A 56,098-nucleotide genomic window follows, 5' to 3' on the forward strand; every position below is an offset into this window, starting at 1 on the left:
GAAGGCGTCGCTGGCCCGGCTGGAGACCGTCCTCGCCCTGGTCGAGGGCTGGGTGTGCCACGTGGTCGACAGCGCGGCGGGCGACCGGCTGCCGAACGTGGTCCGCCTCGGCGAGGCGTTCCGCCGTCGCCGGGCCGCCGGCGGTCCGGCCGAGCAGACCTTCGCCGCCCTGGTGGGCCTGGAGCTGCGGCCGCGCCGGCTGCGCGAGGCGACCGTGCTCTGGTCGGCGCTCACCGAGCACCGCGGGATCGCCGGCCGGGACGCCGTCTGGGGCCACCCCGACCTGCTCCCGTCGGACGAGGACTTCGCCAACCCGGAGGCGTTCGCCGCGACCACCAGCGACCTGGACGAGGAGCTGGCGAACTTCGACTTCACCGCACCCGGGGCGCCGGAGGAGCAGGCCCCGGGCGAGGACGACGACAAGTCCTGACGCCGCACGTCCGCCGGGGCCCGCACGAGCAGTCGTGCGGGCCCCGGCGCAGCTCTGGGCGCTCATCGGTTGGGCGGCCCTGCGCGGCTCGGGGTGCTCGTCAGCCGGGTTGACCGGAGAGCAGCGCCCGGGTGGCCTCCCAGCCCTCGAAGGCCGGGTCGAGGGTGGCCAGGTCGGCTGCCCCGCGCAGCCTCCGCCAGCCGGCGGTGACCGCCACGTCCCCGGGGCGCGGGGCGGCGGCACGCACCTCGGCCGGCGCCGCGGTGTCCAGGTCGAGTGCCGGCAACCACTCCGGTACGGGCAGCCGGGCGGCCACCCCGAGCAGTCCCGCCCCGTTGCCTTCGACGGGTGCGACGGCGACCGGGCGGCTGGTCAGCGGCCGGAGCAGCTTGCCGAGGGTCAGCCCCGGCACGTCCGGCGCGTCGGCCACCACGACGGCCGCCTGGTCGTACCCGGTCAGCGCCGCGAACACCGCGGTGGCGGTGGGTTCGGGGACCTCGTACACGGCGGTCCCGGGCCAGACCACCGCGTCGGCCAGCCAGCGGTCCGCCGGTGTCACGGCCACCGCGGTCTCCACCTCGTTGAGTGTGGCCAGCAGGTCCACCACGTCCTCGGCGAGCGCGCTGCGCCACCGCACCGGATCGATCCCCGGCGGCGTCCACCCGACCGGGCCGAGCAACGCCACCACCACACGTCGAGCCACCCGACGACCCTAACCCCGCCACCCACCGCCGCCCCGGCCGGCACAGCAGCGCCGTGGCCACCCGTCAGAGGGCGCGGAGGGGCGCGACGGGTCAGTCGGTCAGGGGGACGCCGGTGGTTGCCGCTACGCCTTCCAGGTAGCCGCGGGCGCGCTCGCTCTTCGGGTAGCGGGCGACCAGGGCCCAGAAGGCGGCGTTGTGGCTGGGTACGATGAGGTGCGCCAGCTCGTGCAGCAGCACGTAGTCGATCACCCAGTCGGGCATGTCCTGGATGCGGTGGGAGATCCGGATGGTGCGGTCGGCGGGGGTGCAGGAACCCCAGCGGCCGTTCTGGTTGGTCACCCAGCGGACACTCGCCGGAATGGCGGCCGCCCCGTGCTCGGAAAGGTAGAGGCTGATCAGTCGGGTGGCCCGGGCCAGCAGCTCGGCGTCCGAGCGGGCGAGCCGGCCCTCGCGGGCGGCGAGCCGGGCCAGCATCCGGTCGACCCACTCGCTCTCCTCGGCGCGGGAGAACTGGTCGGGGATGAGCACCACGACGCGTTCCCCGTCGCGGTACGCGGACACCGTGCGCCGCCGGCGCTGGCTGCGCCGTACTTCGACGACGGGCTTCCGCGTCCCGGCCATCACTGGTCCGCGCAGCCTCGGATGACTGTCACGAGGGAAAGCTAATGCGTACTGACCAGGGGTCCGCAAGAGTCAACACGACGACACGCGCCCGGAAAATGGTGGTTGGTCGTCAGGAGTCCTGAAAAATTTCTTTGGCGCGGCAGTTGACCATCACCTGCGGGCCGCTGTCAACGTTAGGTGATCTACGGAAGAGCTGTCGCGGTGGGGCTGCCCCGAAGGGGGATCTGTGGGCATTCACCCGGCGTGTCCCCGCGAAACTGACTTATCCGACGTAACGCGGCATGCACACTCTCGACGTCGACTTACTCACAGAGTCGACGCACAGCTGACATGGAACCGCCCAGACCTGGGTAGGGTCCGCCAACCAGCGGTCATGTGAGTGATCGCGGAGAACCCCCCGGCGCCGGCGCCACGCGTGGCCCGCCGCAGGGAAACCCGCCGGAGGCGTCCGGTGGACGAGACGAGGAGGGCTACCGTGGCCGACCAGGCCCAGACCTACAACGGTTACTGCGTGAAGTGCAAGGAGAAGCGGGACTTCGAGGGCCGCGTGGAGGTCTCGAAGACCGGCATGAACATGGCCAAGGGCAAGTGCCCGGTGTGCGGCACAACAGTGAACCGCATCCTGGGCAAGGCCAAGGTCTGACCCGCCCGGGTCGTACGGGGGAGGGGTGGCGGCTGCCGCCCCTCCCCCGTCGCGTACCCGACAGTGGCTACCGGAGGGTTGTGGACAACCCGGGTTTTCCTGTGGACAACCCTGGCCAGGGCCCGGCGCACCTGTGGACAACGATCGACGGAGAGCGCAGACACGGTCACGATTCGTGGTGTGACCGACCCGATGCCCCTCGCCCGTCCGACGCTCCTGCCCGGCCTGACCCGGCTCTGGCGGGACCGGCACACCCTCCAGCTCGGGGTGGAACCCGGCCGGGCCGTGCTGCTGGAGGTGACCAGCCCGGGCGCCGCCCGCCTGCTCGACCTGCTCGACGGCACCCGCAGCGAGCGGGCCGTGCTCGCCGCCGCCGCCGACGCACGGGTCCCGCCGGCCGAGGCCCGGATGCTGCTCGACACACTCCGCTCGGCCGCGCTGGTCGTACCCGCGCAGAGCCTGCTCCCCCGCGACCTCACCGGGCCGGTCCGGGCCCGGCTCGCCGGGGAGGCCGACGCCCTGGCCCTGGCCGCGCCCGCCCTGCCCGGCACGCCGGCCCGGCTGCTGCGCCGCCGGCGCGCGGCGCGCGTCCTGGTCACGGGGGCCGGGCGCCTCGGCGCGGCGATCGCCGTCGCGCTGGCGCAGGCCGGGGTCGGGCACGTCGTACCCGATCTGGCCGGCCCGGTCCGCCCGGGTGACCTGGTGGGGACCGGCGTCACCGGCGCGGAGCTGGGCCGTCCCCTGGCGCCGGCGGTGCGTGCGGCGCTGGCCCGGTGCGCGCCCGGCACGACGACCACGCCGATCCGGCCCGGCCGGGCGGACCTGGTGGTCCAGCTCGGCGCGGACCGCCCGGCGGCCCTGCTCGCCACCGGGTACGCGCGCCGCCGCCAGCCGCACCTGCTGGTCGACCTGCGCGGCGGCGTGCCGGTGGTCGGCCCGCTGGTCCGCCCGCCGGTGGGTCCCTGCCTGCACTGCCTCGACCTGCACCGGACCGACCGGGACCCGGACTGGCCGGCACTCGCCGCCCAGCTCGCGTCCGGCGACGGCGACCGGGCCTGCGCGGCGGCCACCCGGCTGGCCGCGGCGGCCTACGCGACGGCCGAGGCGTTGACCCACCTCGACGGGGGCACTCCGGAAACCCTGGGCTGCGCGGTCGAAATCGGGCAGCCCGGGCGGTTCCGGCACCGCCGGTGGCCACCGCACCCCTCCTGCGGGTGCTCGGGGCGTCGCCCGATCCGGTCTGGCGCATCCGCTCCCGGCCGCACAGCAGCAGCGGGCCCGTCGCGTCGGTAACAATGACCGGGTGACCGACATCCCGCGCCGGGCCGTGTCCCGGACCGCCAAGCTCGCCGCTCTGCCGCTCGGTTTCGCCGGTCGGACCGTCCTCGGCATGGGCAAGCGGGTCACCGGCCTCGCGTCCGACGTCATCTCCGCCGAGATCCAGCAGCGCACCGCCGAGCAGCTGTTCAGCGTGCTCGGGCAGCTCAAGGGCGGGGCCATGAAGTTCGGGCAGGCCCTGTCGGTCTTCGAAGCGGCGCTGCCCGACGAGATCGCGGCGCCCTACCGGCAGGCGCTCACCAAGCTCCAGGAGGCCGCCCCGCCGCTGCCCGCGGCGACCGTGCACAAGGTGCTCGCCGAGCAGCTCGGGCCGGACTGGCGGGATCGGTTCGTGGAGTTCAACGACACCCCGGCCGCCGCGGCCAGCATCGGCCAGGTGCACCGCGCGATCTGGCGCGACCCGGGCTACGGGCCGAACGGCGGCCCGCGCCACCGGGACGTGGCCGTGAAGATCCAGTACCCGGGGGCCGGGGACGCCCTGCTCGCCGACCTGAAGCAGCTCTCCCGGCTGGGCGGCATGTTCCGCGCGATCCAGCCGGGGCTGGACGTCAAGCCGCTCCTCGTCGAGCTGCGTGAGCGGATCACCGAGGAGCTGGACTACGAGCTGGAGGCCGAGTCGCAGCGCGCCTTCGCGGCCGCGTACGCCGACGACCCGGACATCTACATCCCCGAGGTGCTCGACGCCGCGCCCCGGGTGCTGATCACCGAGTGGGTCGAGGGCACCCCGCTGTCACAGATCATCCGCGAGGGCACCGAGGAGCAGCGCGACGAGGCCGGGCGACTGATGGCCGAGCTGCACCTCTCCGCGCCGATGCGGGCCGGGCTGCTGCACGCCGACCCGCACCCGGGCAACTTCCGGCTGCTCCCCGACGGCCGGCTCGGCGTGATCGACTTCGGCGCGGTGGCCCGGATGCCGGAGGGCACCCCCGAGCCGATCGGCCGGATCGCCGCGCTGGCGCTGCGGGACGACGCGGACGCAGTGGTCGCCGGGCTGCGGGACGAGGGTTTCGTGAGCCCCACCGAGCCGATCGACGCCGAGGGGGTGCTGGACTTCCTCCGACCGATGCTGGAGCCGATCGCCGCGGACGAGTTCCGGTTCACCCGGGCCTGGCTGCGTGCCCAGGCGGCCCGGCTGGCCAGCCCCCGCTCCCCCACCTACCAGCTCAGCCGCCAGCTCAACCTGCCCCCGTCGTACCTGATGATCCACCGGGTGACGCTGGGCTCGATCGGGGTGCTCTGCCAGCTGGAGGCGAAGGCGCCCTACCGGGCGATCCTGGAACGCTGGCTGCCCGGCTTCGCCCCGGTGGGCTGACCGATCCACGCCGAAGGGGCGGTGACCGTACGGTCACCGCCCCTTCCGGGTGTAGGGATCTAGAGAACGCCCAGGTCGCGGGCCGACTGGCTGCGGCCACGCATGGCGACGGTACGGGCGGAGTTGGTTGCCTCAGTGCTCGTGGTGGTGCCGGCCTGAGGCCGGCGCATTCGAGCCCGGGACAACGCTTCGTGGAGTAGTTGCATCTCGGTTCCATTCGGCAGGTGCAGCATCGGTTTCGGCTTTCTCGCGGCCGGTGGGTTCACCGGCGGGGACGTTGGAACGGGGTTGTGTCAGGCTGCCAGCCGGACGGAGCTACGCGACTCGGACAGCCCACTGGCCGCCAGTCGCGCCTCCGCCTCGACCCGGAGCTGGGCGTCACGGGCGAGGTCCTCCTTGCGCGGACGGCCACGGGGCCGCTTGCGCGGGACGACCGCGCCACGCTCGAAGATCTCGCCGCCCCAGACGCCCCAGGGCTCGGCCCGCTCCACCGCGCCGGCGAGGCACTCGACGCGCAGCGGGCAGTCCCCGCAGAGCGACTTGGCCAGCTCGAGCTCGGCAGGCGAGTCGGAGAACCACAGGTCGGGGTCGAACTTCCGGCAGGGCAGGTTCGCCTCCACCTCGACGCTCACGTCGAGCGGGGCCAACGCCAGACTCATCCTCCGGTCACCTCTCTCTCACTTCGATCTCGTGGATCGCATTTCTGACGGCACTACGGCGGTGCAAAAAAAACTGAGGCCGCGGATCCCGGTGTGCGGGTTCCGCGGCCTCGAGGTGAGCCGGTGGTCTGGTGGATCAGACCGGTCTACCTCGAGGTGGAACGCCGCGGACATCCGTGCGCTTCTTGACGTCACCGATGCCCATGCCCGCGAAGCCACTGGTCCCCTCGATCTCCGCCAGCGGCGCGACGGTCAGGTTCAGCTCGGCCTGAACCTGGGCCTGGTGCACCTGCGGAGCCGACGGTCGAGCGGCAAGGGCCACCCGGACGGACGACAGCGGAGCGACGGCAGCTGGCATCGCCGCCGGACGCTCATAGGTGAAGATCTCCACGGGTGCCACCTCCTCGTCTCTCCTCGTGCCGACCATGGACTCAACCCCCGTGAGCAGCCAGAATGGCGCCGCTCGCGAGGTGTGCCATGAGGCTATTCCTCGCCGCAGGGCGAGGGCAAACGATTTACGGCTAGATTTCGAAACTTTTCTGCGGGCAGACCTCGTCCACCCCCGCACCGGCCACCAGGGCCAGCACCGTATCGCCGTAAAGGCCCAGTTTGCGGGGGCCGATTCCGGCGATCGCGACCAGCTCCTCGGTGCGGCCGGGCTTCCGCTCGGCCAGCGCGGTGAGCGTGGCGTCGGTGAACACCACGTACGCCGGCACCTTCTGCGCCCCGGCCACGCGCTGCCGCCACTCGCGCAACCGCTCGTACAGCTCCTCGTCCAGGTCGGACGGACAGGTCGGGCAGCGGCCCAGCTTCCGGTCCGCACCGGCCAGCAGGGTGGCGCCGCAGATCCGGCAGGAGACGACCTGGGTGCGGCGCCGCTCGGTGCGCCGGGCCGCGCCCGCGCCGGCCCGCTCGCCGCCGCCGGAGCGGTCCAGCTGCGGCAGGAAGCGGGACGGCCGCCGGGCCCGGCCGCCGGGCGAGCGGGCCGCCGCGTACGACAGCCAGAGCCACTCCCGCGCCCGGGTGATTCCCACGTAGAGCAGCCGCCGCTCCTCCTCGACCTGCTCGGGGGTCTTCGCGTACGTGGTGGGCAGCGTGCCCTCGGCCAGCCCGACCAGGAAGACGGCGTCCCACTCCAGGCCCTTGGCCGAGTGCAGCGAGGCCAGCGTCACCCCCTCCACGGTGGGCACGTGCTGCTGTGCGGCCCGCCGGGCCAGCTCCTCGTTGAAGTCGCCCAGGGTGACGGGGCGCTCGATGGCGGCGGCCTCGCCGATCGGCACCACCTCGGGCGTCGCCGCGTACTCCTCGGCGAGCTGGACCAGGGCGGCGAGCGCCTCCCACCGCTCGCGTGCCGCACCACCGGCCGGGGGCGCGTCGGGCGCCCAGCCGACCGCGGCCAGTCCCTCCACCACGGCGGCCGGCAGCGGGGTCTCCCCCGGGATGGACCGCGTGGCGGCGCGCAGCGCGACCATCGCCTGCCGCACCTCGGGGCGCTCGAAGAAGCGTTCCGCCCCCTGCACGACGTACGGGACGCCGGCCTCGGTGAGCGCCTTCTCGTACGCCTCGGACTGCGCGTTGGTGCGGAACAGCACGGCGATCTCCCGGGCCGGGGTGCCGCCGTCGACCAGCGCCCGGCAGCGGGCGGCGACCGCGTTGGCCTCGGCCGGCTCGTCGGTGAAGATCCGCAACTCGGGCTCGGGGCCCGGCGGGCGCTGGCCGTGCAGCTCCAGCCGCAGCCGGGCCTCGGCGCCCCGCGCCTGGGAGATCACCGCGTTGGCCAGCCCCACCACCTGCGGGGTGGACCGGTAGTCGCGGACCAGCCGGACCACCGTGGCGTTGCGGTGGCGGCGCGGGAAGTCGACCAGGTAGGACGAGGTGGCCCCGGTGAACGAGTAGATGGTCTGGCTGGCGTCGCCGACCACGGTGAGGTCGTCCCGGCCACCGAGCCAGGCGTCCAGCAGCCGCTGCTGGAGCGGGTTGACGTCCTGGTACTCGTCGACCACGAAGTGCCGGTACTGGCCGCGGACCTGTTCAGCGACGTCGGCGTGCTCCTCGATCCCCCAGACCGCGGCGCGCAGCATGTCCTCGAAGTCGATCACCCCGTTGCCGCGCTTGAGCCGCTCGTACGCGGCGAAGACCTCGGCCACCTTCGCCGGCTCGTGTGGGGTCTCGCGTAGCGCCTTGGCCGCGGCCACCACGTACTCACCCGGCTCGACCAGCGACGACTTGGCCCACTCGATCTCCCCGGCCAGGTCCCGGGCGGCGGCCCGGTCGGCCCGCAGGCCCACCTTGGCGGCGGCCAGGGTGACCACCCGGACCTTGCTGTCCAGCAGCTCCGGCATGGCCCGGCCCTCCAGCAGCCGGGGCGCGAAGTAGCGGACCTGGCGCAGCGCCGCGGCATGGAAGGTGCGCGCCTGCACACCGCCCACGCCCAGCCCGGCGAGGCGGGCTCGCATCTCGGCGGCGGCGCGGGCCGTGAAGGTGACCGCCAGCACATGCCGGGCGGAGATGTCGCCGGTGAGCGCGCGGTGCGCGATCCGGGAGGTCACGGCCCGGGTCTTGCCGGTCCCGGCGCCGGCCAGGATGCAGACCGGACCGGCCGGGGCGGTCACCGCGGACCGCTGCTCCGGGTCGAGGCCGGCCAGCACCCGTTCCGCCGCTGAGTGAACCACCACAGCCAGGAATCATTCCAGCCTCCGGCGATGTTGCAGCGACTAGCCTGGCCTGACCGGACCGGGCTCGAGTCACCCCTTGGAGGACCTGACCATGTTGACGATGTATTCCACCTCGTGGTGCGGCTACTGCCACCGGCTGAAGTCGCAGCTCGACCGGGAGGGCATCGGGTACGAGGTGGTCGACATCGAGCAGGACACGAAGGCCGCCGAGTTCGTGATGAGCGTCAACGGCGGCAACCAGACCGTCCCGACCCTGCGGTTCGACGACGGCAGCGCCCTGACCAACCCCTCGATCGTCCAGGTCAAGCAGCACCTGGCCAGCCTCGCCGGCTGACCCGGCCCGCGCTGCGACCAGCGGCCGCCCCGTTCCGGGGGCGGCCGCTGTCGTGTCTCAGGGCGTCCGGCGCCGGCGCGTCGCCGCCAGCACCTCGTGGTCGAGCGGGCGGCGCGGAGCCGGCACGTGGACCAGGACGGACCGGGGCGCGGTGAGCCGGCGGCCGCGCCAGAGGTAGAGGCCGGCGGCCGTGGTGGTCACCCCGACCAGGGCGAAGAGCAGGCGGTAGTCGAACACACCGACGAACAGCGCGCCGGACCCGATGGAGACCGCCTGCGGGCCGCTGACCAGCGCCTCGGAGGCGGCCGCGACCCGGCCCAGCAGCCCCGGCGGGGTCCGCCGCTGGATCAGCGTGTTCAGCCCGACCATGGTCAGCGGCAGGGAGAGCCCGGCCAGCAGCAGCGCCACCACGCCGAGCCAGAGCCGGGGGTACGCGAGCGCCAGCGCGGCCGGCCCGAAGAAGGTCACCCCGGCGGCCAGGGCGCCCACCTCGCCGGCGCGGCGCACCACGGCGGCCGAGACGAGCCCACCGACCAGCCCGCCGATCCCCTGCACGGTGACGAGCACACCGACGAACGCGGCGTCGCGGCCCAGCCCCAGGTCGACGTACGCGAAGATCAGCGACTCGGTGAAGCCCATCATGAGCGAGCCCAGCCCGTACCCGAGCAGGGCCCGGCGCAGCGCGGGGTCGCCGGCCAGGTGGCGGAGGCCGGCGCCCAGCCCGGCCGGCCAGCGGCGCGCGGGCCGGACCGGCGTGGCTTCGGTGACCCGGAGCACGCCGACCACCGCGGCGGCGGTGAGGAAGCCGGACATGGCCAGGGCGACCAGCAGCCAGCCGCCGACCGCGGCGTAGAGCCCGGCCCCGGCCAGCGGGCCGACCAGCCGCAACCCCTGCCGGACGGTCTGCAGCACCCCGTTGGCGTCGGCCAGCAGGTCGCTCGGCACCAGGTGCCGGATGAGCCCGCTGAGCACCGCGCTCAACGCGATGTACGACAGCCCGTAGAGCGCGGCCACCACGTAGATCATCCAGACGTCGGCGCGGTCGTGGACGGCGAAGAGCGGGCAGAGCAGCACGGCCGTGCCGAGGTTGGCGGTCACGAAGAACGGCCGGCGGCGGACCCGGTCGACCACCCAGCCGACCAGCGGGGCGAGCGCCATGGGCGCGATGACGGCGAAGATGGTCGCCCCGGCCATGCCGTCGGACCCGGTGAGGTCCTTGACCCAGACGGCCAGGGCCAGCAGCAGGATCGACTCGGCCGCCATGCTCGCCAGCAGCGCGACGAAGAGCAGGCGGAAGTCGGGGCGGCGCAGGACGGTGCGCATCGGTTTCCTCCCGTTTTTGTCGCGTGACACGCCCCCGCCGGACCCTCCGACACCGGTCGCGCCGTCCATACTGACCGTGGGGGGCGAATTTCATACAGTTACCGTCGCGTCCTGCGACGGTCCACGGGAAAGAGGACACCGTGCCTCCTGCCGCACCAGGCCCGATCCTGCGCCGTCGCAGGCTCGGCACCGAGCTGCGCCGACTGCGCGAACAGGCCGGCCTCACCGGCGACCAGGTCATCGAGCGGATCGGCTGGGCCTCCGCGTCCAAGCTGTCGCGTCTGGAGAACGGCCGCAGCCGGCCCGACCCCGACGACGTGGGTGTCCTGCTGACCCTCTACGGCGCCGAGGCCGAGCTCCGCGAGGAGCTGCTGGGGATCACCCAGGAGGCCGGCGACATGCGCGGCTGGCTGCGCAACTTCCCGGTGATGACCCAGCAGCAGCGCGGGTTCGCCGAGCTGGAGGCGGGCTGTGCGGAGATCTCGGAGTACAACCCGGTGCTGGTGCCCGGGCTGTTGCAGACCCCGGGCTACGCCCGGCACCGGATCATGTCCGCGGCTCAGGTCGCCGAGGAGGCCGGCGACCTGGAGATCGAGGACCCGGAGACCGAGGTACGCGCCCGGCAGGCCCGCCAGTCGCTGCTGACCCGCTCCCCGGACGCGCCGCGCTACACGGCGGTGCTGGAGGAGGCCGCGCTCGGGCACCGGGCGGGCCCGCCCGAGGTGCTGCACGAGCAGATCGTCCACCTCTGCGAGCTGGCCCTGCTGCCGAACGTGACCCTGCGCCTGTTGCTGCGCGACACCCGGGTCGGCGACTGGTACCTCCCACCGACCGCCTTCTCGGTCTACCGGTTCGCCGACCCGCTCGATCCGGAGACGTTGGCCATCGAAGGTGGGTTCACCGACGTCATGTCGACCGAGGCAAACACCCTAAATCGCTATAAAGTGGTGTTCGAGTGGCTATGCTCGGCGGCGCTCTCCGCATCGGACACCCTCTCCTGGCTGATCGAGGCGACGGGACGGCTGACCGGCACGGCAGCCGAGTCCACAGTGGCGTTCGGGCCGGCAACGGCGCCGACCCAGCGCCGCCGCGACTCGGGGCGCCTGACGACGGACCGGTGATCCACGGGGAGGAGTCCGGCCTGCGGCGTCACTCGTCCCCATCGGAGCACTCCAGACCAGGAGCAGAACCATGAACGAGATCCGCAACAGCTCGTCCGGGCAGCTCGCCGGCCTCGCCTGGCGCAAGAGCACCCGCAGCCAGACCTCGAACTGCGTGGAGGTCGCGCCACTGCGCACCGGACCCGGGGCCGTGGCGCTGCGGGACAGCAAGGACCCGCGCGGGCCGGTGCTGTTGTTCAACCGGGCCGGCTGGCTCGGCTTCATCGCCGGGGCGAAGAACGGCCAGTTCGACCTGAACTGATCCGGCGAGGTGCGGGGGGCCGTCGGCGTGCTGCCGGCGGCCCCTTGCGCGTCCATCCCGACAGGTGCGCTGAGCTGGGGTCACCCGATCGGTCGATGCCGCGAGCGATAGGCGGGTTTCACTTGCTGGGACGCCACGCGGGCGTAACATGACGCAAGAGTGACGTGGAAGTTGCAGCCTGCATCCGTCCGTCCGCACCGGGGGACACCATGCGGTTCCTGATCGTCCGCACCGAGATCCGTGCCGCCGCCGAGAGCGACATCGCCGCCGCGTGGGCCGGTGGCGGTCGGCTGCGGGACGAGACCAGCCTCCCGGAATCCCGCCGCCAGGTCGTCCACGCCGAGGACCGGGACGCCGCGCTGCTGCTCGCCCGCGCGCTGTCCACCGTGGGTGCCGTCCGGGCCGGCCGGCACCGCGTCAAGGTGCTGCCCATCGAGGACCTGGCGCCGGAGCACCCGTACCACTGGGGTGGCAGTTGACCCACTGACGTCCGTCGTGACTGGACCGGCTCCCCCGCCGCGTTCCACGCCTTCCCCGGTCACGACGGCCCGTGTTCCCGGCCCGCGACCGCCGCGGCAACGACGGTCCGGGCCGGGACCGCGTCCAGCCCGCGCCCCCAGCCGCCTGCGCGGCCCACCCGGGTGATCAGCAGTGGCCGTCGAGCCAGCGGTGGACCAGGAAGAGGGCGATCGACGACGGCGGCGGGAGCAGCAGGCGGTCGCCGCCGTCGACCCGGACCGGCTGGCCGCCCAGCGCGGCCCCGATCTCCCGCCGGGTGAACCAGCGGGCGTGGGCGATCTCGGCCGGGTCCAGCCGGATCGGCGCGTCGGCGTCGGCGCGGGCCAGGAAGCCCAGCATCAGCGAACCGGGGAACGGCCAGGACTGGCTGCCCGCGTACCCGATCTCCTCGACCTCGACGCCGACCTCCTCGCGGACCTCCCGCAGCACGGCGGCCTCGGCCGACTCCCCCGGCTCGACGTAGCCGGCCAGGCAGGAGTAGCGGCGCTCGCCCGGGGTGCTCGGCCAGGTGGCGTTGTTGCCCAGCAGGCAGCGCCCGTCCGGGCCGTCCACGCCGTCGTGCACCAGCACGATCATGGCCGGATCGGTACGCGGCCAGATCCGCCCGCCGTTCGCGTCGACGCGCGACCAGCCGGCCTCGTCCACCTGGGTCGCCTGCCCGTTCGACGAGGAGAAACCGTGCCGGACGTGCCAGTTGAGCAGCGCCAGCGCCGTGGTGAAGATCCCGGCGTCGCGGTCGGTCAACAGGTGGCCGACCTCGCGCAGGCTGACCCGCCGGGTGCCGGCCAGCTCGGGCAGCGGCCCGTCCACCGCGAAGACCGGCACGCCGTCCGAGTCGACGCCCAGGAACATCGGCACCGACCGGGGCACCTCGGGCAGCTCGCCGGCGCCGACCAGCACCAGCTCCGGCGGGGCCGCCTCGCCCCGGACCAGCGCGCGACCGTCGTCGGTCGAGTCCAGCACGAGCACCCGCGCCAGCTCCCATGCCTCGGCGAGCCAGCCCGGGTCGGTACGCCGGTGGGCCGCCCGGTCGAGCGTGGTCCGGGCCAGCGGTGGGGCGGGCTCGCCGGTCATGTGGACTCCGTGCGAACGGGAGTGAGCGTGGCGAGACTGTCGGCCACCCGCTCGGCGTCGCCGAGCACCACGGTGACCGCCAGCGCGGGCGCGAGATAGCGGGCCGCCGCCGCGGCAACGTCGTCCACGGTCGCCGCGGCCAGCCGGGCGGCGTGCTCGGCCAGGAAGTCGAGGCGTAGCCCGTTGCCGGCGTACGCGCTGGTCAGCGACGCCAGCCCGGCCTGGGTGGACGCGCCGAGCTGGAGCGTGCCGAGGGCGTACTGGCGGGCCTGCTCCAGCTCGTCCGGCTTGGGCGGCAGGGCGGCCAGCCGGCCCAGCTCGTACATGGTCTCCAGCAGGGCGGGCGCGGTCACCTCGGTGGCCACCTCGGCGGCGGCCACCAGCACCGACCCGGCCACCGAGTGCTCGACCAGCGAGTGCGGCCCGTACGTGTAGCCCTTGTCCTCGCGGATGTTCTCCACCCAGCGGGAGGAGAAGTAGCCGCCGAAGACCAGGTTGGCGAGTTGCAGCGCGGCGTGGTCGGGGTGTGTGCGGGGCACCGCGGGCAACGCGATCCGCAGCGACGACTGCACCGAGCCGGGGCGGTCGACAAGCAGCAGCGGCCCGGGCTCCAGCGGCGGCGCGGGCGGCAGCTCGGCGGGCTGCCCCTCCCCCGTCCAGCCGGAGAGCGCCCGCTCGGCGGCGTCCAGGGCCCGCTCGGGCTGTACGTCGCCGACCAGGACCAGCACCGCGCCGGCCGGGTGCACCCGCTCGGCGTGCAGCCGGCGCAGCACCGGCGGCTTCACGGCGCGCACCTGGTCGGGCTCGGGGGTCTGGACGGCGTACGGGTGCCGGCCGTAGATCCGCTTGAGCAGCGCGGTGCGGGCCAGGTGGGCGGGCTGGCTCTGGGCCACCTGGATCCGGTCGACCAGCCGGTCCCGCTCGGTCTCCACCCAGTCGGCCGGGTAGGTGGCCCCGGTGAGCACGTCGGCGAGCAGCTCCAGCATCCGGTCGAGGCCGGTGACCAGGCCCGCGCCGGAGAGCATGAGCCGGTCCGGGTCGATGCCGGCGGAGAGCCCGCCGCCGACCTTCTGCAACTCGGCGGCGAGCTGGGTCGCCGTGTGCGTCTCGGTGCCCGAGAGCAGGGTCTGCGCGAGCATCCCGCCGCGGGCCAGGTGGGTACGCCCGAACGGCATCCAGAGCCGCAGCTCCACGAGCGGGATCGCGCTGCGGCGCACCGCGATCACGGTGAGGCCGTTGCCGAGCGTGCGCTCGGCCTGCTTGGGCAGCTTGAGCCTGCGGTTGGGACCGAGCGCCGGCAGCGGCCGGGTGCCCGTCTCGACGGTTGCACTCATCGCGCACCTCCGGCGATGACCTCGATGGACGCGCGGCGCTCGGGCCGCAGGGTGGCGGCGGCGGCGCGGACCTGCTCGTCGGTCACCTCGCCGACCAGTCTGGGCAGCTCGTTGAGCAGGCCCGGCTCGCCGCGCTGTTGTTCCAGGACGGCCATCCGCAGCGCCCGGCCGAGCACCGCGTCGGTGTCCCGCAGCAGGTGGGTGGCCATCCGGGCCTGGGTCCGGGCCAGCTCCCCCTCGGTCAGCCCGTCGGTGGCCAGCCGGTCCAGTTCCTCGTCGACGGTGCGCAGCACCTTGTCGACGTCGCCACCGGGCGGCAGGTGCGCCTGCAGCAGCAGCGCCGTGGGGTCGCGCACGTCGAACGGGTCGCCCATGAAGCCGAGGTAGCCGCCGAGGCTGGTGACCGAGCGGTCCCGCTGGACGAGCCGCTCGACCAGCCGGGAGGCGTCGCCGTCGGTGAGCACCTCGGCCAGCACCACGTAGGGCAGGTAGCCGGCGAAGTCGGTCACCGGGTCGGGCACCCGCCAGGCCCCGGCCACCGCCGGCAGCGGGGCCAGCTGATCGGTGTACGAGGTGCGCCGCTCCGCGGTGAGGTCGGGCTCGGCGAAGTCGGGGCGGTCCGGGGCGGGCCGGGCCGGCACGTCGCCGAAGTGCCGCTCGATCAGCGCGGTCGCCTCGGCCACGTCGACGTCCCCGCTGACCGCCAGGACCGCGTTGCCACTGGCGTAGTAGCGGCGGAAGAAGTCGGCCGCGTCGCCGACGGTGGCCGACTCCAGGTCGTCGAAGGAGCCGTAGCCGTCGTGGGCGTTGGGGAAGGTGTCGAACATGACCGGCGGCAGGGTGAGCCAGGGGAACCCGCCGTACGGCCGGTTGAGCACGTTGACCCGGATCTCCTCCTTGACCACGTCGACCTGGTTGCGCAGGTTCTCCTCGGTCAGCCGGGGGCCGCGCATCCGGTCGGCCTCCAGGAAGAGCGCCCGCTCCAGCGCGTTGCTGGGCAGGGTCTCGTAGTAGTCGGTGTAGTCCAGGTGGGTGGAGCCGTTGAAGGTGCCGCCGGCGCCCTGGACGTGCCGGAAGTGGGCCAGCTTCTCGAGGTTCTCCGAACCCTGGAACATCAGGTGCTCGAAGAGGTGGGCGAAGCCGGTGCGGCCCTCGGGCTCGGAGCGGATGCCGACGTCGTAGACCACCGCCACCCCGATGACCGGGGCGCTGCGGTCGGGGGTGAGCACCACCCGCAGGCCGTTGTCGAGGGTGAACCGCTCGACCGGGTATTTCGTCGCTGGAATTCTCGCTCTCCGCGTCGGCACGTGATCGACCCTAACGCGTCCGCAGCGCGCGCACCGGCGGTGTGCGCGGGCCCACCGGACGGCGGTGCCGGGCGGGGGCCGACCGGCGTCGCCATCTCCACCGAACAGGTGGGAATTGTCGACAATCCCCAGGTCGCGCGTCCCGGATGGTGGCAGGGTCTTGACGCCGCCCGGCGCCTGCCCCAGTCTTCCTACCAACTAAGTAGGAATACTGCGGATTGGATACACGATGAGACGGCTCCCCTTCCGCCGCCTGGTCACCCTGGCCACCCTCGCCGTGGTCGGCGCGGCCACCCTGGGCGCCACCGCGGCCTGCGGCGACGACAGCGACGAAGCCGCCGGCGGCTCCGGTCCGGTGACCCTGCGCCTCGGCTACTTCCCGAACATCACCCACGCGCCGGCCGTCGTCGGCGTGGAGAAGGGCATCTTCAAGGAGAAGCTGGGCGGCAACGTCACGCTGGAGACCAAGACGTTCAACGCCGGCCCGGCGGCCATCGAGGCGGTCTTCTCCGGCGCGCTCGACGCCACGTACATCGGTCCGAACCCGACCGTGAACGCCTTCTCGAAGTCGAAGGGCGAGGCGGTCCGGGTCGTGTCCGGCGCCGCGTCCGGCGGCGTGGCGCTGGTCGTGAAGCCGGGGATCACCTCCGCGGAGCAGCTGCGCGGCAAGAAGATCGCCACCCCGCAGCTCGGCAACACCCAGGACGTCGCGCTGCGCTACTGGCTCAAGGAGAAGGGCCTGCAGACCACCAAGGAGGGCGGCGGCGACGTCAAGGTGGTCCCCCAGGAGAACGCGCAGACCGTCGAGACCTTCGGCAGCGGCGCCATCGACGGCGCGTGGGTGCCCGAGCCCTTCGTCTCCCGGCTGGTGAACGCGGGCGGCAAGGTGCTGGTCGACGAGCGCGACCTCTGGCCGGACAAGAAGTTCGTCATCACCAACCTGCTGGTCAGCACCAAGTTCCTCAAGGCGCACCCGGACGTGGTGAAGAAGCTGGTCGAGGGGCAGGTCGCGGCCAACGAGTTCGTCAACAGCAAGCCGGACGAGGCCCAGCAGGCCATCTCCGACCACATCGGCAAGATCACCGGCAAGCCGCTGGACCTCAAGCTGATCAAGCAGGCCTGGCCGACGCTGGAGTTCACCAACGACCCGATCCCGTCCTCGCTGAAGACCGGCCTGGACCACGCCGTCGCGGTCGGGCTGACCCAGCCGGTCGACCTGAACGGCCTCTACGACCTGAAGTACCTCAACGAGGTGCTCAAGGCCCAGGGCAAGGCCGAGGTCGTCCAGCCGTGACGTCGACCACGACGACCCCGCGCAGCGCGACCGGCTCGGTCGCGCTGCGCGGCGTGACCAAGGTGTACGGCCAGGGCGAACAGGCCGTCCTGGCGCTGGACGGGGTGTCGCTGGACGTCGCCCCCGGCGAGTTCGTCTGCCTGGTCGGCGCGTCCGGCTGTGGCAAGAGCACGCTGCTCAACCTGGTGGCCGGCCTGGACCGGGCCAGCGGCGGCCGGATCGAGCTGGGCGAGGGGGTGAACCCCGGCCTGATGTTCCAGGAGCCGGCGCTCTTCCCGTGGCTCACCGTCGAGGCCAACGTCGAGGTGCCGCTCAAGCTGCGCGGGCTGCCCCGGGACGAGCGCAAGGCCCGGGTCGCCGAGCTGCTGCGCACCGTCCACCTGTCCGACTTCGGCCGCAAGCGCCCGCACCAGCTCTCCGGCGGCATGCGGCAGCGGGTCGCGCTGGCCCGCACCCTCGCCCTGGACACCCCGGTGCTGCTCATGGACGAGCCGTTCGGCGCGCTCGACGCCATGACCCGGGACATCCTGCACGACGAGCTGGAACGGATCTGGTCCGAGCGGAAGCTCACCGTGCTCTTCGTGACGCACAACGTCCGCGAGGCGGCCCGGCTCGCCGACCGCATCATCCTGCTCTCCAGCCGGCCCGGCCGGATCATCTACTCCACCGGGGTCGACGTGCCGCGGCCCCGGCGGATCGACTCGCCGGAGATCGCGGCCATCGCCGCCGAGGTCACCGACCGGCTGCGTACGGAGGTGGGCCGCCATGGCCAGTGACACCCTCGCCGGGGCGCCGCGTACCGACGCGGAGATCTCCGGCCTCGACGCTCTGGAGATCGCGGGGCGGGAGAAGGCGCCGTCCCCGCTGCGCCGGACCTGGTCGGCCACCTGGCCCAAGCTGGCCGCGCTGGCCCTGGCCATCGCGCTCTGGCAGGCCGTGGTCTGGACCGGCTGGAAGGACCCCTGGGCGTTGCCCGGTCCGGTGCCCGTCTTCGCGGACCTGGGCCACTACGCGCTCAGCTCGGCGCTCTGGGAGGGCCTCGCCACCACGGCACGGCGGGCCGCCGTGGGCTTCGCGGCCGCGGTCGCCGTCGGTCTGCTGCTCGGCCTGGCCGTGGCCCGGGTGAAGGTGCTCCGCGCCGCGATCGGCTCGATGATCACCGCGCTGCAGACCATGCCGTCGATCGCCTGGTTCCCCCTCGCGATCCTGCTGTTCCAGCTCAGCGAGCAGGCCATCTTCTTCGTGGTGGTGCTCGGCGCGGCGCCGTCCGTCGCCAACGGCGTCATCCACGGCGTCGACTACGTGCCGCCGCTGCTCGTCCGGGCCGGTCGCAACCTCGGCGCCCGCGGGCTCAACCTCTACCGGTACGTGATCGCGCCGGCCGCGCTGCCGGCCATCGTGGCCGGGCTCAAGCAGGGCTGGGCGTTCGCCTGGCGCAGCCTCATGGCGGGCGAGCTGCTGGTGGTCATCGCCACCCGGACGTCGATCGGCGCGCAGCTCACCTATGCCCGGGAGCTGAGCGAGGCCACCCGGCTGATGGCCATCATGATCGTCATCCTCGTGGTGGGCATCGTGGTGGACGCCGCGTTCGGCGCGGCCGACAAGGCAATCCGCCGCCGCTGGGGCGTGCTGGACCAGGCTGGCAACTGACGTCGTGTACGTCTCCGCGCGCGCCGACTACGCGCTCCGGGCCATGCTCGCCGTCGCCGACGCCGCCGGGTCCACCGGCGACGGGGGGTACGGGGGCGGCGAGCTGGTCAAGGCGGCGAGCCTGGCCGAGCGCCAGGACATCCCGCTCAGCTTCCTCCAGGGCATCCTGCTCGACCTGCGCCGGGCCGGGCTGCTGCACAGTCACCGCGGCACCGAGGGCGGGTACGCGCTCACCCGGCCGCCCGCCGACATCAGCGTGGGCGACGTGCTGCGGGCGGTGGGCGGCGCGCTGACCAGCGTCCGGGGCATGCCCGCCGACCACGCCGGCTACCACGGGGTGGCCGCCGGGCTGCGGGACGTGTGGCTGGCGGTGGACGGCGCGATCGCCCTCGTGGTCGACCGGACCACCCTCGCCGACCTGCTGGCCGACCGCGCCGCGGCGTCCTGACCGTCCGGCTGGATCGGGCCGCGGGTGCGACGCGGCCCGCACCTGATCGACTCCGGCTCGGCGAGGTGGCGGTGTCCGGCAGGCCGGGATGCCGCCACCTCGCCGTGCTGGAGCGGAGGATCAGCCTCGGCGGCGCGGGCGGCGGGACCGGGCCGGGCGGGAGGCGGGCGCGGGGTGCGGCGCCGGCGGCGGGCTGATGCTGACCGGGACGCCGGTGGGCTGGCGGGCGCCGGTGACGCGGGCCAGTTCGTCGTCGCCGGGGCGTACCCGGGCGGTGTGCGGGGTGATGCCGGCCACGGACATCAGCCGGGAGACGTCACGGCGCTGCTCCGGCAGGACCAGGGTGACCACCGTGCCCGACTCCCCCGCCCGGGCGGTCCGCCCGCCCCGGTGCAGGTAGTCCTTCGCCTCGGTGGGCGGGTCGGCGTTGACCACCAGGTCCAGCCCGTCGACGTGGATGCCCCGGGCCGCCACGTCGGTCGCCACCAGCGCGGTGACCTGGCCGGTGCGGAACTGCTCCAGGATCCGGGTGCGCTGCGGCTGGGTCTTGCCGCCGTGCAGCGCGGCCGCGCGTACCCCCTTGGCCAGTAGCTGGCGGGCGACGCGGTCGGCGCGGTGCTTGGTCGCCATGAACAGGATGGTGCGGCCCTCGCGGGCGGCGATGTGTGCCAGCGCGGCCGGCTTGTCCTCCGCCTCGACGTGCAGCACGTGGTGGGTCATCGCGGTCACCGTGGCGGTGCCCGGGTCGACGGAGTGCGAGACCGGGCGGTCCAGGAAGCGGCGGACCAGCTTGTCCACGCCGCCGTCCAGGGTGGCCGAGAAGAGCATCCGCTGGCCGTTCGGGGCGACCTGCTCCAGCAGCTTCGTGACCTGCGGCAGGAAGCCCATGTCGGCCATCTGGTCGGCCTCGTCGAGCACCGTGACGGCCACCTCGTCGAGCCGGGCGTCCCGCCGGTCGATCAGGTCGTGCAGCCGACCCGGGGTCGCCACCAGCACCTCGGCGCCGGCACGCAGCGCGTCCGCCTGCCGCTGGAGGGAAAGCCCGCCGACCACGGTGGCGCAGCGCAGCCCGAGCGCCCGGGCGTACGGGGTGAGCGCCGCGGTGACCTGCTGGGCCAGCTCGCGGGTGGGCACCAGCACGAGCGCCAGCGGACGGCCGGGGCGGGCACGGCGGCCGGCCGTGCGGTGCAGCAGCGGCAGCCCGAAGGCCAGCGTCTTGCCCGAGCCGGTGCGCCCGCGGCCGAGCACGTCGCGGCCGGCCAGCGAGTCCGGCAGGGTCGCCGCCTGGATCGGGAACGGCTCGGTGATGCCCTGCGCGGTCAGTTCGCGGACCAGCGCCGGGGCCAGGCCGGTGGCAGCGAAGGTGGGAATGGTCATGGTCATGCGAAAAAGCCTTCCTCGACGCGGCACGTGTCGAGGAAGGGCGCCGGGAAGCGGCGCGTCACCGGCGTTTCGCCGGTGGTCACAAGCACGAACCGAAAGGTACGGGCCGGCCCGCCGCAGCACGCCACGTCCCGCGGAGCGGGTGGGCGGCGCAGCGGACCGGCCCGTCACCGCGCCCGGGGGGCGCGATGGTGTTACCGGATGATCCGAAGATCAGAGCGGACGGATGTTCTCCGCCTGCGGGCCCTTCTGGCCCTGGGTCACCTCGAACTCGACCCGCTGGTTCTCGTCCAGGCTCCGGTAGCCGGAGGACTGGATCGCCGAGAAGTGGGCGAAGACGTCGGCGCCGCCGTCGTCGGGGGTGATGAAACCGAAGCCCTTGTCAGCGTTGAACCACTTGACGGTGCCAATTGCCATTTGTTCGTCTCCTTGACGGAACGTTCGGATCCGCACCTGTTGCGGACCCGAGGAGTGCGTCGCGCGTGGCCGCGCGCCGCACCTGTCGCTGCTGGTCGCCCCGCCCGGAGAACTCCGGACACAACAAAGAGCGCCTGGGGCCACAATCCGCCAGGCGCACACAGAGTCTCTGGAAACCAAAACTGCAACGTGGTCAGCCTAGCACGATCTCTGCAACGCCGCGCCCTCTGTCGGAAATTCCGGCACCGCGGCGACGAGTGCGGTCAGCCCGGCGGCGTCGAGCAGGTCGGCCGGGCGAACGGTCACGCCGTCCCGGACGTAGTGGAAGGCGGCACCGACCCGCTCGACCGGCACCCCGGCCAGCTCGGCCCAGGCCAGCCGGTAGACGGCGAGCTGCACTGCCGCCGCGTCGGCCTCCCGCCCGGTGGGCTGCCGGCCGGTCTTCCAGTCGACCACGTCGAAGCGGCCGCCGGGGCGGGCGAAGACCGCGTCCATCCGGCCGCGGACCACCACCCCGGCGATCACCGTGGCGAAGGGCACCTCCACCTCCACCGGCACCCGCTCGGCCCACTCGCTGGCCAGGAAGCGCTCCTGGAGTTCGGTGAGCGCGTCGTCCGGTGCGGCGTCCTCGTCGGCCGCGCCGGGCAGCTCGTCCACATCGAGCAGGCGGTCGGCGCCGAAGCGCTGCTCCAGCCACGTGTGGAAGGCGGTGCCCCGCCGGGCGTACGGGTTGGGCTCGGTGGGCATCGGCCGGCGCAGCGTACGGGCCAGGGCCTCCGGGTCACGGCGCAACGCCACGAGCTGGGTCACCGACAGGTGCCCGGGCAGCTCCACCTCGACGGCCTCGGCCCGCCGGGCCAGCTCGGCCCGTTCGGCCAGGAGCAGGTCGGCCTCGCTCCGCCAGCGGGCCACCTCGGGATCCTCGGCGGGCGCCGTCGTGTCGCCGTCCTCGGCGGGTGCCGTGGTGTCGACGTCCCCGGCCGGTGCCGGAGCGGCGGCCGCCAGCAGGGCCTCCTCGCGGCGGGCCGCCTCGGGGTCGGCCAGGTAGCGGCGGACCAGGGCGGCCGCCTCGGCCAGCGCCGGGCGGCGGGCGCCCAGCGGGTCGGCCGGCCACTCCGCCCGCAGGACCGTCTCGGTGGTCGGGTTGACCGCGTCCCCGGCGGGCTCGGGTGCCCAGGCGTCGACCAGGTGCCCGTCCCCGCCGGCCAGGCAGGCGTCGTGCACCTCGCGGAGGAAGACCGAGGGGCCGCGGAACTTCTTCGTCCCCTCCCCCCACCAGTAGCCGGAGCAGAGCAGCAGCCGGCGGGGCCGGGTCACCGCGACGTACGCCAGCCGGCGCTCCTCCCGCTCGTCGTGCGCCCGCCAGGCGTCGGTGAAGTCCTCCACCGCCCGGGCCACCCCGCGCTGGTCGTCCGCCCCGGCCGGGGCCAGCTCGGGCAGCCCGTCCGCGTCGCCGCGCAGCGGGAACGGCAGCACGCCGAGCCCACCCAGCCAGTGGTCGGAGTTGCGTACCGGCCCCGGCCACACGCCCCGGGTCAGCCCGGCGACCGACACCACGTCCCACTCCAGGCCCTTGGCGGCGTGGGCCGTGAGGATCTGCACGGCGCCCTCCACCACCTCGACCTCGCCCGGGGTGAGGCCGCGCTCCTCGTCCTCCGCGGCGGCCAGGTAGGCGAGGAAACCGGCCAGCGTGGCACCGGGCGTCTCGCCGCTGAACCGGGCCGCGACGTCGCCGAGCGCGTCCAGGTGGGCGCGGGCCAGGCCCGCGTCGCCGGCGCCGTCCCGGCCGGCCCGGACCGCCACCTCCACGTCCAGGCCGATGGTCCGCTCGATGTCCGCGATCAGCTCCGGCAGCGACTGGTCCAGCCGGTAGCGCAGCAGCGCCAGCTCCATCCCGTACGACCGGAGCCGGGCGAAGCCCTCCGCCGAGTACGCCTGCGCCGGCCCCAGGTCGGCCAGCGCCTCGACCAGCGTGGCCTCGTCCAGCGCGTCCACGGTGATCTCCGGCCCGTCGTCGCCGGTCACCTCGCGCCGGGCCCGCGCGATGGCCCGGGCGCGCCGGTGCAGGGCCACCAGGTCACGCGGCCCGATCCGCCAGCGCGCGCCGGTGAGCAGCCGCAGCAGCGCCGCCCCGTCCGTCGGGTCGGCGAGCACCCGCAGCGTGCAGACCACGTCCCGGATCTCGGGGGTGTCCAGCAGGCCGCCCAGGCCGACCACGTCGACGGGCAGCCCGCGGGCGCGCAGCGCCGCCTCGAGAGCCGGGATCTGGCTGCGCAGCCGGACCAGCACGGCGGTGGTGGGGCGCCGGTGCGCCGGGATGTGCTCGGGCAGCGCGTCGGGCATCCCGGCCGCTCCGCGCCAGGCCGCCAGCACGCTGTCGGCGATCCAGTCGGCCTCGTCGGCGTACGTCTCCAGCAGCGCGCAGTGCACCGTGCCGGCGGCCCGGCCGCCGGGGCTGCGGTGCGGGATGGGCTCGCGGACGCTGAGCGCGGCGTGCAGCTCGGGCACCCGGGCGCCGGCCGCCCGCAGCGGCACCGACAGCGCGTTGGCGACGCCGAGGATCTCGGGGCGGTTGCGCCAGCTCGTGGTGAGGCTGAGCACCTCGGCGGGGGCACCGTCGGTGCGGGCGAACTCGGTGGGGAACCGGTCCAGCGTGCCGGCGCTGGCCCCGCGCCAGCCGTAGATGGACTGGCAGGGGTCGCCCACCGCGGTGACCGGGTGGCCGCCGCCGAACAGCGCGTTGAGCAGCACCACCTGGGCGTGGCTGGTGTCCTGGTACTCGTCCAGCAGCACCACCCGGAACCGGTCCCGCTCGATCACCCCGACGCCGGAGTGGTCGCGGGCCACCCGCGCGGCCCGGGCCAGCTGGTCGGCGAAGTCCATGGCCTCGAAGTCGTCCTTGCGCCGGGCGTACGCGCGGACCAGGGGCAGCAGCTTCAGCCGGGTCTGCTGGAGCTGGAGGGCCTTGCGCACGTCGGCGTAGACCCGGCCGGGGCGGGACTGCACCTCGGCGAAGAACCGGCCGGTCCAGGCGGCCAGCTCGTCCGGGTCGACGAGGTGCTCGTCCAGTTCGCCGGCCAGGGCGAGCACCGCGTCGGTGATGGTCGACGGCATCCGGTCCACCTCGGACATGTCGCCGTCGTAGTTGCGCACCAGCAGGTCGACGAGCTGCCAGCGGGACGCCTCGGTGAGCAGGCGGGTGGTCGGCTCGTAGCCGGCGCGCAGCCCGTGCTCGGTGACGATCCGGCCCGCGTACGAGTGGTAGGTCGACACGGTCGGCTCGCCGGCCAGGGGGTCCTCGTGCGGGTCCCGGCCCTGCCGGCCGAGCCGGCGGATGAGCTGGTCGAGCCGGGTGCGTACGCGGTGTGCCAGCTCGCCGGCCGCCTTGCGGGTGAAGGTGAGACCGAGGATCTGCTCGGGGCGGACGTAGGAGTTGGCGACCAGCCAGACCACCCGGGCGGCCATCGTCTCGGTCTTGCCGGAGCCGGCGCCCGCGACCACCAGCAGCGGCTCCACCGGCGCGGCGATGATCGCCGCCTGTTCCCGGGTGGGCGCCGGAAGCCGGAGCAGCCGGGCCAGCTCGACCGGGGTGTAGCGGGGGCCGGCGTCGGCGGTCCTTGGCGTCGGGGTGGCGGTGGCGCCGAAGAGCGTCGGCTGCGTCGTCATGGGTGCTCCGTGGGCGGCTCGACGACCTGGCGGCCCTGCCCGGAGACCGGGCAGCTCGTGCGCACCGGGCAGACCCGGCACTTGGAGTTGGCGACGGCGGCGAAGGTGGCGGCGGCCATCGTGTCGGCGGTGCGCCGGACCAGCGCGGTGGCCCAACCGGCCTCGGGGCCCTCCCCGGCGGCGGCCTGGGCCTGCTCCTTGGCCTCCTTGGCGCCGGTGCCGAGCTGCACGAGCGCGGCGCCACCGGACTCCTCGCCGAACTCGGCGAAGGCTCCCGCCTCCACGGCCGCCTGGTAGGCGCCGAGCTGCGGGTGCTCGGCCACCTCCCGTTCGGTGACCGCCGTGGACTTGCCGGTCTTCAGGTCGATCACGACGAGCCGCCCCTCGGCGTCGACCTCCAGCCGGTCGACCCGGCCGGTCAGCTCGACGGGCCGGCGCGGGTCGTCGAGGCGCACCGCGAACTCGTGCTCGATGGCGAGCAGCCGCCGCGGGTTGCCGGCGAGCCAGCGCAGCAGCTTGTCCACCATGGCCTCGGCGCGGGCCCGTTCCGGGCCGACCATCCAGCGGGCGGCCAGCTCGATGGCGTCGAACCGGGCGGCCACGTACTCCAGCAGGGCGGTCCGGTCGACGCTGGCGTCCTCGGCCAGCATGGCGGCGGCGTGCACCAGGTTGCCGACGCCCTGCGCCGCGCTGGCCGGGGCGCTGCCGCCGTGCCGTTCCAGCAGCCAGCGCAGGCTGCACCGCAGGGCGCTCTCCATGGCCGACGGCGTGACCCGCACCGGCTCGCCCTCGTCGACCAGCGGCCGGTCGTCGGACAGGCCGCGCAGCCCCCACCAGTCGTCCGGGTGCGCGCCGGGCACCCCGGCGGCGGCCAGCCGGGCCAGCTCGGCCGCCGCGGCGCGCCGCCGGGTGACCGGCGCCGCCGGGTCGGTGACCGCGGTACGCAGTTCCGCCACCAGCGCCGACAGGGTGAGCCCGCGCGGCGGCAGGGTGACCGGCAGGACGCCGGGCGCCCCGTCCTGCGGGTCCTCGTCCCCACCGGTCGTGCCGCCGTCGGCCGGGTTGCTCGGGCGCGGTCCCCGGTCGGGGGCGGGCGGGACCGTGCCGCCGCCGCCCACGGCGGGCGGATCCGTGGCGGCCAGCTCGTGCAGGAAGCGGCTGGGCTGCTCCTCGTGGTCGTCGCCGCCGACCGCCGCCGAGGCGACCGCGGTGACGAGCAGCCGCCGCCGGGCGCGGCTGACGGCGACGTGGAACAGCCGGCGCTCCTCGTCCAGCAGCGCCGAGGTCTGCCCGACCAGGCTGGCCCGCAGCCCGGCGCCGTCGGCCCGGCCGGCGAGCACGTCGACGAGCCGTTCCGAGCCGAGCAGGCTGCCGCGCAGCCGCAGGTCGGGCCAGACGCCCTCCTGCACACCGGCGATCGCGACCAGGTCCCATTCCAGGCCCTTGGCCGCGTGCGCGGTGAGCAGGCGCACGGCCTCGCCCCGGTCGGCGCTGGCAGCGAGGGTGTCGGCCGGCAGCTCCTGACCGAGCACGTGGTCGAGGAAGACCTCGGTGCGCGCGCCGGGCAGCCGGTCGGTGAACCGGGCGGCCGCGTCGAAGAGCACCAGGACCGCGTCGAGGTCACGGTCGGCCGCCTCGGCCCGCCAGCGCTGCGCCGTCTCGTGCTCGCCGGTGGCGGCCCGGCCGCGGGTGATCGCCCCGGCCCAGCGCTCGGCGAGCCCGCTCTCCCGCCACACGGCCCAGAGCACGTCCTCGGCGGTCGCGCCCGGCGTGGCGGCGGCCTGCCGGGCGGTCTCCAGCAGGTGCGCCACGGCCTGCGCCGGCGCCGCCCAGCGCCGCTCGACGGTGGCCAGCCCGGCCGGGTCGCGCAGCGCCTCGACGATCAGCTCGCCGGACGGGCGGCGGTCACCGGCGGCCAGCGCGAGCGCGCGCAGTCCTTGGCGCAGCCGCCGCTCGGCGAGCGGGTCCGCGCCACCCAGCGGCGAGTGCAGCAGGGCGACGGCCGACTCCTCGTCGAGCCGGTCGGGCTCGAGCGCGCAGCGGAGCAGCAGCAGGAGCGGGGCCACGCCGGGCTGGAGGTGCAGCGGCAGGTCCTCGCCGTGCACCACGGTCGGCACCCCGGCGGTGTGCAGGGCCCGCCGCAGCGAGGGCAGTTGCCGGCCGGTGGAGCGGACCAGCACCGCCATCCGCGACCAGGGCACCCCGTCGAGCAGGTGCGCCTCGCGCAGCGCGTGGGCGAGCCACGCCGACTCGCTGGTGGCCGAGCGGAAGGTGCGGACGTCCACGGTGGCCGGCGGGGCGTCGGGCAGGGGCCGCAGCCGCCGGTGCGCCGCCGGGCCGCGCAGCCGGCGGGCCAGCCGGGCGGTGGCCGCCAGCAGCTCCGGCCCGGCCCGGTACGAGGTGGTCAGCGTGACCTGGGCGGCCGGCGCACCCGAGGCGGTGCGGAAGCGGTGCGGGAAGGTGGCCACGCCGGCCGGGTCGGCGCCGCGGAACGCGTACGTGGAGGAGTCCGGGTCGGCGAAGGCGACCAGGGGCTTGCCGCCGCCGGCCACGACGGCGAGCAGGTCGAGCTGGGCGGGGTCGGTGTCGGCCAGCTCGTCGACGTAGACGTGGGCGAGCCGGCGGCGCTCGGCGGCCAGCAGCTCCGGGTCGTCGAGCAGCATGCCGGTGGCGGCCCGGACCAGCTCGGCGGGGTCGTACGCGATCGAGCCCCGGTTGCTCACGTCGCGCAGGGCGAGGACGGCCACGTACTCGCGGAGGAAGCGGGCGGCGGCCGGCCAGTCGGCGCGCCCCAGCTTCTCGCCCAGCCGGGCCAGCTCGACGGGGCCGACGCCCCGCTCGGCGGCGCGCATGAGCAGGTCGCGGAGCTGCTGGGCGAAGGCACGGGTGCGCAGGGCGGGGCGCAGGTCCTCCGGCCAGCCGACCGGGTCGTCCTCCGGCTCCTCGCCCACGATGTCGAGCAGCTCGCGGATGATGAGGTCCTGCTCGGGGCCGGTGAGCAGCCGGGGCGAGGGTTCGCCGCGTTCGGCGGCGGCCCGGCGGAGCAGCCCGAAGGCGTACGCCGGGAAGGTGCGCACCAGCGGCTCGCGGACGACCCGGTGACCGTCGCCCGCGATCCGCGCCTCGATCCGGTGGCGCAGCTCGGTGGCGCCCCGCCGGCCGAAGGTGAGCACCAGGACGTGTTCCGGGTCGACGCCCTCGGCCACCCGGGCGGCGACCGCCTCGACCAGGGTGGCGGTCTTGCCGGTGCCCGGCCCGCCGACGACCAGCATCGGCCCGTCGGTGTGCGCGACGACCTCGGCCTGCACCGGGTCCGGGCGGCGCGGCGACGGGTGCGCGGCATCGCCCGCGGACCCCCCGGATCGCGGCTCCGTCTCGGCCGGCCCGCCGGACCGACCACCCCCCTGCTCCGCCCCGGCGTCGCGGGAGACCCCCGTCCCCACGTCACCGGCCCGGCGCACCAGCCGATACGCCTGCATCCCCGACATCCCACCACGCCGGTACGACACCAGAAAACCCGCCGCCCCACCCCCACCCCGGGCCCCCACCCGCACCCCCGCACCCCCCGCACCCCCCGCACCTCCCCCGCTCCCGTCGATCATGAGGTTGGCGGCACTGAAGGAGATCGACTTCGCCGTCAACCTCATGATCGACGGCAAGGGTCGGGCCGGCGAGGGTCGGGCGGGCCGGCGGGGTCAGGTCAGGCGGGTGTCCAGGAGGTTCAGGGCTTCCGGGACCGTTTCCGCCACCAGGAGGAGGTCCAGGCCGGCCGGTTTGAGGAAGTGGCGGTCGGCCAGGGTGCGCAGCCAGTCGAGCAACGGCAGGTAGAAGCCGTCGGCGTCGACCAGCACCATCGGCTTGGCGTGCATGGCCAGGGTGGCGGTGGTCCACACCTCGAACAGCTCGTCCAGGGTGCCGAGCCCGCCGGGCAGCGCGACGAACGCGTCCGACTTGTCGATCATCAGGGTCTTGCGGCTGGCCATCCCGTCGGTGATCAGCAGCTCGTCGGAGGCCAGGTCGGCGACCTCGAGGTCGACCAGCGCCTGCGGAATGACACCCAGGGTGCGGCCGCCGGCGGCGCGCGCCCCGTCGGCCACCGCGCCCATCATCCCCACGCACCCGCCGCCGCTGACCAGCGTGTGCCCGCGCCGGGCCAGCTCCGCGCCGGTCTCGGTGGCCAGGTCCAGCCAGCGGGCGTCGAGGGTGCGCGAGGACGCGCAGAACACGCAGACGTTCGCCATGTTCAGCCCTGCTCCGCCGGCCCCTCGGGGGCGGCCTCCGCGGCGGCCCGCTGGTCAGCGGCGACCCGGGCGACCGCGTCCTCGCGGACGGCCTCCTGCTCGGCCGAGAGCACGGCCTCGGCCTCCACGATGTGCCGGACCGCCTCGTTGACGTCGTCGGTGAGGCAGATGAGTTCCAGGTCGTTGGGGCCGATCTTGCCGTCGGCGGCCATCGTGTCCCGGAGCCAGTCGAGCAGGCCCCGCCAGTAGTCGACGCCCATGAGCACCACGGGGAAGCGGGTCACCTTGCCGGTCTGCACCAGGGTGAGCGCCTCGAAGAGCTCGTCCATGGTGCCGAAGCCGCCGGGCAGCACCACGAAGGCCTGGGCGTACTTGACGAACATGGTCTTGCGGGCGAAGAAGTAGCGGAAGTCGATGGCCAGGTCGACCCAGTCGTTGAGGCCCTGCTCGAACGGCAGCTCGATGCCGAGCCCCACGGAGAGCCCGCCCGCCTCGCCGGCGCCCCGGTTGGCGGCCTCCATGACACCCGGCCCACCGCCGGTGATCACGGCGTAGCCGGCCCGGGCCAGCGCGCCGCCCAGTTCCTCGGCGAGCCGGCACTCGGGGCTCTCGGGCTTGCTCCGGGCCGAGCCGAAGACGCTGACCGCGGGCGGCAGGTCGGCGAGGGTGTCGAAGCCCTCGACGAACTCGGACAGGATGCGCAGCGCCCGCCAGGCGTCCTTGGTCTTCCAGTCGCCCCGGCCCCGGGAGTCGAGCAGCCGCTGGTCGGCGGTGCTGGTCGGGATGGCCTGGTTGCGCAGCGTGACAGCACCTCGGTGCCGTTCCCCGCTCGGCCCGCGGCCGGGTGGCCGCCCGTTGCTCTGGCTCATGGGGCCACCGTAGTGGAGCCGGGGCGGCGCGGTGCGGAGGCGGGCGGCCCGGAGAAATTCTTCGTGATCATGGGCAACTAAATGGCTCGCTCGTACGTCTTACTATTCACATACCGGGTATGCCCGGGCGACGCGCCTTCGGGGGAGGAGCCAGCGTTGATCAGCAACAGCGAGATGATCCGGATCCGCCGGCAGATGCAGCGGCGGATCCGCGACGTGGTGGCCGAGCGCCGCCGCGCCCGGATGATGGAAGCCCACCACACCGACCTCACCGGCGAGACCACCGAGACGGAGACCCCGCTGACGACCACGCTCTGACGGTCCGGCCGGCCCGGGGGTCCGCGTCACCGACGCGGGCCCCCGGTCGCGTACTCAGGACGAGGCGAGCCAGCGGTGCAGCGTGGCCGCGCCATCGCGGATCTTGGTCAGCTCGACGTGCTCGTCCTTGTGGTGGGCCAGGTTCGGGTCGCCGGGGCCGAAGTTCAGCGCCGGCATGCCCATGGCCGCGAACCGGGCCACGTCCGTCCAGCCCAGCTTGCCGATCGGGGCCGCGCCCACCGCGGCCAGGAACTCCTGCGCCGGCGGGTTGTCCAGCCCCGGCGCCGCGCCGGCCGCCGCGTCGGTGACCGTCAGCTCGAAGCCGGCGAAGACCTCGCGCAGGTGCGCCTCGGCCGCGGCCGGGTCGCGGTCCGGGGCGTACCGGTAGTTGATCTCGATGTCGCAGCGGTCCGGGATGACGTTGCCCGCCACGCCGCCGGTGATCCGGACGGCGTTCAGGCCCTCGCGGTAGTCGCAGCCCTCGATGGTCACCCGCCGCGCCTCGTACGTGTTGAGCCGGCGCAGCACCTCGCCGGCGCCGTGGATGGCGTTCACCCCGTGCCAGGACCGGGCCGCATGGGCCCGCTCGCCGTGCGTGGTGACGATCGCCCGCATGGTGCCCTGGCAGCCCGCCTCCACGATCCCGTAGGTGGGCTCCAGCAGCAGCGCGAAGTCGGCCGCCAGCCACTCCGGGTGCGCCTGGGAGACGAGCGTGAGGCCGTTGTACCTCGACTCGATCTCCTCGGCCTCGTAGAAGAAGTAGGTCACGTCGTAGCGCGGGTCGGGCAGGGTCACCGCCAGGTGCAGCGCGAAGGCCACGCCGGACTTCATGTCGGAGGTGCCGCAGCCGTACATCAGGTCGCCGCGCATGGTCGACGGGAAGTTGTCGTTGAGCGGGACGGTGTCCAGGTGGCCGGCGAGCACCACCCGCTGCGGGCGGCCCAGGTCGGTGCGCGCCATCACCGTGTTGGAGTGCCGGTAGGTGGTGAGGTGCGGCACGCCGCGCAGCACCTCCTCGACGCAGTCGGCGATCGCCTTCTCGTTGAGCGACACGGACTCGATGTCGACCAGCGCGCGGGTCAGCGCCACCGGATCGGCCAAGACCTCGGGGGTCAACGGGTTCTGCATGTGTGGCACGGTACCGTCATTTTCGTGACGACCGCACAGTCTGCCTGGGGCATCGGCCTGGCCACGATCACCGCTGAAGACCAGGTGCTGGACACCTGGTACCCGACCGGCAAGCTGGGGCTCGGCGAGCTGCCACTGGTCGCCGGGGAGGACGAGGCCGACGTGCTCGACCTGCCGCCCGGCGCGGTCGGCGAGCGGGTGCTGCCCGGCCTGCGCACGGTCCAGGTGGTCACCGTCATCGGTTCACTGGACGACCCGATCAAGGACGCGGCCGACGCGTACCTGCGGTTGCACCTGCTCTCCCACCGCCTGGTGCGGCCCAACGAGCTGAACCTCGACGGCATCTTCGGCAAGCTGGCCAACGTGGCGTGGACCTCGGCCGGGCCGTGCCCGCCGGAGCGGGTCGACGAGCTGCGGGTCATCGAGCGGGCCGCCGGCCGCCACCTGGCCGTGCACGGGGTGGACAAGTTCCCCCGGATGACCGACTACGTGGTCCCGGCCGGCGTGCGCATCGCCGACGCGGACCGGGTCCGGCTCGGCGCCCACCTGGCCGCCGGCACCACCGTGATGCACGAGGGCTTCGTCAACTTCAACGCCGGCACGCTGGGCGCCTCGATGGTCGAGGGGCGGATCGTGCAGGGCGTGGTGGTCGGCGACGGCTCCGACATCGGCGGCGGCGCCTCGATCATGGGCACCCTCTCCGGCGGCGGCACCGAGAAGGTGCGCATCGGCGAGCGGAGCCTCGTCGGCGCGAACGCGGGCGTGGGCATCACCCTGGGCGACGACTGCGTGGTGGAGGCCGGCTGCTACATCACCGCCGCCTCGAAGATCACCCTGCCGGACGGCCGGGTGGTCAAGGCCCGCGAGCTCTCCGGGGTGGACGGCCTGCTGTTCTGGCGCAACTCGGTGACCGGCGCGCTGGAGGCGAAGCCGCGCACCGGCCGGGGCATCGAGCTGAACGCGGCGCTGCACGCCAACGACTGACCGACCGCGCGGAGCGGGCCGGGGCGCGAGGCCCCGGCCCGCCCGCCGTCCGGGCCGCGGCACGACGGCCGCGGACCCGGACCATAGGTTCACCGCAGGCGGTACGCCTGGATGATCCGCTCGGTGACCGTGTTGCCGGCGCTGTCCCGGGCGGTGGCCCGCAGCGAGACGTGACCGGGGCCGGCCGGGTGCCGGACGGTGGCCGCCCAGCCCGCGCCCTGCTTGTGCAGGGCCGCCCTGCGCCAGGTCTTGCCGCCGTCGTACGAGACGTCGACGGTCAGCGCCGCGACGGAGGCCGCCGGCGCGCCGGGCTGCCGCTGCACCGTCACCGGAATGGTGAAGGTCCGGCCGGCCGGTGCGCTGCTGTCCACGGCCAGCGGCGGGGCGAAGCGGACCGCCATGGCGGGCAGCCGCGCCCACTCGTCACCCGGGACGTGCCTGGAGCGGAACGTCCAGGTGGCCGAGACCTCGGTGCTCAGGTCGGTGAAGCCGCGCGTGGCGGAGGTCTCCAGCCGGTAGCTCGCCACGCCCGGCGGCACCTGGAACTCGCCGTACCCCGGGGTGGCCTGCTCGGCGAGCAGCTTCCCGTTGCGGTAGAGGGCGGTCCGTTCGGTGTTGTTGCGCGAGCCGCCGGGGTGGCCGGCGGCGTCGCTGTGCACCGGCAGGTCGACGACGAGGGTGTCGCCGTTGCGCGTGATGCCCTGCTCCGGCCACCGCGGCTGCGGGAACGACGGCCCGTACGGCGCGCTGTTCCAGTCCTCCCGGTAGGTCCGGCCGGGGCGGTACCGGGTGGGCACCGACGCCAGCACCGCCTGCACCTCCAGCCAGCCGTCCTCGCCGCGCGCGCCGAAGTCCAGCTCGGAACTCCACCGGGTACGGGTCGTGCTGTAGTGCTCGACCCGCTTGCCGGGCACCGGGACGGGGACGACGACCGCCGAGCCGCCGATGTTGTAGTCGGACTCGGGGAAGACGATCCGCTCGTTGTCCGGCCCCGGGTAGCCGGCCGCGAACTTGTGCGTCACGGTGGCCAGGTCGGCCGGCCGGTAGTGCCGGACGAACCCGGTCGGCATCCGGCCCGGGAAAAGCTCGTTGAGACCGTAGAAGTACGGGCTGCGCTCCGGCGCCGTCGGTTCGAGCCACTGGCTGGCCAGGGCGGCGACGAAGAGCGAGTCGGAGACGTTGCGCCCGAGCGGGCCGCTGTAGAGGCCGTCGAAGCTGAACGTCCAGAGCCCGAACCCGTAGGAGAAGTTCGCGGTGGACCAGTTCGCCGACAAGTCGATCAGGAGCGGGGCCGCGCCGCGCTGCGGCACGGTCGACCGCACCGGCTTCGCCCGCCGGGCGTCGATCGTGAGCCGCTGGTCACCGCTCACCACCAGCTCCGGCTGGGCGAGCATGGACACCTCGGTCCAGCCCTCCTCCCCCGGCACGTAGATCAGGCTGTTCAGGCCGTACCGGCCCTTCGGGAGGCGCAGCCGCGCCTCGCCGTCGGGGTCGTACACGTCCCGGTACAGGGCGGTGTCCAGGCCGATCAGGGTGGTGAAGTAGTCGCCCGTGAGCTTGCCGGCCCGGTCCCGGTGCGTGACGGTCAGGTCGTAGCTCTCCACCTCACGGTTGACCGCGAGCGGGGTCACCGCGACCGCGCCGCCGGCACGGGCGAGCAGCCGGCCCGTCCAGTAGCCGTCGAGGCCGCCGAGCCTGGTGTCGGCCGTGACGGTGACCTGGGCCGTCCCGCCGGCCGGCACGGTGAGCCGGGACGCGCCGAGGGTGAACATGCCGGCCGGGGCGGTGCGCCCGTCGGGGCCGGTGACCTCGGTGGCGAGGTCGAGGGTGAGCGGAGCGCTGCCGCCGTTGCGGTAGGTGACCGTGCGGGCCATCGGCTGGTCGTCGCCGTGCGGCCAGGCCGCCACCCCGAACGAGACGCTGGGCGGGTCGCTGGTCACCTGCTCGGTGATCGCGTGGGCCACGTCGACCCGGCCGGCGCCCTGCTGGAACGCCGTCTGGTCGGGGTGCGGCTTCGCCGAGGCCATGAGGGTGGCCTTGTACCGCCCCGCGGTCCAGCCGGGGTGCTGCTGGGCGAGCAGCGCCGCCGAACCGGCCACGTGCGGCGTGGCCATCGAGGTGCCGGAGAGGGAGACGTACTTGTCCCCCACCGGGTCGCCGATGGCGCCGTTGGCGGCCCGGGCGGCCACGATCTCGACGCCCGGCGCGGTGATGTCGGGCTTGATCCCGCCGTCGACCCGCGGCCCCCGGCTGGAGAAGTCGGCCAGCGCGTCGTCCCGGTCGACCGCGCCGACCGCCAGCGCGGCGTCGGCGGTGGCCGGCGAGCCGACCGAGCCGTCGGCGCCGTCGTTGCCGGCGGCCACCACGAAGAGCGTGCCGGTCTGGGCGGTCAGCGTCTCGACGGCCTGCTCCAGCGGGTCGACCTCGGGGAAGTCGGCGCCACTGAGGCTCATGTTGACCACGGTGGCGTGCTTCTCGGCCGCGGCCCACTGCATGCCGGCGAGGATCGCCGACTCGGTGCAGCCCTGGTTCTCGCAGACCTTGCCGGAGAACAGGGTGGCGTCGGGAGCCACGCCGCGGTACTTCCCGCCGGAGGCGGCACCGCTGCCCGCGATGATCGACGCGACGTGGGTGCCGTGCCCGACCATGTCGTCCGACTCGGCCGCCTCGCTGAAGTTGCGCGCGTCGGCGACCCGGCCGGCCAGGTCGGGGTGAGTGAGGTCGACGCCGGTGTCGAGCACCGCGACGCTGACCCCCTTGCCGGTGAAGCCGGCGGCCCAGGCCGTGGGCGCGCCGATCTGCGGCACGCTGTGGTCGAGGGTCACCCGCCGCCGGCCGTCCAGCCAGATCCGGTCGACATCCCCCGCCGCGTCGACCCGGGCACCGGCCCGGCCGGCCGTGACCGCGGCCCAGACCGCGCCGGCGTCGGCCTTCGTCGCGACCACTGCGGCGCCGCCGATCGCGGGCAGGTCGCGGGTCACCCGGGTGCCGGCCGTCGGGGCCGCCGCCCGTCGGGCCGACCCCGGCCGGTACGACACGAGCAGCGGCAGCGTGTCCCGCCGGGCGTCGTCGTAGCCGGCCGCGACCAGTCCCGTGACGTCGAACAGCCGCCGGTCGACCCGGCCGGCCCGGACCAGGGGCAGCGCGTCCTGCGGCAGCACGGTGAGGTGCCCGCGTTCCCGGCCGACCAGGAAGCCGATCCCGGCGCGGCCGGCGCCGGGGCGGACCGCGGCCTGCCCGGCGGCGGTCACGGTGACCCGGTCGCCGGTGATCAGGGTGACGGTGCCCGGCCCGCCGTCTGCGGGGGCCGCGGTGCGGGCCGGGGCGCCGTCCGGGGCGGCCGAGGGAGCGGCGGTGGCCGGCACGGGCGCGCCCAGCGCCAGCCCGAGGGTGAGGCCGAGGCCGGCGATTCTTCTTCGATTTCGGAGCAACGTTCCTCCTTCGTCACGCGTCTTCATCAATGAGAGCCATCGACGCAGATTGCCAGAATTACATACCGCGTATGTAATCGGAAGTCGTCAATCCGACGAAACGAGGGCCGCGCCCCCCGCGATGCGGCGCATGATCGCCGGGTGACCGCCATGAAGGACCGCATGCTCGCCGGTGAGTTGTACATCGCCGACGATCCGGAGATCATCGCCGACCTGGACCGGGCCGCCCGGCTCAGCGAGCGCTTCAACCGCAGCTCGGCCGACGACCCCGACGGACGACTCGCCGCCCTCCGCGAGCTGCTCGGCTCGGTCGGCGAGGACGCCTGGGTGCGGCCACCGCTCTACTGCGACTACGGCTACCAGACCCACATCGGGCCGCGCACCTTCGTCAACTTCAACGCGGTCTTCCTCGACGTCGCCCGGATCACCATCGGCGCGGACGTCCAGATCGGACCGAACGTACAGCTCCTCACCGCCACCCACCCGGTCGAGCCGGCGGCCCGGCGGGCCAAGTGGGAGGCGGCCCAGCCGATCACCATCGGCGACAACGTCTGGCTCGGTGGCGGCGTGATCGTGCTGGCCGGGGTGACCATCGGGGAGAACACCGTGGTCGGCGCGGGCGCGGTCGTGACCAGGGACCTACCCCCCAATGTGGTGGCCGTGGGTAACCCCGCGCGCCCGGTCCGGACCCTCGAAGACGCCGACTGATCTCCGGAAACGACGCCTCACCGGGTGCGGATTCCGGCCGGAGGGTCTCGGGGGTGGCCCGGCTGCCGCGCCGGGCCGTGCCGTCACCCCGGCAGGGGGTCGGCCAGCCGGACCACCAGGTCGGCGTGGTCGGCGGTGCCGGCGACGAGCCGGGCGTTCGCCTCGTCGCTGCCGAGCGCCCAGGCGCGGGCCTGCTCGGGTGTCTTCCCGTACGCCTCGTGCCGGGCGGTGAGGCGGCGCACCCGCAGCTCGGCGTCGAGGTCGAGGAACCAGATCTGGTGCAGCAGCGTGCGCACCTCCTCCCACGGGTCGTCGCGCAGCAGCAGGTAGTTGCCCTCGGTCACCACGAGCCGCACCTCGGGCGGCACCTCGATGGCACCGGCGACCGGCTCCTCCAGGTCCCGGCGGAACGCGGGCGCCCACACCGAGGTCGGCTCCAGCCGCCGCAGCCGGCGCAGGGTGGAGACGAAGCCGTTCACGTCGAACGTGTCCGGCGCGCCCTTGCGGGCCTCCCGGCCGAGCCGGACCAGCTCCGACTGGGCCAGGTGGAAGCCGTCCATCGGCACGAGCCGGGCGGCCGGGCCGACCTCGGCGACGATCCGCTCGGCCAGCGTGGACTTGCCGGCCCCGGGCGCGCCGGCGATGCCGAGCAGCTGCCGCGGGCCGTCCCCGGCGAGGGCCCGGGCCCGGGCCACCAGTTCGCCGAGCGGGAGCGTCTGCGCGGGCGGCATCAGCCGAGCACCGGCTCGCTGATGGTGAACCGGGCCTCCACCGCCGCCTGCACGGGCTGCGGCTGCGGGTCCAGCTCCAGTTCGGGTGCGGCCTCGCCGGCCCGGGCGAAGCCCGCCTTGGACAGCATCGGCGGGGCGCTGGACAGGCCGGTGTCGGCCAGCTCCACCAGGGCGGTCACCCGGGCGCCGAGCGCCTCCGCGTATTCCCGGGCGCGGGCCAGGGCGTCCGCGATCGCGGCGTGCCGGGCCTCCCGGTAGGCCGGGCTGTCCGGCCGCAGCGACCACCACGGGCCGGCCAGCTCGACCTGCTCCTGGTCGGCGAGGCGGAGCATCAGCTCGCCGAGCGCCGTGAAGTCGACCACGGTGACCGTGGTGGTCACGCTGCCGTGGTAGGCGACCACCCGCTCACCCGAGCGCTTCGTCTCCGGCCAGACCCGGAGCTGGCCGGTCTCGCGCCGCTCCACGGCCGGCTCGGCCGCGTCGAGCAGCACCCGCACGGCGGCCGCCCGCTCGGCCAGCCGGGTCAGCGTCGTCTCCCGGTCGCGGTCCCGCGCGGTGGCGGTCACCGTGAACCGGGCCAGCTCGGGGGCCACCTCGCGGTACGCCTCGCCGCGTACCGCCACGACCGGTGCGTCCGCCATGCCGCTCAGCCTAGTGGCGGGGTGGCCGGAAGGTGGGCCGTGTAGGTGACCGCGCCGCCCGCCACCCGGCAGCCGGTCAGGTGACCGCCGGCCGCCCCCAGCTCGCGGAGGAAGGCCAGCTCCCCGGCGTGGTCGGCGGCGGCCGGGAACTCGCGCCGGTGGGCGGTGAACGCGCGGCCGTGCAGGGCGGCCCGGGCCGTGCGGCCCTCGGCGAGCCGGCCGGCCAGCTTGCCGGGGTCACCGGCGCGCAGCGCCTCGGCCAGCTCGTCGAGGTAGGCCCGGACCGCGTCCAGCTCGGCCAGCACCCGCTCGCGGTTGCCGAGCAGCATGTTCGCGGTCCGCTCGGGCGGGCCGCCGGCCACGCGGGTGCCGTCGGAGAAGCTGCCGGCGGCGAGCGCGAGCACCGCGTCGCGCAGCGCCGACCGCTGCACCGTCCCGGCCAGGGCCCCGGCGAGCAGGTGGGGCAGGTGGGAGGCGAGCGCGGCGGCGCTGTCGTGCTCCGGGGCCGACATCGGCACCACCCGGGCATGGAAGACGTCGATGAGCAGCGCGGCGAGCCGCCGGAACGCCGGCATCCCGGTGGGCCCCGGGCAGAGCACCCAGGCCGCCCCGTCGAGCAGCGCCGGGGTGGCCGCGTCGAGGCCGGCCCGGTCGGCGCCGGCCATCGGGTGGCCGGGCACGAACCGGTGCCCGAGGCCCTGCGTGGCGGCGGCCGTGGCCACCTCGGCCTTGGTGCTGCCCACGTCGGTGAGCACGCACCGGTCGTCGGTGGCCGCGGCCACCCGGGCCACGGTGGCGGGCAGGGTGGGCAGCGGGCCGCAGAGGAAGACCACGCCCCGGCCGGCGACCGCCTCCTCGACCGTGTCCGGCGCCGCGACCCCCTGCTCGCGGACCCGCCGGCGGGTCGCCGGATCCGGGTCCCACCCGGCCACGTCGAGCCCGGCGTCGCGGAGCCGGAGCAGCACCGAGCCCCCGATCAGGCCCGTGCCGACCACGGCCGCCCGCGCCTGCCCGCCGGCTCCGCCCACCATCGGCCCACCTCGGCGTCCCGTCGTCGCGGGGCCGGACCGGCCCCGCGGAAAGTCCCGCCGAGGATACCGTCCGGGGCTCAGCCCTGGCCCGCCGTCACCGTCCCCCGCCACCGGGCGAACGCCCTCCCGGGGTCGCCGAAGTACGCCCACGGCAGCTCGGTCACCAGGTCACCGAGCGCCCGGAAGCGCTCCGCCGCGGCGGCGTGGTCACCGCCCACGGCGAAGCACGCCGCGAAGTTGTTGTGCGGCTGCGGCCAGCCCGGGTACCGGCCGTGCTCGGGGTGGCGCACCGACTGGTCGGCCGCGGCGCGCAGCTCGGCGAGCACCGCGGGGTCGCGGAGGTGGGCGTCGTCCTCGCCGGACGGCAGGTTCAGCCACACCTCCAGGTGGGCCGCCGCGACCAGGTGGGCCAGGCCGCTGGCGGCCGGCGCCTTCGCCGCCGCCGACCGGGCGAAGTCGAACATCTCCTCGTCGCTGCCGAACCACTTGGCGCACCGGTACTGGAGCATCTGGACGTGCGCCAGCCGGTGCCAGGGGTGCCGGGCGACCACCTCGGCGAAGCGCCGCGCCGCCTCGTCCCGTTCCACCTGTCGGCCGCGCGCCGAGGTGACCAGGAAGGCCCGGGCCGTGGTGTCCTCCGGATCCCGCGCGGCCACCTCGTCGAGCAGGTTCTCCGCGAAGGTCAGCCGCTTGTGGAACTCGCGGAACTGCTCCTGGCTGGTGAGCGAGGAGGACGCGCCGCCCCGGGCCTCCCACGCCCAGTGCACCGCGTGGGTGCCCCGGACCAGCAACGGGAGGGTGCTGCGCGGCTCGGCGTCGGCCCACTCGCCGATCCACTCCTGCACGCCCGGCACCCGGCCGGCGGCGGAGAGGCAGAACGCCTGGTGGTCGGGGTCGGTGACGGTGACCAGCACGTCGCGGGCGGCCCGCCAGTCCCGGCGGGCCAGCGCCTCGGAGAGCGCCCGGGCGGCCGGGTCACCCATCGCCGGGTCGACCGGCAGCGCCGGTCCACTCTGCTGCTTCGTCCTCCGCCGGAACGGCCACATGTCCTCGTCCTCCCCCGTGCGTGTCGACGGAGATCGTAGGGCGGGCCGGATGGGCACGGAAGGGGGTTGTCCGAGGCGCGCTCGCGTCGTACGGTCCCCCGGCGGCCCGACCGGACGGGCCGGTCTCAACGGGGAAGGAAAGCGCATGTCCGCCACCTACCGGGCACTCGCCTCGGTGGTCATGTTGATCGGTTTCTACGTCGTCGCGCTGCTCCAGCTCGCCGCCGTGGCCGCGCTCGGCGTCTGGCTGTTCAGCCACACCAGCGGCGTGATCACCGGCAAGCTGCTGCTCCCGCTGGTCGTCGCCCTCGGCGCCGTCGGCGTCGGGCTGTGGAAGGCGATCCGTACGAAGAACGAGCCGGCGCCCGGCCTCATCCTGGACGAGCGGGCGGCGCCGTGGCTCTGGGCCACGGTGCGGGAGCTGGCCACCGCGGTCGGCACCCGCGCGCCCGACGAGATCCGCCTGGTGCCGGAGGTGAACGCGGCGGTCGGCGAGCAGAGCCGCCTGCTGGGCCTCATCGGCGGCCGGCGGACCCTCTACGTGGGACTGCCGCTGCTGCAGGCCATGCGGGTCGACCAGCTCCGCTCGGTGCTGGCCCACGAGCTGGGCCACTACTCCGGCCGGCACACCCGGCTGGGCGGCGTCGCCTACCGGGGCCGCCTGGCCATCGGCGAGACCATCGAGCGGATCAGCCCGCGCAACCCGATCGGCTGGGTCTTCAAGCAGTACGCGAAGCTCTACCTGCTGGTCGACAACGCCGCGTCCCGTCGCCAGGAGCTGGAGGCCGACCGCGCCTCCGTGCAGATCGCGGGGCACCAGGCCGCGGCCTCGGCGCTGCGCACCCTGCCCGCCCTCGACGCGGCCTGGCGCTTCTACGAGACCCGGTACGTCGACCCGGGTTGGTCGGCCGGGCTGGCGCCGGACGACTTCTTCGGCGGCTTCGGCCACCTCCTGCAGGCACGCCGCGACGAGATCGACGAGCTGCGGGAGAACGCCCCGGAGGGTCCGGCGTCCCGCTGGGACACCCACCCGCCGATCGGCGCGCGCGTCGCCGCGATGGACCAGATCCCTCCGGTGCACGTCACGCCGGACGACCGGCCGGCCTGGAGCATGCTCGCCGACGTGGTGGGCGCCGGCCGGGCGCTCCAGAGCCTGATCGTCGCCCACGGCTCCCGCCGCCTGCTGCCCTGGCCGGAGTTCATCGCCGAGTCGATTGCCGCCGGGGTGCAGCAGCGGGCGGACGGGATCTACCGCGCGGCCGGCCGGTTCACCGGCACGCCGGAGCCGGGCCTGCCCACCGTCCTGGACCTGGTCCGCGCCGGCCGGCTCGGTGAGTTCGCCGAGCAGTTCTTCACCAACGCCACCCGCCGGGAGGCGGCGGCCGCCTTCGCCGGCCCGATGGAGACGCTGCTCGACAACGCGGCGGTCCGCTCGGGCCGGGCGTACTGGCAGCTCTCCTGGTCCGAACCGGCCCGGCTGGTCGGTCGCTCCGGCGAGCCGTGGGACCTGGCCGAGGTCGCCAAGCTGGCGGTCGCCCCGGAGACCCTGGACGAGGCGCTCGCCCGGCTGGCCGAGCTGGGCGTCGACGTGCGGCAGTCGACGGTGCTCCAGGCCCGGGCCTCGGCCCGGAACGCCGACCTGATCGCCGCGCTCGCGAACATCAAGATCGACGGCCGGGAGCACGACGTGTACGTGCTGGACAACGGCCTGGTCCTGGTCCCCGAGCCGGGGAAGGCGCACGAGGGTGAGAAGCGGCTCAAGGAGGTGCTGAGCGCGACGCCGGTCGCCGAGGTGGCCAGCCGGAACCCGTTCCTGCCGTACGAGGAGATCCGCTCGGTCGAGGTGACCAAGCGGGTGCCGCTGAAGGCGGTCATCACCCTTCACGACGGGCGGACCGTGCAGGTGCAGGAGCTGATGGCCAGCGAGTTCCTGGAGAAGCACAGCCGGGACACGCTGCTGCGGGTGTTCGAGCAGATCAACGCCTGACCCCGTCGGGGCGGCCGGCCCTTCCTGGACCGGCCGCCCCGGCGAGGGTGGTCAGGCCTCGGCGAGCCGGGCGGCGACCGCGTCGACGTGCTCGTCCGACTCGGTCAGGGCCACCCGGACGTGCCGGGCGCCCGCCGGGCCGTAGAAGACGCCGGCGGCGACCAGGATGCCGCGGCGGGCCAGCCAGTCGACGGTGTCCCAGCAGTCCTCGTCCCGGGTCAGCCAGAGATAGAGCCCCGCCTCGGAGTGCTCGACCGTGAAGCCGGCGGCGGTGAACGCGGCGCGGAGCTTCTCCCGCCGGGCCCGGTAGCGCTCCCGCTGCGCGTCGGCGTGCGCCTGATCGCCCAGCGCGGCCACCATGGCCGCCTGCACGGGGGCGGGCACGATCATGCCGGCGTGCTTACGGATCTTGAGCAGCTCGGCCACGAGCGCCGGGTCACCGGCCACGAAGCCGGCCCGGTAGCCGGCCAGGTTGGAGCGCTTGGAGAGCGAGTGCACCGCCAGCACGCCCTCGTACGACCCGCCGCAGACCTCCGGCGAGAGCACCGAGACGGGCTGGGCGTCCCAGCCCAGCGGCAGGTAGCACTCGTCGCTGGCGACCACCGCGCCGCGCTCCCGCGCCCAGTCGACCACCTTGCGCAGGTGGCCCGCGGGCAGCACCCGGCCGGTCGGGTTGCCGGGCGAGTTCACCCAGACGAGCCGGACCCGGGGGTCGGGGCCGAGGGCGGTCAGCGAGTCGGTGCGCACCGTGGTGGCGCCGGCCAGGCGGGCCCCGTCCTCGTACGTCGGGTAGGCGATGGACGGCACCACGACGACGTCACCCGGGCCGATGCCGAGCAGCGTGGGCAGCCAGGCGACCAGTTCCTTGGAGCCGATCGTGGGCAGCACGCCGAGCCCGTCGACGCCCGCACCGCAGGCGCGGGCCACCCAGGCCGCTATCGCGTCCCGCAGCGCGGGCGTGCCCGCGGTCAGCGGGTAGCCGGGCGCGTCCGACGCGTCGGCCAGCGCCTGCCGGATCAGCGCCGGCACCGGGTCGACCGGCGTGCCCATCGAGAGGTTGATGAGACCGCCCGGGTGCGCCGCGGCCATCGCGGCCGCGGCGTCCAGGGTGTCCCAGGTGAACTCGGGCAGCCGCGACGAGACCGGCGCGGGCCGGTTCAGTGGCCCTCTCCGCGCGGCGGCTGCGCGGCCACGAAGGTCGCGTCCTTCTCCACCTTGCCGATCTTGGAGGCGCCGCCCGGCGAGCCCAGATCCTCGAAGAACTCGTAGTTCGCCCCGGTGTAGTCCTTCCACTGCTCCGGGACGTCGTCCTCGTAGAAGATCGCTTCGACCGGGCAGACCGGCTCACAGGCACCACAGTCGACGCACTCGTCGGGGTGGATGTAGAGCATCCGATTGCCCTCGTAGATGCAGTCGACCGGGCACTCCTCGATGCATGCCTTGTCGAGCACATCCACGCACGGCTCGGCGATGATGTAGGTCACCGGTCTTCTCCTCCGCAAGACTCGCCGCGATCATCCGCGACGGTAAGAGCCTAGTATCTCGCCGGGGAGGGGGTCGATCGTGCTCCGACAGCAGGACGTGGGACACCGGATCGTGGTCCGGCGGATTGTGGGGATTCGCGAAGGCCGGCCGCTGTTCACCGACGCGCTCGGCGAGCTGGTCGAACTGAGCGAGACCCACATCACGCTGGCCACCGACCGGGGTCGGGTGCGGGTACCCGTGGACGAGGTGCACCGCGCGAAACGGGTGCCGGCGGCCCGCCGGCCGACGGCCGCCGCCGTGATCGCCCTGGAGCTGGCCGCCGACGAGGCGTGGCCCGCCCCGGTACGCGGCCGGCTCGGCGACTGGCTGCTGCGCAGCGCCGACGGCTGGACCGGCCGGGCGAACAGCGCGCTGCCCGTCGGCGACCCGGACCGCCCCCTGCCCGCCGCGCTGGACGCCGTGCAGCGCTGGTACGCCGAGCGCGGCCAGCCCGCCACGGTGAACACCCCGCTGCCGCTGGCCGCGCCGGTCGGCGCCGAACTGGACGCGCGCGGCTGGACCGCCCGGCCCCCGGTGCTGGTGCAGACCGCCCCGCTCACCGCGCTGCCGGCGGGGCGCCCCGACCTGCCCCCGGTCGGCCTCGCACCGGAGCCCTCCGACGAGTGGCTGGCGGTGGCCGCCGGCCGCAAGGGCGGGCTGCCGGACGCCGCCCGGCACGTGCTCACCGCCGTGGACCGGATCCGCTTCGCCCACCTGTACGTGGACGGGCGGCTGCTCGCGGTGGGCCGCGGCACGGTCACCGGCGAGGGACGCCGGCTCGGCCTCACGCTGATCGAGGTGCTGCCCGAGGCCCGCCGCAGGGGGTTCGCCGGGGCGGTCATCCGGGCGCTGGCCGACTGGGGCCGCGCCGAGGGCGCCACGCAGGCCTTCCTCCAGGTCGAGCAGCGCAACGCGCCCGCCGTGGCCCTCTACCAGCGGCTCGGCTTCACCACCCACCACACGTACCTGACCCGGGTCGCCCCGGCCTGATCGGAGGATTCCGGCAGGTCGTCCTGGGTACGGAGATAGCCGTACCCCGGTGAGGAAGGACCTGCTCGATGGCCAAGCAGCACACGGCGCGGCGCGGGAGCGGCGCGGCGGCGACGAAGAACCAGCCCGGCAACCAGACGCCGGACACCCCCGACATCAACGAGAGCGAGATCGCCCGCCTCAAGGTCGACCAGCTCCGCGACCGCCTCCGCCGGCGCGGCGTCACCGGCACGGCCGAGATGCGCAAGCCCGAACTGGTCGACGCGCTCATCCGGGCCCTGCGCGAGGGCCGGAAGACGACCGGTTCCCGGGGCGGCACCACGGCACGCGGGACCACGGCGCGCGGCGGCTCGGGTTCCGGGCGCGACCGCACGTCCTCGGGTCCCGGCCGGCGTGGCACGGGCGGCCGCTCCGGCGCGGGTTCCGCGCCCCGCGGTCGCGGCAAGAGCGGGGAGCAGCCCGGCAACCAGACCCCGGACACCCCGGACATCAACGAGAGCGAGATCGCCCGCCTCACGGTCGACCAGCTCCGCGACCGCCTCCGCCGGCGCGGCGTCACCGGCACGGCCGAGATGCGCAAGCCCGAACTGGTCGACACGCTCATCCAGGCCCTGCGCGAGGGCCGGAAGACCACCCGCTCACGCGGCAGCTCGGGCTCGGGCGGCGGTTCCGGCTCGGCGTCGCGCCGCTCGACCGGTGAGCAGCCCGGCAACCAGACCCCGAACACCCCGGACATCAACGAGAGCGAGATCGCCCGCCTCACGGTCGACCAGCTCCGCGACCGCCTCCGCCGGCGCGGCGTCACCGGCACGGCCGAGATGCGCAAGCCCGAACTGGTCGACACGCTCATCCAGGCCCTGGTCGAGGGCCGAAAGACCACCCGCTCCCGCAGCGGCTCCGGCTCGGGTGGCGGCTCGGGCTCCCGTGGCAGCTCCGCTTCGCGAGCCACCTCCGGCTCCGCCCGCGTCCCGCGCAGCCGTTCGGGCGCCCACGACGCGGAAGAGGGCGACCGGCAGCCGGTCCGGGTCACCGGCGACGCGGGTGCGGCGTCGACCCTGGCGGCGGCGGACCGGGTGGTGGCCTCGATGGTGCCGCCGGAGGTGGACCGGGTGGACGAGGTCGTCACGCCGGAGGGCACCATGATCACGATTGGCGCGGGCCAGGCCGTCGAGTCGGTCGACTCGCCACCCCTTCCCGGCACCCGGAAGCCCCGGCCGTAGCCGGCGCGCCACAGCGCACACCGCAGCGGGCCGGTCCCGCCCGGACGCCGCGCCCGACGGGCAGGCGCCGGGCGGGATCCGCCTCAGCGGCGGACGATCTTGCGGGGCTTCGCCGCCTTCAGCTCGGCGTACCGCTTGAGCTGCCGGGAGCGGTGGTCGCGGCCGAGCGCCGTGAGGGTCAGGTAGCCCACCAGCACGCCGGCCACGGTGGCCGCGAGGTAGAGCCAGATCTGGGCGAAGAAGAGGCCGGCGCCGCCGTCGAACGGGTTCTCGCCGACCAGCAGCGGGCCCACGAAGACGGTCAGGGCCAGCGCCACGACCACGGCGACGGCGAGGTCGCCGGTCCAGTGGCCGGCCGGCCGGTCCGCGCCCCAGCGGAACGCCGTGCCGGCCAGGATCAGCCCGATCACGAGGAACATCACCAGCGAGACCCGGCCGGAAGCGGTGTCGTCGTCCGGGTAGGCGAACCTGATGACCAACCGGGCCACCACGTTGACCACGAACAACGCGACCGCCAGCACGCCGACCGCACGCCACCGCTGGAACATCGCACGCCTCCCGCCGTACCGCCCGCCGTCACGGGCTCCTGGCAGGAATATCTACCACCGCAACCTGTGCGGCGTCTGCACCCTCAGCGCACCGGCGGCGGCACCACGAGCTGCCGGAAACCCAGCACCGCGAACGTGATCGCCCCGGCCACGATCAGCCCGAGGCCCAGCACGTTGTCGCCGCCGAGCGCGAGATCGCCCTCGACGGTGCGGAAGCCGCCCGCGACGATCACCACGAACCAGGGCAGGGCGGCCAGCGCCGCCGCCCAGCGGGTGCCCACCGCCCGGTTGGCGAACTCGCTCACGAGCACCGTCAGCGCCACCACCGCGGCGATACCGCCCAGCGCGAGCGCGGTGCCGGTCAGGGCCTTGCCGGCACCGCCGGGGCGGCCCTTGACCACCTCCCAGGCCCAGGTGGCGTAGAGCAGGTCGAGCACGGCGACGAGCACGCCGGCCCAGACCGCCACCACCCCGCCTGCGACCCGCAGTGCGAGGTCGGCCGCCCGGCCCGAGGGCTCGGGCGGCGCGGCGGGCTGCTGCTCGGGGGCGACCGACATGGGTACGGCGGGCAGCGTCACCGGAGGCCGGCCGCCGTGACCGGGGACCGGTCCGGCCGGTCCAGCGCCAACCCGGCGAAGAGGTCGTCCTCCCAGCCGTACGGGCCGCTGCCCGGGCCCTTCTCGCCGACCGCGAGGGTGAAGAACTCCACGCCCATGAACTCGGCGCCGAAGTTGCCGGCGATCGAGTAGAGCCAGGAGGTGGCGGGGATCTGGGTGGCGTGCGCCCGCATGGCCGCCTCCTTGGCGGCGTGCCGGTCGGTGGCGTCGATACGCGCGGCGATCCCCTCGTCCGGGGTGCCGAAGGGCAGCTCGTCGGCGCTGTCGATGCCGGCGAAGGGGTTGTCCGACGACTCGGTGAACGCCTCCAGGCCGGCCTCCAGCACGCCGCGGGGCATCGCCGTCCAGTAGACCTTCGCCGGGGCGATCCCCTCGGCGGCGGCCAGCTCCACGCCGCGCATCGCCACGCGGTGCGCCTGGATGTGGTCGGGGTGGCCGTAGAAGCCGTTCGGGTCGTACGTGACGAGCACCTGCGGGCGGACCTCGCGGATGACCTCCAGCAGGTGCCCGGCGGCCTCGTCGAGGTCGGCCTGCCAGAACGCGCGGGGGTGCTCGTTGGTGGCCAGCCCCATCATCCCGGAGTCGCGGTAGCGGCCCGCCCCGCCGAGGAAGCGGTGGTCGGTGACGCCGAGCGCCGCGCAGGCGGCCGACAGCTCGCCGATCCGGTAGCCGCCGAGCTGGTCGGCCTCGGCCGCCGCGAGCTGCGCCAGCGCCGGCACGTGGATCTCGCCCTCCTCGCCCAGCGTGCAGGTCACCAGGGTGACGTGGGCGCCGGTGGCGGCGTAGTGCGCCATCGTCGCGCCGGTCCCGATGGACTCGTCGTCGGGGTGCGCGTGGACCAGCAGCAGGCGTCGGTCGGGCAGCGTCGTCACGCCCGTCACTCTAACCGGCGGTCCTGCCCGCCCGAGGCGTACGCGTCCGCCCAGGTCGGCCACATCACGCCCGGCGCGCGCCTACTCTCTACAGGCGTGGACTTTCCCGAGCTGGCCGCCCGCACCCGTCGGTTCAGCCACGGGGCGCCGCGCTCCGTCTCCGTCGCCGACGACGGCTCCCGGGTCATCTTCCTGCGCTCGTCCGGACCGGAGGACCCGGCCGACGCGCTCTGGCTGCTCGACATCGCCTCCGGCGAGGAGCGCCTCGTCGCCGACCCGGCGGTGCTGCTGGGCACGGACGGCGAACCGGTCACGCTGGCGCCGGGCGAGCGGGCGCTGCGCGAGCGGCTGCGGCTCAGCGCCGCCGGCATCGGCTCGTACGCCCTGGACGGCGCCGGCCGGGTGGCCGCGTTCGCGCTGGCCGGCCGCCTGTTCCGGGCCGACCTGGTGCACGGCGACGTGGTCGAGGTGGCCGCCGTCGGCCCGGTGATCGACCCGCGGCCCGACCCGACCGGCGAACGGCTGGCCTACGTCACCGACGCCGCCGAGGGCGTACGCCGGGGCCAGCTGCGGGTGGTCGAGCCGGACGGCACGGACAACCTGCTGGCCGGCGAGGACAGCGGGGTGACCTGGGGACTGGCCGAGCACATCGCGGCGGAGGAGTTCCACCGCTACCGCGGCTACTGGTGGGCCCCGGACGGGCGCACGGTGCTGGCCGCCCGGGTGGACGAGTCCCGCCTGGACCGCTGGTACCTGCACGACCCGGCCGACCCGGCGAGCCCGCCGACGTCCGTCGCGTACCCCCGGGCGGGTGGGCCGAACGCGGAGGTCAGCCTGCACCTGCTGGACCTCGACGACGGCTGGGTCGACGTGCACTGGGACCGGGAGACCTACCCGTACCTGACCTCGGTCGACTGGTCGGACGGGGGCCCGCTGATCACCGTGCTGCGCCGGTCGCAGCAGCACGGGCTGGTGCTGGCCGTGGACCCGCGCACCGGGGAGACGCAGGTGCACGCCGAGCTGGCCGACCCGCGCTGGGTGGAGCCGATCCCGGGCACCCCGGCGCACCTGCCCGACGGCCGGGTGCTGGTCGGCGGCGAGCTGGCCCACGACGGGTACGACGCCCGCTGCCTGTTCGCCGACGGCACCCTGCTCACGCCGCCCTCGCTCTACGTGCGGCGGGTGGTGGGCCGGCTGCCGGCCGGCCCGAACTCGGCGGCGGACCTGCTGGTCGAGGCGAGCGAGGGCGAGCCGAGCCAGCGCCACCTCTACCGGGTGCGGACGGCGATCGGCGGCGGGGTGGACGCCCGCCGGATGGGCAGCGACCCCGGCTGGCACACCGCCGCGATCGGCGGCAGCACGCTGGCCGTGGGGGTGGCCTCGCTGGAGCACCCGGGCACCCGCTGGCGGGTGTGGCACGACGACCGGGAGGTGGGCGAGCTGGTCTCGCACGCCGCGACCCCGCCGTACGCGCCGCGGCCGACGCTGGTCCGGGTGACCGACCGGCGGCTGCCGAGCGCCGTGCTCTACCCGGGCGAGCACGTGAAGGGCACGAAGCTGCCGGTGCTGCTGGACATCTACGGCGGTCCGGGCCACCAGGAGGTGATCGCGGCGCGGGGGGCGTGGCTGGAACGGCAGTGGTTCGCCGAGCAGGGCTTCGCCGTGGTGACCATCGACAACCGGGGCACCCCGGGCATCGCCCCGTCCTTCGAGAAAGCGATCCACCGGCGGGTGGCCGACGTGATCCTGACCGACCAGGTGGACGCCCTGACCGCGCTGGCCGGCAAGCACCCGGACCTGGACCTGGAACGCGTGGCCGTGCGCGGCTGGTCGTTCGGCGGCTGGCTGGCCGGGCTGGCGGTGCTGCGCCACCCGGAGCTGTTCCGGTGCGCGATCGTCGGCGCCCCGGTCACCGACTGGACGCTGTACGACACCGCGTACAGCGAGCGCTACCTGGGGATGCCGGACGACGGGATGGACGTCTACGCCCACCACTCGCTGGTCGAGCTGGCCGCCGAGCCGGTCGGCGACCCGGCGCAGGCCCGGCCCATGCTGCTGGTGCACGGCCTGGTCGACGACAACGTGCTGGCCGCGCACACGCTGCGGCTCTCTGCGGCGCTGCTGGCCGCCGGCCGGCCGCACGCGGTGCTGCCGCTCACCGGGGCCAGCCACATGGCCGCCGGCGGGGTGGCCGAGCGGCTGCTCCGGCTGGAACTGGACTTCCTCCGCCGGCACCTCTGAACGCGCGGGCACCTCTGAAAGAGCCGGCACCTGGGAACGCGCGAAGGCCCCGGCCGGATCGGACCGGGGCCTCCGCGGGGTCAGGCTGTCACTGCTTCACGTAGGCGTTCACGAAGCTCGGCCAGCCGAAGATGCTGCCGATGAACAGGCCGCCGGCCTTCTCGCCGTGCGCGACGGAGACGACCTCGTTGTAGAGCGGCACCGCCGGCGCCGACTCCTTCATGAGCTTCTCGTCGAGCGCGCTCCACTCCTCCGCCTGCTTGGCCGGGTCCTCCGCGAGCACGCGGTCGAACTCGGCGTTGATGGCGTCGTTGTTGAGCTGGGAGGTGTTGCTGTTGCCCTCCGCCTTGATGTTGCGGCCGTCGAAGAGCACCGGCAGGATCGACGCGCCGCTGGGCCAGTCGGCGGCCCACGAGTCGACCCAGATGTCCCACGGGTTGCTCTTCTTCTTCACGAAGTCGAGGTAACCGTCCTCGGGGATCGGCTTGATGGTGACGGTGAAGCCGGCCTTTTCCAGGGCGTTCTTGATCTGGGTGGCGGTCTCCTGCGACGGGGTGTCGTCGGAGGTGCCGAGCACGAGGTTCACCGACTTGCCGGCGAGCAGCTCCTTGGCCTTCTCCGGGTTGCCGCTCTCCCCGGCCGGGTACGCGTCGAACTGCTTGTAGCCGAGCGTGGTCGGCGGCAGCAGGGTGGTGAGCGGCACGGCGCCGTACGGGCCGCCGAGGTTCTTGGTGATGCTGCTGCGGTCGATCGCGTAGTTGATCGCCTGCCGCACGGCCAGGTCGGTGACCCGCGTCGTGTTGATGCTCAGCCGGTAGGCGTTCGGCGTGGCGGCGACGATCATCCGCTCCTTGAGCTTGGCGTCGCCGGTGACCTTCGCGATCAGCTCGGACGGGACGCCGCCGGTGCCCACGGCCGCGGCGTCGTTGCCGGTGCCGGCGAGCACCCGGTTGGTCTGGGTGGCGTTGTCCGCTCCCAGCGACCAGACGAACTTGTCCGGGTACGCGTGCCGCACCGGGTCGGTCGCCGGGTCCCAGTTCGCGTTCCGCTCCAGCACCATCTCCACGCCGGGCGTGATCTTGGTGAACTTGTACGGCCCGGACGAGAACGGCTGGTTGTCCAGGTTGACGCCGGTGTCCTTGTCCGCCGGCAGCGGCGCGGTGGCCGGCAGCGACACGGCGAACGGCAGGTCACAGCGCGGCTTGCTGAACTCGAAGCGCAGCGTCTGCGCGTCCGGGGTGCTCAGGCCCGGCGGCAGCGAGGTCTTGTTGGCCTTGAAGTTCCACTTGGTGTCGTACTGCGGGCTGTCGGCCAGCCACTCCTGCAGGTAGGTGGGGCCACCCGTCAGGTCGGGGTCGAACGAGCGGGCGATGCCGTACGCGATCTCCTTGGAGGTGATCGGACGGCCGTCCTCGAACTTGACGCCCTGCTTGATCTTGAATTCCCAGACCTTGCAGTCGTTGTTGACGTTCTTGCCGGGGGTCTCGGCCAGGTCGCCGACCAGGGTCACGTTGCCCTTGCCGTCGTCCTTGAACGTGGTGAGGAAGCGCGCGTAGAGCTGGCTCCCCATGAGGCCGGCGAACGAGTAGACCCGCTGCGGGTCCAGGTGGGAGATCTTGTTCTCGCGCAGGATGTAGAAGGTCCCGCCCTTGGCCGCGCCGGGCACCTCCGCCGCCGGACCCAGCGAGTCCTTGGGGTCGGTCGCGATGGCGCCGCTGCGGGGCTTGTTGCTGTCCACCTTGTCGGCGTTGTCGCCGGTGTTCTTGCTGCATGCACTGAGGGCGACCACCAGTGCCATCGCACCGCCCATGGCGGTGGCGAGTCTTGCTCGCATACTCACTCCTCCGGGTCCGATGAAGGAAAGCTTCGCTTAGGTTTCATCCGCGGTAAATTTCGAGCAGATAACGAATCGACTGCGACATGCCAGCTCAGCCGAGACGCACCCGCGGATCGATGAACGCGTAGAGCAGGTCGACCACGATGTTCGCGACGACCACGAAGAGCGCCGAGATCAGCACGGTGGCCATGATGGTCGGCAGGTCGCCCTGGCGGACCGCCTCCACGGCGGTACGCCCCAGCCCCTGGATGCCGAACGTCGTCTCGGTGATGACCGTGCCGCCGAGCGCGGCGCCCACGTCCAGGCCGGCGATCGTCACGATCGGCGTGATCGCCGCCCGCAGCGCGTGCCGGCCGTAGACCTTCCGCTTCGCCACACCCTTGGCCCGGGCGGTGCGGACGAAGTCCTCGGAGAGCGTCTCCAGCATCTGCGCCCGGGACAGCCGGGCGTAGATGGCGGAGAACAGCAGGGCCAGGGTCACCCAGGCCAGCACCAGCCCGCGCGCCCACTCCACCGGGTTGTCGAGGAAGGGCACGTACCGGGGCGTCGGCAGGATCCGCAGCGAGTAGACGAAGATCAGCAACAGCACCGCGCCGACGAAGTAGAGCTGCAGCGAGGCGAAGGTCAGCGTGAGCCCGATCGACACGCGGTCGAGCAGCGAGCCCCGGCGCAGCGCCGATATCATCCCGAGCCCCACCCCGAGCGCGAGCCAGAGCACCGCCGCGGGCAGCACGATGTTCAACGTCACGGGCAGCACCCGGGCGAAGGTGTCGCTGACCGCCTCGCTGTTCACGTACGAGTAGCCGAGGCAGGGCGCCTCGCACTCGCCGCCCTGCGCGCTGCCCAGGTCGCGGCCGACGAAGATGCCCTTCATGTAGTTGGCGTACTGCGTCGGCTTCGGATCGTTCAGCCCCAACTCCGTCCGCACCCGCTCCAGGCGCTCGGCGTTGCAGTTCTTCGGGCACATGCCGGTCACCGGGTCGCGGGGCAGCGCGAAGAACATCAGGAAGCTGACGATGCTCACCGCGAGCAGCACCGAGACCGCCAGCAGCAACCGCTTCAGCAGAAACCGCACCATGGCGCCGAACCCCTTACCGTGACGACTTCGGATCGAGCGCGTCGCGCAGCGCGTCGCCGAAGAGGTTGAACGCCAGCACGAGCGCGAAGATGGTGATGCCCGGGAAGAAGACGTACGCCGGGTCGGTCTGCAGGTAGTCGATGCTGCGGTAGATCATCCGGCCGAAGCTCGGCACCGACTCGGGCAGCCCGACGCCGAGGAAGGACAGCGCCGCCTCACCGGTCACGTACGACGGCACCGCCAGCGAGAACGCGACCAGGATCGGCGCCCAGATGTTCGGCAGCAACTGCCGGAAGAGCATGTGACCCAGCCCGGCGCCACTGGCCCGGGCCGCCTCGACGAACTCCCGTTCCCGCAGCGACACCACCTGCCCGCGGACGAGCCGCGCCGTGCCGGTCCAGCCGAACGCGGCGAACACCACGATCAACGTGGTCACCGCGAACCAGGTGGGCACCGCGTCCCGGGGGCCGTAGAAGCGCAGCGAGAACGTCGGGACCACGGCGAGCGCGAAGATGAGGAACGGCATGGCCAGGGCCACGTCGGTGACCCACATGATGACGGAGTCGACCACGCCGCCCAGGTAGCCGGCGACGATCCCGAGCACCACGCCGATCGTCGTGGTGACGAGCGCGGCGCCGAGGGCGATCAGCAGCGAGGTGCGGATGCCGTAGATCATCCGGATGAAGATGTCCCGGCCCAGGCCCGGTTCGAGCCCGAACCAGTGGTCGCCGCTGACCCCGCCCACGTATCCGAGCGGCATGCCGGTGCTGTCCAGCAGGTCGCCGAACTGCTGGCTCGGCGACATCCCGTAGAGCCGCTGGAGCAGCGGCGCCGCCACTGCCGCCAGGATGAACACGGCCAGCACGATGCCGCTGACCAGCGCCGTACGGTCCCGGCGCAGCCGGGCCCAGACCAGTTGGCCGGGCGAGCGCCCGACGAGCCCCTTCTCCTCGGGGCCCGCACCGGTGGACTCGATCTCGGCAAGCGCCACGCCCTCGACCGGGGACAGGCTCATTTCGACACCTCCTCGGCGGTCACGGCGGCCGGTCCGGCGCCCTGGCTGATCGTTCCCGTCTCGGGGAAGTGGCAGGCGGTGGCCTGGTTGCCGCCGTCCCGGGGGACGAGCGCGGGCTCCTCGGTGGCGCACCGCTCCTGCGCCTTCCAGCAGCGGGTGCGGAAGCGGCAGCCCGACGGCGGGTTGAGCGGGGTGGGCACGTCGCCGGTGAGCCGGATGCGCCCGGCCGGGCCGAGCGTCGTGACGTCCGGGATGGCCGAGAGCAGGGCGCGCGTGTAGGGGTGCTGCGGCCGCTCGTAGATGTCGTCGCGGTCGCCGATCTCGACGATCTTGCCGAGGTACATGACGGCGACCCGGTGGCAGAAGTGCCGCACCACGGCGAGGTCGTGGGCGATGAAGACGAACGCCAGGTCCAGGTCGCGTTGCAGGTCGCGCAGCAGGTTGATGACCTGGGCCTGGATCGAGACGTCCAGGGCGGAGACCGGTTCGTCGGCGACGATGAGCTTCGGGCGCAGCGCGAGCGCGCGGGCGATGCCGATGCGCTGGCGCTGCCCGCCGGAGAACTCGTGCGGGTAGCGGTTGTAGTGCTCGGGGTTCAACCCGACCAGTTCGAGCAGTTCCTGGACCCGCTTCTTGATGCCGCCCGGCGGATTGATGCCGTTGACCTGCAACGGCATGGCCACGATCCGCCCGACGGTGTGCCGGGGGTTCAGCGAGGCGTAGGGGTCCTGGAAGATGATCTGGAGGTCCTGGCGCAGCGGCCGCAACGCGCCGCGCCGCGCGTGGGTGATGTCCCGGCCCGCGAACTCGATGCTGCCGGAGGTGGACTCCAGCAGCCGCACCAGCATCCGCCCGGTGGTGGTCTTCCCGCACCCAGACTCCCCGACCAGGCCCAGGGTCTCCCCCGGCCGCACGTCGAAGTCGAGGCCGTCGACCGCCCGGACGGCACCCTTGGCGCGGAAGCCCTCCCGCACCGGGAAGTGCTTGGTCAGCCCCCGCACGCGCAGCAGCGGCTCGGTCTCGGTGCTCATCGGGCCACTCCCACCTGGGCGATGTCCTGCTGGTAGAGCCGGGTCCGCTCCTCGGCCGGCAGGTGACAGGCCACCAGGTGGCCCGCCTCCCCGGCCGCCCGGAGCTCGGGCACCTCGGTGCGGGAGCGGTCGCCGTTGCGGTCCGCGTAGCGGCAGCGCGGGTGGAACGCGCACCCCGACGGCAGGTTGATCAACGACGGCGGGTTGCCCTTGATGGGCACGAGGTCCGCGTCCGCGTCGCCGTGCAGCGACGGCACGCTCGACAGCAACCCCCAGGTGTACGGATGCTGCGGCCGCCGCAGCACCTGCTCCACGCTGCCGTGCTCGACGGCCCGGCCCCCGTACATGACGAGGACGTCGTCCGCCACCTGGCTGACCACGCCCAGGTCGTGGGTGATCAGGATGATCGCCGAGCGGAACTCCTCCTGGAGGTCGCTGAGCAGGTCCAGGATCTGCGCCTGCACGGTCACGTCCAGGGCGGTGGTCGGCTCGTCGGCGATCAGCAGGTCCGGGTCGTTGACCAGGGCCATCGCGATCATCGCCCGCTGCCGCATGCCCCCGGAGAACTCGTGCGGGTACTGGTCGAACCGCTTGGCCGGCTGGGGGATGCCGACCCGGCCGAGCATGTCCACGGCCCGGGTGCGGGCCTCCCGCTTCCCGGCCCGCGGATGATGCACCCGGTACGCCTCAGCGATCTGCTTACCGACGCTGTAGTAGGGATGCAGCGCCGACAGCGGATCCTGGAAGATCATCGCCATGTCCCGGCCCCGCAGCCGCCGCACCTCCTCCTCGGCCAGCCCGACCAGCTGACGGCCACCCACCGAGATCTCCCCCGTGATGGTGGCCCGCTTCGCGTTGTGCAGGCCGAGGATCGCCAGCGACGTGACGCTCTTGCCCGAACCCGACTCGCCCACGATGCCCAGCGTGCGCCCGCGCTCGACGGCGAACGACACCCCGTCGACGGCCTTCACCACGCCGTCCTCGGTGTCGAACCGCACCCGCAGGTCCCGGACCTGGAGGTACGGGCCCTCACCGGCGCGCTGCTCCGGCACCTCGGGGTGGTCCGGCTCCCCGGACGGCACCGTCTCCGACCTGCCCATGACCGCCTCCCTCAGTGACGAAGAGAACCTACAGCAAACTTCTGGAGGCGAAAATAAGCTACAAGCGGCGGCCTGTCAGCGGCCTGAGCGTAACGACTGGGTTTCCCACCTGAACAGTCCTCACCTGGACATTCATGGTTGCGACTGGGCTTCGACGCCGCGACGCCGCACGTCAGGTGCGACCATGGACGCGGCGACCGAGGGAAGATTTCGCGCCGACACGAGGTGGAGGTGACCGTGACCGCGGCAGTGTTCGACCACGACGGCCCGTGGACCGAAGAGGAGTACCTCGCCCTCGGCGAGACGCAGCAACGCGTCGAACTCTTCGACTGGAGCCTCTACGTGACCCCTGGG

Annotated in this window: 51 protein-coding genes (2 of these 51 only partly in view); 20 read left to right on the forward strand and 31 right to left on the reverse strand. The window is 74.1% G+C overall.

Annotated elements, in window-relative coordinates; all coding sequences use genetic code 11:
• Positions 1-430, forward strand: the end of a protein-coding gene (locus tag GCE86_RS20995; RefSeq protein ID WP_167537106.1) for a zinc-dependent metalloprotease. Its footprint begins 773 nt before the window's first position; only the last 430 of its 1,203 coding nucleotides appear in the window; its start codon lies beyond the left edge, outside the window; the stop codon is at positions 428-430.
• 100 nt (positions 431-530) lie between these two features.
• Here GCE86_RS20995 and GCE86_RS21000 read toward each other — a convergent pair whose 3' ends face one another.
• Positions 531-1,133, reverse strand: coding sequence for a hypothetical protein (locus GCE86_RS21000; protein ID WP_154228537.1), 603 nt, complete (start codon positions 1,131-1,133; stop codon positions 531-533).
• A gap of 91 nt (positions 1,134-1,224) precedes the next feature.
• Entirely contained in the window at positions 1,225-1,755 is a 531-nt protein-coding gene (locus tag GCE86_RS21005; protein ID WP_154228538.1) for a M48 metallopeptidase family protein, read from the reverse strand.
• 478 nt (positions 1,756-2,233) lie between these two features.
• Between GCE86_RS21005 and GCE86_RS21010 the strand changes: the two genes are divergently transcribed.
• The 3 genes from GCE86_RS21010 to GCE86_RS21020 all read left to right on the forward strand — a co-directional run bounded on the left by GCE86_RS21010 (position 2,234) and on the right by GCE86_RS21020 (position 5,051).
• The gene (locus GCE86_RS21010; protein ID WP_012014940.1) at positions 2,234-2,401 is read left to right on the forward strand and encodes a DUF5679 domain-containing protein; all 168 of its coding nucleotides are present in this window, start codon (positions 2,234-2,236) and stop codon (positions 2,399-2,401) included.
• A gap of 192 nt (positions 2,402-2,593) precedes the next feature.
• Complete coding sequence (locus GCE86_RS21015) at positions 2,594-3,694, forward strand: TOMM precursor leader peptide-binding protein (RefSeq protein WP_154230612.1); 1,101 nt, start codon at positions 2,594-2,596, stop codon at positions 3,692-3,694.
• Between the two features lie 10 nt (positions 3,695-3,704).
• The gene (locus GCE86_RS21020; RefSeq protein ID WP_154228540.1) at positions 3,705-5,051 is read left to right on the forward strand and encodes an ABC1 kinase family protein; all 1,347 of its coding nucleotides are present in this window, start codon (positions 3,705-3,707) and stop codon (positions 5,049-5,051) included.
• 293 nt (positions 5,052-5,344) lie between these two features.
• Here GCE86_RS21020 and GCE86_RS21025 read toward each other — a convergent pair whose 3' ends face one another.
• The 3 genes from GCE86_RS21025 to GCE86_RS21035 all read right to left on the reverse strand — a co-directional run bounded on the left by GCE86_RS21025 (position 5,345) and on the right by GCE86_RS21035 (position 8,385).
• Positions 5,345-5,710 carry a WhiB family transcriptional regulator gene (locus tag GCE86_RS21025; protein ID WP_091262418.1) on the reverse strand — a complete coding sequence of 122 codons (366 nt, stop codon included), beginning with the start codon at positions 5,708-5,710 and terminating at the stop codon, positions 5,345-5,347.
• Between the two features lie 136 nt (positions 5,711-5,846).
• Positions 5,847-6,101, reverse strand: coding sequence for a hypothetical protein (locus GCE86_RS21030; protein ID WP_154228541.1), 255 nt, complete (start codon positions 6,099-6,101; stop codon positions 5,847-5,849).
• A 130-nt stretch (positions 6,102-6,231) separates the two neighbouring features.
• A complete protein-coding gene (locus GCE86_RS21035) occupies positions 6,232-8,385 on the reverse strand; it encodes an ATP-dependent DNA helicase UvrD2 (protein ID WP_154228542.1) in 2,154 nt (717 codons plus the stop codon).
• Positions 8,386-8,476: 91 nt separating this feature from the next.
• Between GCE86_RS21035 and GCE86_RS21040 the strand changes: the two genes are divergently transcribed.
• Entirely contained in the window at positions 8,477-8,719 is a 243-nt protein-coding gene (locus GCE86_RS21040; protein WP_091263090.1) for a mycoredoxin, read from the forward strand.
• Positions 8,720-8,776: 57 nt separating this feature from the next.
• On the opposite strand, the gene GCE86_RS21045 is transcribed toward GCE86_RS21040, so the two are convergent.
• Entirely contained in the window at positions 8,777-10,042 is a 1,266-nt protein-coding gene (locus GCE86_RS21045; RefSeq protein ID WP_154228543.1) for an MFS transporter, read from the reverse strand.
• 140 nt (positions 10,043-10,182) lie between these two features.
• Between GCE86_RS21045 and GCE86_RS21050 the strand changes: the two genes are divergently transcribed.
• From GCE86_RS21050 to GCE86_RS21060, 3 genes are all read left to right on the forward strand, one after another.
• A complete protein-coding gene (locus GCE86_RS21050) occupies positions 10,183-11,163 on the forward strand; it encodes a helix-turn-helix domain-containing protein (protein ID WP_154228544.1) in 981 nt (326 codons plus the stop codon).
• 70 nt (positions 11,164-11,233) lie between these two features.
• Positions 11,234-11,464 carry a DUF397 domain-containing protein gene (locus tag GCE86_RS21055; protein WP_154228545.1) on the forward strand — a complete coding sequence of 77 codons (231 nt, stop codon included), beginning with the start codon at positions 11,234-11,236 and terminating at the stop codon, positions 11,462-11,464.
• A gap of 209 nt (positions 11,465-11,673) precedes the next feature.
• Positions 11,674-11,943 (forward strand): hypothetical protein, encoded by a 270-nt coding sequence (locus GCE86_RS21060; protein WP_154228546.1) that lies wholly within the window; start codon positions 11,674-11,676, stop codon positions 11,941-11,943.
• 166 nt (positions 11,944-12,109) lie between these two features.
• On the opposite strand, the gene nudC is transcribed toward GCE86_RS21060, so the two are convergent.
• Genes nudC through GCE86_RS21075 form a run of 3 tightly spaced genes read right to left on the reverse strand, consistent with a single transcriptional unit; the run spans position 12,110 to position 15,698 of the window.
• A complete protein-coding gene (gene nudC / locus GCE86_RS21065; RefSeq protein ID WP_154228547.1) occupies positions 12,110-13,057 on the reverse strand; it encodes an NAD(+) diphosphatase in 948 nt (315 codons plus the stop codon).
• Positions 13,054-14,391 (reverse strand): M16 family metallopeptidase, encoded by a 1,338-nt coding sequence (locus GCE86_RS21070; RefSeq protein WP_154228548.1) that lies wholly within the window; start codon positions 14,389-14,391, stop codon positions 13,054-13,056. The genes nudC and GCE86_RS21070 overlap by 4 nt, the downstream gene beginning before the upstream one ends.
• Positions 14,388-15,698 (reverse strand): M16 family metallopeptidase, encoded by a 1,311-nt coding sequence (locus GCE86_RS21075; protein ID WP_154228549.1) that lies wholly within the window; start codon positions 15,696-15,698, stop codon positions 14,388-14,390. The genes GCE86_RS21070 and GCE86_RS21075 overlap by 4 nt, the downstream gene beginning before the upstream one ends.
• 229 nt (positions 15,699-15,927) lie before the next feature.
• On the opposite strand from GCE86_RS21075, the gene GCE86_RS21080 reads away from it, so the two are divergent.
• Genes GCE86_RS21080 through GCE86_RS21095 form a run of 4 tightly spaced genes read left to right on the forward strand, consistent with a single transcriptional unit; the run spans position 15,928 to position 19,090 of the window.
• Entirely contained in the window at positions 15,928-16,992 is a 1,065-nt protein-coding gene (locus tag GCE86_RS21080) for an ABC transporter substrate-binding protein (RefSeq protein WP_154228550.1), read from the forward strand.
• On the forward strand, positions 16,989-17,768 hold the full coding sequence (locus GCE86_RS21085) for an ABC transporter ATP-binding protein (RefSeq protein ID WP_154228551.1): 780 nt from the start codon (positions 16,989-16,991) through the stop codon (positions 17,766-17,768). Before GCE86_RS21080 ends, GCE86_RS21085 begins: the two co-directional genes overlap by 4 nt.
• A complete protein-coding gene (locus tag GCE86_RS21090) occupies positions 17,758-18,642 on the forward strand; it encodes an ABC transporter permease (RefSeq protein WP_154228552.1) in 885 nt (294 codons plus the stop codon). Before GCE86_RS21085 ends, GCE86_RS21090 begins: the two co-directional genes overlap by 11 nt.
• Positions 18,643-18,646: 4 nt before the next feature.
• The gene (locus GCE86_RS21095) at positions 18,647-19,090 is read left to right on the forward strand and encodes an RrF2 family transcriptional regulator (protein WP_154228553.1); all 444 of its coding nucleotides are present in this window, start codon (positions 18,647-18,649) and stop codon (positions 19,088-19,090) included.
• A 120-nt stretch (positions 19,091-19,210) separates the two neighbouring features.
• Here GCE86_RS21095 and GCE86_RS21100 read toward each other — a convergent pair whose 3' ends face one another.
• The 6 genes from GCE86_RS21100 to GCE86_RS21125 all read right to left on the reverse strand — a co-directional run bounded on the left by GCE86_RS21100 (position 19,211) and on the right by GCE86_RS21125 (position 29,666).
• The gene (locus GCE86_RS21100) at positions 19,211-20,473 is read right to left on the reverse strand and encodes a DEAD/DEAH box helicase (protein WP_154228554.1); all 1,263 of its coding nucleotides are present in this window, start codon (positions 20,471-20,473) and stop codon (positions 19,211-19,213) included.
• A 213-nt stretch (positions 20,474-20,686) separates the two neighbouring features.
• On the reverse strand, positions 20,687-20,890 hold the full coding sequence (cspE, locus tag GCE86_RS21105) for a transcription antiterminator/RNA stability regulator CspE (RefSeq protein WP_107079793.1): 204 nt from the start codon (positions 20,888-20,890) through the stop codon (positions 20,687-20,689).
• A gap of 198 nt (positions 20,891-21,088) precedes the next feature.
• Complete coding sequence (locus GCE86_RS21110; protein WP_154228555.1) at positions 21,089-24,556, reverse strand: ATP-dependent helicase; 3,468 nt, start codon at positions 24,554-24,556, stop codon at positions 21,089-21,091.
• Positions 24,553-28,035, reverse strand: a complete 3,483-nt coding sequence (locus GCE86_RS21115) for an ATP-dependent helicase (RefSeq protein WP_154228556.1) — start codon at positions 28,033-28,035, stop codon at positions 24,553-24,555. The genes GCE86_RS21110 and GCE86_RS21115 overlap by 4 nt, the downstream gene beginning before the upstream one ends.
• A gap of 216 nt (positions 28,036-28,251) precedes the next feature.
• Positions 28,252-28,797, reverse strand: coding sequence for an LOG family protein (locus GCE86_RS21120; RefSeq protein ID WP_154228557.1), 546 nt, complete (start codon positions 28,795-28,797; stop codon positions 28,252-28,254).
• A 2-nt stretch (positions 28,798-28,799) separates the two neighbouring features.
• The gene (locus tag GCE86_RS21125; RefSeq protein ID WP_154228558.1) at positions 28,800-29,666 is read right to left on the reverse strand and encodes an LOG family protein; all 867 of its coding nucleotides are present in this window, start codon (positions 29,664-29,666) and stop codon (positions 28,800-28,802) included.
• A gap of 156 nt (positions 29,667-29,822) precedes the next feature.
• Between GCE86_RS21125 and GCE86_RS31695 the strand changes: the two genes are divergently transcribed.
• Positions 29,823-29,984, forward strand: coding sequence for a hypothetical protein (locus tag GCE86_RS31695; RefSeq protein WP_167364265.1), 162 nt, complete (start codon positions 29,823-29,825; stop codon positions 29,982-29,984).
• A gap of 54 nt (positions 29,985-30,038) precedes the next feature.
• Here the strand turns inward: GCE86_RS31695 and dapE are convergent, their stop codons facing one another.
• On the reverse strand, positions 30,039-31,112 hold the full coding sequence (dapE, locus tag GCE86_RS21130) for a succinyl-diaminopimelate desuccinylase (RefSeq protein ID WP_154228559.1): 1,074 nt from the start codon (positions 31,110-31,112) through the stop codon (positions 30,039-30,041).
• 24 nt (positions 31,113-31,136) lie between these two features.
• On the opposite strand from dapE, the gene dapD reads away from it, so the two are divergent.
• Positions 31,137-32,096: a 2,3,4,5-tetrahydropyridine-2,6-dicarboxylate N-succinyltransferase gene (gene dapD, locus GCE86_RS21135; protein WP_154228560.1), complete on the forward strand. Its 960-nt coding sequence runs from the start codon at positions 31,137-31,139 to the stop codon at positions 32,094-32,096.
• An 89-nt stretch (positions 32,097-32,185) separates the two neighbouring features.
• Here dapD and GCE86_RS21140 read toward each other — a convergent pair whose 3' ends face one another.
• Positions 32,186-35,527 (reverse strand): S8 family serine peptidase, encoded by a 3,342-nt coding sequence (locus GCE86_RS21140; protein ID WP_154228561.1) that lies wholly within the window; start codon positions 35,525-35,527, stop codon positions 32,186-32,188.
• Positions 35,528-35,668: 141 nt separating this feature from the next.
• Here GCE86_RS21140 and GCE86_RS21145 point away from each other — a divergent pair, with 141 nt between their 5' ends.
• Positions 35,669-36,235, forward strand: a complete 567-nt coding sequence (locus tag GCE86_RS21145; protein ID WP_154228562.1) for a sugar O-acetyltransferase — start codon at positions 35,669-35,671, stop codon at positions 36,233-36,235.
• A gap of 83 nt (positions 36,236-36,318) precedes the next feature.
• Here GCE86_RS21145 and GCE86_RS21150 read toward each other — a convergent pair whose 3' ends face one another.
• From GCE86_RS21150 to GCE86_RS21165, 4 genes are all read right to left on the reverse strand, one after another.
• A complete protein-coding gene (locus GCE86_RS21150) occupies positions 36,319-36,966 on the reverse strand; it encodes a nucleoside/nucleotide kinase family protein (protein WP_154228563.1) in 648 nt (215 codons plus the stop codon).
• Positions 36,966-37,607 carry an SIMPL domain-containing protein gene (locus GCE86_RS21155; RefSeq protein ID WP_154228564.1) on the reverse strand — a complete coding sequence of 214 codons (642 nt, stop codon included), beginning with the start codon at positions 37,605-37,607 and terminating at the stop codon, positions 36,966-36,968. The genes GCE86_RS21150 and GCE86_RS21155 overlap by 1 nt, the downstream gene beginning before the upstream one ends.
• A 5-nt stretch (positions 37,608-37,612) precedes the next feature.
• Positions 37,613-38,638 (reverse strand): prephenate dehydrogenase, encoded by a 1,026-nt coding sequence (locus GCE86_RS21160; RefSeq protein WP_154228565.1) that lies wholly within the window; start codon positions 38,636-38,638, stop codon positions 37,613-37,615.
• A 77-nt stretch (positions 38,639-38,715) separates the two neighbouring features.
• Positions 38,716-39,684: a DUF4034 domain-containing protein gene (locus tag GCE86_RS21165; RefSeq protein WP_154228566.1), complete on the reverse strand. Its 969-nt coding sequence runs from the start codon at positions 39,682-39,684 to the stop codon at positions 38,716-38,718.
• 145 nt (positions 39,685-39,829) lie between these two features.
• Between GCE86_RS21165 and GCE86_RS21170 the strand changes: the two genes are divergently transcribed.
• Positions 39,830-41,671: a M48 family metallopeptidase gene (locus tag GCE86_RS21170; RefSeq protein ID WP_154228567.1), complete on the forward strand. Its 1,842-nt coding sequence runs from the start codon at positions 39,830-39,832 to the stop codon at positions 41,669-41,671.
• 51 nt (positions 41,672-41,722) lie between these two features.
• On the opposite strand, the gene dapC is transcribed toward GCE86_RS21170, so the two are convergent.
• Both dapC and fdxA read right to left on the reverse strand, forming a co-directional pair.
• A complete protein-coding gene (gene dapC, locus GCE86_RS21175) occupies positions 41,723-42,832 on the reverse strand; it encodes a succinyldiaminopimelate transaminase (protein ID WP_275587182.1) in 1,110 nt (369 codons plus the stop codon).
• The gene (gene fdxA / locus GCE86_RS32160) at positions 42,829-43,155 is read right to left on the reverse strand and encodes a ferredoxin (protein ID WP_007464872.1); all 327 of its coding nucleotides are present in this window, start codon (positions 43,153-43,155) and stop codon (positions 42,829-42,831) included. The genes dapC and fdxA overlap by 4 nt, the downstream gene beginning before the upstream one ends.
• Positions 43,156-43,234: 79 nt before the next feature.
• Here fdxA and GCE86_RS21185 point away from each other — a divergent pair, with 79 nt between their 5' ends.
• Positions 43,235-44,185 carry a GNAT family N-acetyltransferase gene (locus tag GCE86_RS21185; protein ID WP_154228569.1) on the forward strand — a complete coding sequence of 317 codons (951 nt, stop codon included), beginning with the start codon at positions 43,235-43,237 and terminating at the stop codon, positions 44,183-44,185.
• A gap of 68 nt (positions 44,186-44,253) precedes the next feature.
• Entirely contained in the window at positions 44,254-45,405 is a 1,152-nt protein-coding gene (locus GCE86_RS21190; protein ID WP_154228570.1) for a hypothetical protein, read from the forward strand.
• A gap of 83 nt (positions 45,406-45,488) precedes the next feature.
• Here the strand turns inward: GCE86_RS21190 and GCE86_RS21195 are convergent, their stop codons facing one another.
• The 3 genes from GCE86_RS21195 to mshB form a co-directional block, all read right to left on the reverse strand.
• A complete protein-coding gene (locus GCE86_RS21195) occupies positions 45,489-45,953 on the reverse strand; it encodes a hypothetical protein (RefSeq protein WP_154228571.1) in 465 nt (154 codons plus the stop codon).
• Between the two features lie 83 nt (positions 45,954-46,036).
• Entirely contained in the window at positions 46,037-46,510 is a 474-nt protein-coding gene (locus GCE86_RS21200) for a hypothetical protein (RefSeq protein WP_204343101.1), read from the reverse strand.
• 17 nt (positions 46,511-46,527) lie between these two features.
• Entirely contained in the window at positions 46,528-47,451 is a 924-nt protein-coding gene (gene mshB / locus GCE86_RS21205; protein WP_208818032.1) for an N-acetyl-1-D-myo-inositol-2-amino-2-deoxy-alpha-D-glucopyranoside deacetylase, read from the reverse strand.
• Between the two features lie 87 nt (positions 47,452-47,538).
• Here mshB and GCE86_RS21210 point away from each other — a divergent pair, with 87 nt between their 5' ends.
• A complete protein-coding gene (locus tag GCE86_RS21210; RefSeq protein WP_154228574.1) occupies positions 47,539-49,683 on the forward strand; it encodes a S9 family peptidase in 2,145 nt (714 codons plus the stop codon).
• A gap of 88 nt (positions 49,684-49,771) precedes the next feature.
• Here the strand turns inward: GCE86_RS21210 and GCE86_RS21215 are convergent, their stop codons facing one another.
• The 5 genes from GCE86_RS21215 to GCE86_RS21235 all read right to left on the reverse strand — a co-directional run bounded on the left by GCE86_RS21215 (position 49,772) and on the right by GCE86_RS21235 (position 55,744).
• Positions 49,772-51,517, reverse strand: a complete 1,746-nt coding sequence (locus GCE86_RS21215) for an ABC transporter substrate-binding protein (protein WP_154228575.1) — start codon at positions 51,515-51,517, stop codon at positions 49,772-49,774.
• 94 nt (positions 51,518-51,611) lie between these two features.
• Positions 51,612-52,598 carry an ABC transporter permease gene (locus GCE86_RS21220; protein WP_154228576.1) on the reverse strand — a complete coding sequence of 329 codons (987 nt, stop codon included), beginning with the start codon at positions 52,596-52,598 and terminating at the stop codon, positions 51,612-51,614.
• Positions 52,599-52,611: 13 nt separating this feature from the next.
• On the reverse strand, positions 52,612-53,613 hold the full coding sequence (locus GCE86_RS21225) for an ABC transporter permease (protein ID WP_154228577.1): 1,002 nt from the start codon (positions 53,611-53,613) through the stop codon (positions 52,612-52,614).
• On the reverse strand, positions 53,610-54,644 hold the full coding sequence (locus GCE86_RS21230) for an ABC transporter ATP-binding protein (RefSeq protein WP_154228578.1): 1,035 nt from the start codon (positions 54,642-54,644) through the stop codon (positions 53,610-53,612). Before GCE86_RS21230 ends, GCE86_RS21225 begins: the two co-directional genes overlap by 4 nt.
• Positions 54,641-55,744 carry an ABC transporter ATP-binding protein gene (locus tag GCE86_RS21235; RefSeq protein WP_154228579.1) on the reverse strand — a complete coding sequence of 368 codons (1,104 nt, stop codon included), beginning with the start codon at positions 55,742-55,744 and terminating at the stop codon, positions 54,641-54,643. The genes GCE86_RS21230 and GCE86_RS21235 overlap by 4 nt, the downstream gene beginning before the upstream one ends.
• Positions 55,745-55,981: 237 nt before the next feature.
• Between GCE86_RS21235 and GCE86_RS21240 the strand changes: the two genes are divergently transcribed.
• Positions 55,982-56,098 carry the beginning of a Uma2 family endonuclease gene (locus tag GCE86_RS21240; protein WP_154228580.1) on the forward strand. 432 nt of this gene lie beyond the right edge of the window, so the window shows 117 of its 549 coding nt (coding positions 1-117); the start codon lies at positions 55,982-55,984; the stop codon falls past the right edge of the window.

Source organism: Micromonospora terminaliae (assembly GCF_009671205.1).
Lineage (GTDB): Bacteria > Actinomycetota > Actinomycetes > Mycobacteriales > Micromonosporaceae > Micromonospora > Micromonospora terminaliae.

Excerpts from the sequence above, each read along its gene's own strand:
- GCE86_RS21040 (WP_091263090.1), top strand. The coding sequence starts at position 8,477 with ATGTTGACGATGTATTCCACCTCGTGGTGCGGCTACTGCCACCGGCTG.
- GCE86_RS21215 (WP_154228575.1), bottom strand. The coding sequence starts at position 51,517 with ATGCGAGCAAGACTCGCCACCGCCATGGGCGGTGCGATGGCACTGGTG.
- dapE (WP_154228559.1), bottom strand. The coding sequence starts at position 31,112 with ATGCAGAACCCGTTGACCCCCGAGGTCTTGGCCGATCCGGTGGCGCTG.
- GCE86_RS21090 (WP_154228552.1), top strand. The coding sequence starts at position 17,758 with ATGGCCAGTGACACCCTCGCCGGGGCGCCGCGTACCGACGCGGAGATC.
- GCE86_RS21190 (WP_154228570.1), top strand. The coding sequence starts at position 44,254 with ATGGCCAAGCAGCACACGGCGCGGCGCGGGAGCGGCGCGGCGGCGACG.
- nudC (WP_154228547.1), bottom strand. The coding sequence starts at position 13,057 with ATGACCGGCGAGCCCGCCCCACCGCTGGCCCGGACCACGCTCGACCGG.
- GCE86_RS21045 (WP_154228543.1), bottom strand. The coding sequence starts at position 10,042 with ATGCGCACCGTCCTGCGCCGCCCCGACTTCCGCCTGCTCTTCGTCGCG.
- GCE86_RS21220 (WP_154228576.1), bottom strand. The coding sequence starts at position 52,598 with ATGGTGCGGTTTCTGCTGAAGCGGTTGCTGCTGGCGGTCTCGGTGCTG.
- GCE86_RS21195 (WP_154228571.1), bottom strand. The coding sequence starts at position 45,953 with ATGTTCCAGCGGTGGCGTGCGGTCGGCGTGCTGGCGGTCGCGTTGTTC.
- GCE86_RS21150 (WP_154228563.1), bottom strand. The coding sequence starts at position 36,966 with ATGCCGCCCGCGCAGACGCTCCCGCTCGGCGAACTGGTGGCCCGGGCC.
- GCE86_RS21025 (WP_091262418.1), bottom strand. The coding sequence starts at position 5,710 with ATGAGTCTGGCGTTGGCCCCGCTCGACGTGAGCGTCGAGGTGGAGGCG.
- cspE (WP_107079793.1), bottom strand. The coding sequence starts at position 20,890 with ATGGCAATTGGCACCGTCAAGTGGTTCAACGCTGACAAGGGCTTCGGT.
- GCE86_RS21100 (WP_154228554.1), bottom strand. The coding sequence starts at position 20,473 with ATGACCATGACCATTCCCACCTTCGCTGCCACCGGCCTGGCCCCGGCG.
- GCE86_RS21110 (WP_154228555.1), bottom strand. The coding sequence starts at position 24,556 with ATGACGACGCAGCCGACGCTCTTCGGCGCCACCGCCACCCCGACGCCA.
- GCE86_RS21015 (WP_154230612.1), top strand. The coding sequence starts at position 2,594 with ATGCCCCTCGCCCGTCCGACGCTCCTGCCCGGCCTGACCCGGCTCTGG.
- GCE86_RS21055 (WP_154228545.1), top strand. The coding sequence starts at position 11,234 with ATGAACGAGATCCGCAACAGCTCGTCCGGGCAGCTCGCCGGCCTCGCC.
- GCE86_RS21155 (WP_154228564.1), bottom strand. The coding sequence starts at position 37,607 with ATGGCGGACGCACCGGTCGTGGCGGTACGCGGCGAGGCGTACCGCGAG.
- GCE86_RS21225 (WP_154228577.1), bottom strand. The coding sequence starts at position 53,613 with ATGAGCCTGTCCCCGGTCGAGGGCGTGGCGCTTGCCGAGATCGAGTCC.
- GCE86_RS21080 (WP_154228550.1), top strand. The coding sequence starts at position 15,928 with ATGAGACGGCTCCCCTTCCGCCGCCTGGTCACCCTGGCCACCCTCGCC.
- GCE86_RS21160 (WP_154228565.1), bottom strand. The coding sequence starts at position 38,638 with ATGGTGGGCGGAGCCGGCGGGCAGGCGCGGGCGGCCGTGGTCGGCACG.
- GCE86_RS21170 (WP_154228567.1), top strand. The coding sequence starts at position 39,830 with ATGTCCGCCACCTACCGGGCACTCGCCTCGGTGGTCATGTTGATCGGT.
- GCE86_RS21115 (WP_154228556.1), bottom strand. The coding sequence starts at position 28,035 with ATGCAGGCGTATCGGCTGGTGCGCCGGGCCGGTGACGTGGGGACGGGG.
- GCE86_RS21200 (WP_204343101.1), bottom strand. The coding sequence starts at position 46,510 with ATGTCGGTCGCCCCCGAGCAGCAGCCCGCCGCGCCGCCCGAGCCCTCG.
- GCE86_RS21120 (WP_154228557.1), bottom strand. The coding sequence starts at position 28,797 with ATGGCGAACGTCTGCGTGTTCTGCGCGTCCTCGCGCACCCTCGACGCC.
- GCE86_RS21125 (WP_154228558.1), bottom strand. The coding sequence starts at position 29,666 with ATGAGCCAGAGCAACGGGCGGCCACCCGGCCGCGGGCCGAGCGGGGAA.
- GCE86_RS21165 (WP_154228566.1), bottom strand. The coding sequence starts at position 39,684 with ATGTGGCCGTTCCGGCGGAGGACGAAGCAGCAGAGTGGACCGGCGCTG.
- GCE86_RS21060 (WP_154228546.1), top strand. The coding sequence starts at position 11,674 with ATGCGGTTCCTGATCGTCCGCACCGAGATCCGTGCCGCCGCCGAGAGC.
- GCE86_RS21230 (WP_154228578.1), bottom strand. The coding sequence starts at position 54,644 with ATGAGCACCGAGACCGAGCCGCTGCTGCGCGTGCGGGGGCTGACCAAG.
- GCE86_RS21070 (WP_154228548.1), bottom strand. The coding sequence starts at position 14,391 with ATGAGTGCAACCGTCGAGACGGGCACCCGGCCGCTGCCGGCGCTCGGT.
- GCE86_RS21005 (WP_154228538.1), bottom strand. The coding sequence starts at position 1,755 with ATGGCCGGGACGCGGAAGCCCGTCGTCGAAGTACGGCGCAGCCAGCGC.
- GCE86_RS21235 (WP_154228579.1), bottom strand. The coding sequence starts at position 55,744 with ATGGGCAGGTCGGAGACGGTGCCGTCCGGGGAGCCGGACCACCCCGAG.